The 56,078-nt window shown below is 64.1% G+C and carries 52 protein-coding genes and 3 pseudogenes (2 of these 55 cut by a window edge); 26 read left to right on the forward strand and 29 right to left on the reverse strand.

Annotated features, from left to right (window positions below; translation table 11 throughout):
• The 9 genes in view from A0O31_RS11245 to A0O31_RS11285 are tightly spaced (at most 23 nt apart) and all read right to left on the reverse strand, a layout consistent with a single transcriptional unit that may run on beyond the window.
• Positions 1-424 carry the 5' portion of an MBL fold metallo-hydrolase gene (locus A0O31_RS11245; RefSeq protein WP_071678042.1) on the reverse strand. Its footprint begins 275 nt before the window's first position, so only the first 424 of its 699 coding nucleotides appear in the window; its start codon is at positions 422-424; the stop codon falls past the left edge of the window.
• A gap of 2 nt (positions 425-426) precedes the next feature.
• Positions 427-1,728: a TRAP transporter large permease gene (locus A0O31_RS11250; RefSeq protein ID WP_071678043.1), complete on the reverse strand. Its 1,302-nt coding sequence runs from the start codon at positions 1,726-1,728 to the stop codon at positions 427-429.
• The gene (locus A0O31_RS11255) at positions 1,725-2,186 is read right to left on the reverse strand and encodes a TRAP transporter small permease (protein ID WP_071678044.1); all 462 of its coding nucleotides are present in this window, start codon (positions 2,184-2,186) and stop codon (positions 1,725-1,727) included. Before A0O31_RS11255 ends, A0O31_RS11250 begins: the two co-directional genes overlap by 4 nt.
• A complete protein-coding gene (locus A0O31_RS11260) occupies positions 2,183-3,139 on the reverse strand; it encodes a TRAP transporter substrate-binding protein (protein ID WP_071678266.1) in 957 nt (318 codons plus the stop codon). The genes A0O31_RS11255 and A0O31_RS11260 overlap by 4 nt, the downstream gene beginning before the upstream one ends.
• Before the next feature lie 23 nt (positions 3,140-3,162).
• Positions 3,163-4,152 carry an ABC transporter substrate-binding protein gene (locus tag A0O31_RS11265; RefSeq protein ID WP_071678045.1) on the reverse strand — a complete coding sequence of 330 codons (990 nt, stop codon included), beginning with the start codon at positions 4,150-4,152 and terminating at the stop codon, positions 3,163-3,165.
• Entirely contained in the window at positions 4,149-4,916 is a 768-nt protein-coding gene (locus tag A0O31_RS11270) for an ABC transporter permease (RefSeq protein WP_071678046.1), read from the reverse strand. Before A0O31_RS11270 ends, A0O31_RS11265 begins: the two co-directional genes overlap by 4 nt.
• The gene (locus A0O31_RS11275; protein ID WP_071678047.1) at positions 4,903-5,676 is read right to left on the reverse strand and encodes an ABC transporter ATP-binding protein; all 774 of its coding nucleotides are present in this window, start codon (positions 5,674-5,676) and stop codon (positions 4,903-4,905) included. Before A0O31_RS11275 ends, A0O31_RS11270 begins: the two co-directional genes overlap by 14 nt.
• On the reverse strand, positions 5,673-6,221 hold the full coding sequence (locus A0O31_RS11280) for a peroxidase-related enzyme (protein WP_071678048.1): 549 nt from the start codon (positions 6,219-6,221) through the stop codon (positions 5,673-5,675). The genes A0O31_RS11275 and A0O31_RS11280 overlap by 4 nt, the downstream gene beginning before the upstream one ends.
• Positions 6,215-7,024: a cyclase family protein gene (locus A0O31_RS11285; RefSeq protein ID WP_071678049.1), complete on the reverse strand. Its 810-nt coding sequence runs from the start codon at positions 7,022-7,024 to the stop codon at positions 6,215-6,217. Before A0O31_RS11285 ends, A0O31_RS11280 begins: the two co-directional genes overlap by 7 nt.
• Positions 7,025-7,210: 186 nt before the next feature.
• Here A0O31_RS11285 and A0O31_RS11290 point away from each other — a divergent pair, with 186 nt between their 5' ends.
• Entirely contained in the window at positions 7,211-8,104 is an 894-nt protein-coding gene (locus A0O31_RS11290; protein WP_257786039.1) for a glycoside hydrolase family 191 protein, read from the forward strand.
• On the opposite strand, the gene A0O31_RS11295 is transcribed toward A0O31_RS11290, so the two are convergent.
• The 13 genes from A0O31_RS11295 to A0O31_RS13510 form a co-directional block, all read right to left on the reverse strand.
• Positions 8,085-8,789, reverse strand: coding sequence for a hypothetical protein (locus A0O31_RS11295; RefSeq protein WP_071678051.1), 705 nt, complete (start codon positions 8,787-8,789; stop codon positions 8,085-8,087). The genes A0O31_RS11290 and A0O31_RS11295 overlap by 20 nt on opposite strands.
• Positions 8,770-10,032, reverse strand: coding sequence for a hypothetical protein (locus A0O31_RS11300; RefSeq protein ID WP_071678052.1), 1,263 nt, complete (start codon positions 10,030-10,032; stop codon positions 8,770-8,772). Before A0O31_RS11300 ends, A0O31_RS11295 begins: the two co-directional genes overlap by 20 nt.
• Entirely contained in the window at positions 10,029-11,393 is a 1,365-nt protein-coding gene (gene pelF / locus A0O31_RS11305; RefSeq protein ID WP_161489867.1) for a GT4 family glycosyltransferase PelF, read from the reverse strand. The genes A0O31_RS11300 and pelF overlap by 4 nt, the downstream gene beginning before the upstream one ends.
• A gap of 37 nt (positions 11,394-11,430) precedes the next feature.
• Entirely contained in the window at positions 11,431-13,521 is a 2,091-nt protein-coding gene (locus tag A0O31_RS11310; protein WP_071678054.1) for a polysaccharide deacetylase family protein, read from the reverse strand.
• A 4-nt stretch (positions 13,522-13,525) separates the two neighbouring features.
• Positions 13,526-15,478: a hypothetical protein gene (locus A0O31_RS11315; RefSeq protein WP_152024472.1), complete on the reverse strand. Its 1,953-nt coding sequence runs from the start codon at positions 15,476-15,478 to the stop codon at positions 13,526-13,528.
• An 11-nt stretch (positions 15,479-15,489) separates the two neighbouring features.
• Positions 15,490-16,248 (reverse strand): hypothetical protein, encoded by a 759-nt coding sequence (locus A0O31_RS11320; RefSeq protein ID WP_071678056.1) that lies wholly within the window; start codon positions 16,246-16,248, stop codon positions 15,490-15,492.
• 10 nt (positions 16,249-16,258) lie between these two features.
• A complete protein-coding gene (locus tag A0O31_RS11325; protein WP_071678057.1) occupies positions 16,259-18,340 on the reverse strand; it encodes a dockerin type I repeat-containing protein in 2,082 nt (693 codons plus the stop codon).
• Between the two features lie 354 nt (positions 18,341-18,694).
• Positions 18,695-19,573: a hypothetical protein gene (locus A0O31_RS11330; RefSeq protein WP_071678058.1), complete on the reverse strand. Its 879-nt coding sequence runs from the start codon at positions 19,571-19,573 to the stop codon at positions 18,695-18,697.
• Positions 19,518-20,090 carry a sugar-binding protein gene (locus A0O31_RS11335; protein WP_071678059.1) on the reverse strand — a complete coding sequence of 191 codons (573 nt, stop codon included), beginning with the start codon at positions 20,088-20,090 and terminating at the stop codon, positions 19,518-19,520. Before A0O31_RS11335 ends, A0O31_RS11330 begins: the two co-directional genes overlap by 56 nt.
• Before the next feature lie 16 nt (positions 20,091-20,106).
• A complete protein-coding gene (locus tag A0O31_RS11340) occupies positions 20,107-20,904 on the reverse strand; it encodes an ABC transporter permease (RefSeq protein ID WP_071678060.1) in 798 nt (265 codons plus the stop codon).
• Complete coding sequence (locus A0O31_RS11345; RefSeq protein WP_071678061.1) at positions 20,897-21,832, reverse strand: ABC transporter permease; 936 nt, start codon at positions 21,830-21,832, stop codon at positions 20,897-20,899. The genes A0O31_RS11340 and A0O31_RS11345 overlap by 8 nt, the downstream gene beginning before the upstream one ends.
• Positions 21,833-23,314 carry an ABC transporter substrate-binding protein gene (locus A0O31_RS11350; RefSeq protein WP_071678062.1) on the reverse strand — a complete coding sequence of 494 codons (1,482 nt, stop codon included), beginning with the start codon at positions 23,312-23,314 and terminating at the stop codon, positions 21,833-21,835.
• A 25-nt stretch (positions 23,315-23,339) separates the two neighbouring features.
• Positions 23,340-24,437, reverse strand: coding sequence for a DUF3137 domain-containing protein (locus tag A0O31_RS13510; RefSeq protein ID WP_071678063.1), 1,098 nt, complete (start codon positions 24,435-24,437; stop codon positions 23,340-23,342).
• A 120-nt stretch (positions 24,438-24,557) separates the two neighbouring features.
• Between A0O31_RS13510 and A0O31_RS13615 the strand changes: the two are divergent.
• Positions 24,558-25,776, forward strand: a pseudogene (locus A0O31_RS13615) (RNA-guided endonuclease InsQ/TnpB family protein).
• 36 nt (positions 25,777-25,812) lie between these two features.
• On the opposite strand, the gene A0O31_RS11365 reads toward A0O31_RS13615, so the two are convergent.
• The 4 genes from A0O31_RS11365 to A0O31_RS11380 are packed head-to-tail and all read right to left on the reverse strand — an operon-like array spanning position 25,813 to position 30,109.
• Positions 25,813-26,907, reverse strand: coding sequence for a DUF3137 domain-containing protein (locus tag A0O31_RS11365; protein WP_071678064.1), 1,095 nt, complete (start codon positions 26,905-26,907; stop codon positions 25,813-25,815).
• A 10-nt stretch (positions 26,908-26,917) separates the two neighbouring features.
• A complete protein-coding gene (locus tag A0O31_RS11370) occupies positions 26,918-27,484 on the reverse strand; it encodes a LemA family protein (protein WP_071678065.1) in 567 nt (188 codons plus the stop codon).
• Between the two features lie 46 nt (positions 27,485-27,530).
• A complete protein-coding gene (locus A0O31_RS11375) occupies positions 27,531-28,691 on the reverse strand; it encodes a M20 family metallopeptidase (RefSeq protein ID WP_071678066.1) in 1,161 nt (386 codons plus the stop codon).
• Positions 28,685-30,109 (reverse strand): CoA-acylating methylmalonate-semialdehyde dehydrogenase, encoded by a 1,425-nt coding sequence (locus A0O31_RS11380; protein ID WP_071678067.1) that lies wholly within the window; start codon positions 30,107-30,109, stop codon positions 28,685-28,687. The genes A0O31_RS11375 and A0O31_RS11380 overlap by 7 nt, the downstream gene beginning before the upstream one ends.
• Before the next feature lie 85 nt (positions 30,110-30,194).
• Here A0O31_RS11380 and A0O31_RS11385 point away from each other — a divergent pair, with 85 nt between their 5' ends.
• On the forward strand, positions 30,195-30,986 hold the full coding sequence (locus A0O31_RS11385) for an SDR family NAD(P)-dependent oxidoreductase (protein ID WP_071678267.1): 792 nt from the start codon (positions 30,195-30,197) through the stop codon (positions 30,984-30,986).
• A gap of 30 nt (positions 30,987-31,016) precedes the next feature.
• Here A0O31_RS11385 and nagA read toward each other — a convergent pair whose 3' ends face one another.
• From nagA to A0O31_RS11400, 3 genes and pseudogenes are all read right to left on the reverse strand, one after another.
• Positions 31,017-32,087: an N-acetylglucosamine-6-phosphate deacetylase gene (nagA, locus tag A0O31_RS11390; protein ID WP_071678068.1), complete on the reverse strand. Its 1,071-nt coding sequence runs from the start codon at positions 32,085-32,087 to the stop codon at positions 31,017-31,019.
• 79 nt (positions 32,088-32,166) lie between these two features.
• Positions 32,167-32,824 (reverse strand): annotated as a pseudogene (locus tag A0O31_RS13620) (transposase family protein); the annotation flags it as partial.
• 114 nt (positions 32,825-32,938) lie between these two features.
• Positions 32,939-33,340: a hypothetical protein gene (locus A0O31_RS11400; RefSeq protein ID WP_071678070.1), complete on the reverse strand. Its 402-nt coding sequence runs from the start codon at positions 33,338-33,340 to the stop codon at positions 32,939-32,941.
• A 471-nt stretch (positions 33,341-33,811) separates the two neighbouring features.
• Between A0O31_RS11400 and A0O31_RS11405 the strand changes: the two genes are divergently transcribed.
• The 23 genes and pseudogenes from A0O31_RS11405 to A0O31_RS11510 form a co-directional block, all read left to right on the forward strand.
• Entirely contained in the window at positions 33,812-34,888 is a 1,077-nt protein-coding gene (locus A0O31_RS11405; RefSeq protein WP_152024473.1) for an endo-1,4-beta-xylanase, read from the forward strand.
• A 47-nt stretch (positions 34,889-34,935) separates the two neighbouring features.
• Complete coding sequence (locus tag A0O31_RS11410) at positions 34,936-36,306, forward strand: glycoside hydrolase family 5 protein (RefSeq protein WP_161489868.1); 1,371 nt, start codon at positions 34,936-34,938, stop codon at positions 36,304-36,306.
• Between the two features lie 32 nt (positions 36,307-36,338).
• Positions 36,339-37,607 carry an extracellular solute-binding protein gene (locus tag A0O31_RS11415; protein WP_071678072.1) on the forward strand — a complete coding sequence of 423 codons (1,269 nt, stop codon included), beginning with the start codon at positions 36,339-36,341 and terminating at the stop codon, positions 37,605-37,607.
• A 61-nt stretch (positions 37,608-37,668) separates the two neighbouring features.
• Positions 37,669-38,520 (forward strand): carbohydrate ABC transporter permease, encoded by an 852-nt coding sequence (locus A0O31_RS11420; protein WP_071678073.1) that lies wholly within the window; start codon positions 37,669-37,671, stop codon positions 38,518-38,520.
• Positions 38,517-39,344 (forward strand): carbohydrate ABC transporter permease, encoded by an 828-nt coding sequence (locus A0O31_RS11425; RefSeq protein ID WP_071678074.1) that lies wholly within the window; start codon positions 38,517-38,519, stop codon positions 39,342-39,344. Before A0O31_RS11420 ends, A0O31_RS11425 begins: the two co-directional genes overlap by 4 nt.
• 419 nt (positions 39,345-39,763) lie before the next feature.
• Positions 39,764-40,810 (forward strand): D-xylose ABC transporter substrate-binding protein, encoded by a 1,047-nt coding sequence (gene xylF / locus A0O31_RS11430; protein WP_071678075.1) that lies wholly within the window; start codon positions 39,764-39,766, stop codon positions 40,808-40,810.
• A 260-nt stretch (positions 40,811-41,070) separates the two neighbouring features.
• Positions 41,071-42,081, forward strand: coding sequence for a sugar ABC transporter permease (locus tag A0O31_RS11435; protein WP_237259070.1), 1,011 nt, complete (start codon positions 41,071-41,073; stop codon positions 42,079-42,081).
• The gene (locus tag A0O31_RS11440) at positions 42,078-42,827 is read left to right on the forward strand and encodes an ATP-binding cassette domain-containing protein (RefSeq protein ID WP_071678076.1); all 750 of its coding nucleotides are present in this window, start codon (positions 42,078-42,080) and stop codon (positions 42,825-42,827) included. Before A0O31_RS11435 ends, A0O31_RS11440 begins: the two co-directional genes overlap by 4 nt.
• A 28-nt stretch (positions 42,828-42,855) precedes the next feature.
• Positions 42,856-42,984, forward strand: a pseudogene (locus tag A0O31_RS13260) (hypothetical protein); the annotation flags it as partial.
• Positions 42,985-43,113: 129 nt separating this feature from the next.
• Complete coding sequence (locus A0O31_RS11445; RefSeq protein ID WP_237259077.1) at positions 43,114-43,977, forward strand: ROK family protein; 864 nt, start codon at positions 43,114-43,116, stop codon at positions 43,975-43,977.
• Positions 43,978-45,141, forward strand: a complete 1,164-nt coding sequence (xylA, locus tag A0O31_RS11450) for a xylose isomerase (protein WP_071678077.1) — start codon at positions 43,978-43,980, stop codon at positions 45,139-45,141.
• On the forward strand, positions 45,138-46,604 hold the full coding sequence (gene xylB, locus A0O31_RS11455; protein ID WP_071678078.1) for a xylulokinase: 1,467 nt from the start codon (positions 45,138-45,140) through the stop codon (positions 46,602-46,604). The genes xylA and xylB overlap by 4 nt, the downstream gene beginning before the upstream one ends.
• A 36-nt stretch (positions 46,605-46,640) precedes the next feature.
• Positions 46,641-47,606, forward strand: a complete 966-nt coding sequence (locus tag A0O31_RS11460) for a M24 family metallopeptidase (RefSeq protein ID WP_237259071.1) — start codon at positions 46,641-46,643, stop codon at positions 47,604-47,606.
• An 11-nt stretch (positions 47,607-47,617) separates the two neighbouring features.
• The gene (locus A0O31_RS11465) at positions 47,618-48,646 is read left to right on the forward strand and encodes a Gfo/Idh/MocA family protein (RefSeq protein ID WP_257786040.1); all 1,029 of its coding nucleotides are present in this window, start codon (positions 47,618-47,620) and stop codon (positions 48,644-48,646) included.
• A 1,178-nt stretch (positions 48,647-49,824) separates the two neighbouring features.
• Positions 49,825-50,145 carry an antibiotic biosynthesis monooxygenase family protein gene (locus A0O31_RS11470; RefSeq protein ID WP_071678081.1) on the forward strand — a complete coding sequence of 107 codons (321 nt, stop codon included), beginning with the start codon at positions 49,825-49,827 and terminating at the stop codon, positions 50,143-50,145.
• Positions 50,138-50,755: a DUF3386 family protein gene (locus A0O31_RS11475; RefSeq protein ID WP_071678082.1), complete on the forward strand. Its 618-nt coding sequence runs from the start codon at positions 50,138-50,140 to the stop codon at positions 50,753-50,755. Before A0O31_RS11470 ends, A0O31_RS11475 begins: the two co-directional genes overlap by 8 nt.
• Complete coding sequence (locus A0O31_RS11480; RefSeq protein WP_071678270.1) at positions 50,755-51,660, forward strand: heme/hemin ABC transporter substrate-binding protein; 906 nt, start codon at positions 50,755-50,757, stop codon at positions 51,658-51,660. The genes A0O31_RS11475 and A0O31_RS11480 overlap by 1 nt, the downstream gene beginning before the upstream one ends.
• A gap of 103 nt (positions 51,661-51,763) precedes the next feature.
• Positions 51,764-52,795 (forward strand): FecCD family ABC transporter permease, encoded by a 1,032-nt coding sequence (locus A0O31_RS11485; RefSeq protein WP_420855819.1) that lies wholly within the window; start codon positions 51,764-51,766, stop codon positions 52,793-52,795.
• On the forward strand, positions 52,788-53,570 hold the full coding sequence (locus A0O31_RS11490; RefSeq protein WP_071678083.1) for an ABC transporter ATP-binding protein: 783 nt from the start codon (positions 52,788-52,790) through the stop codon (positions 53,568-53,570). The genes A0O31_RS11485 and A0O31_RS11490 overlap by 8 nt, the downstream gene beginning before the upstream one ends.
• Positions 53,560-53,871 carry a hypothetical protein gene (locus A0O31_RS11495; RefSeq protein ID WP_071678084.1) on the forward strand — a complete coding sequence of 104 codons (312 nt, stop codon included), beginning with the start codon at positions 53,560-53,562 and terminating at the stop codon, positions 53,869-53,871. Before A0O31_RS11490 ends, A0O31_RS11495 begins: the two co-directional genes overlap by 11 nt.
• A gap of 111 nt (positions 53,872-53,982) precedes the next feature.
• A complete protein-coding gene (locus tag A0O31_RS11500) occupies positions 53,983-54,792 on the forward strand; it encodes an ABC transporter substrate-binding protein (RefSeq protein WP_237259073.1) in 810 nt (269 codons plus the stop codon).
• Between the two features lie 3 nt (positions 54,793-54,795).
• The gene (locus tag A0O31_RS11505; protein ID WP_071678086.1) at positions 54,796-55,848 is read left to right on the forward strand and encodes an imelysin family protein; all 1,053 of its coding nucleotides are present in this window, start codon (positions 54,796-54,798) and stop codon (positions 55,846-55,848) included.
• Positions 55,849-55,851: 3 nt separating this feature from the next.
• Positions 55,852-56,078 carry the start of a di-heme oxidoredictase family protein gene (locus A0O31_RS11510; RefSeq protein ID WP_071678087.1) on the forward strand. It continues 961 nt past the right edge of the window, so the window shows 227 of its 1,188 coding nt (coding positions 1-227); it begins with the start codon at positions 55,852-55,854; its stop codon lies beyond the right edge, outside the window.

Raw genomic sequence — 56,078 nt, forward strand, 5'->3', positions numbered from 1 at the left:
GCCCGGGCAGATGGAGGAGCCTTGCCCCTGGCATGAGCGCTTCCCCTTCACCTTCCACCACCTTGGTGCGACGGGCCTGGAGGAGGGGCAGGTAGGCGTAGAGGCAGGCGGGGTCCCGGTGGGGGGATTGGGCCACGGCCTCAGCGTGCTCCAACTCTAGGCGGTGGACCACCACCTGCGCCCAAGGGAAAAGGTCTAGGTTGGCTGCGTGGTCAAAGTGCAAGTGGCTAAGCACCAGTAGCTCCACCCTTTCCGGCGCCACCCCCAGGGCACGCATGCGCTCTAGGAGGCCTTCCCGTTCGCCAAAGCCAAGGGTATCGTACAGGAGCACGCGCTCCCCCAAAACCAGGTAGGCGCTGGAAAGGCCCAGGTAGCCCCGGTGCGTCCGCGCGGGAAAGCCTGTGTGGAGGGGCAGGATCTTCACCCTTATCCCCCCGTCATGGTGCGGGGAAGCCAGGTGGCCAGTTCCGGGAAGGCCACCAGGAGGGCCACCATGAGGAGCAGAACCCCCATGAAGGGCAGGCTATACCGGGCGATGCGGATGAGGTCCTCCCCGGTTAGGGACTGGAGGACGAAGAGGTTAAAGCCCACGGGGGGCGTAATCTGGGCCAATTCCACCATGATCACCAGATAGACCCCAAACCACAAGGGGTCCACCCCGATGGCCTTCACCACGGGCAGGATGACGCTGATGGTGAGGACCACGATGGAGATGCCGTCCAGGAACCAGCCCAGGACGATGTAGACCAGGCTGAGGGCGAGGATGAGGGCCAGGGGCGTAATCCCCGCCTCCACCGCCCAGGCGGCCAGGGCCCGGGGGATACCCGTGAAGCCCATGGCCAGGGTGAGCACCCCGGCCCCCGCCAGGATGAGGCCGATCATGCTGGTGGTGCGCACGGCCCCAAGGAGGCTCTCCCACAGGAGGGAAGGGGAGAGCTCCCGGCCGAGGGCGGCGAGAAGGAGGGCCCCCACCACCCCGATGGCCGCCGCCTCCGTGGGGGTGGCCACGCCCAGGTAGATGGAGCCCAAGACCATGAGGATGAGGAGGAGGACGGGGGCCACCTTCAGGAGGCCCAGGAGGGTTTCCCCGAGGGGCCTCGAGGGCTCCTTGGGAAGGCTCCCCCGGTGCCTTAGGGCGAGGAGGGCCACCATGAGCATGAAGAGCAGGGTGAGGACAACCCCCGGCACCACCCCCGCCATGAAGAGGCGGGCCACGGACACCTCGGCCATGACCCCGTAGACGATCATGATGACGCTAGGGGGGATGAGGAAGCCCAGGGTGCCCGCCCCCGCCAGCGAGCCCAGGGCGAGGGGCTTGGGGTAGCCCCGCCTTAGGAGTTCGGGCAGGGTGAACCGCCCCACGGTGGCCGTGGTGGCGGCGGAGGAGCCGATGACGGCGGCGAAGAGGGCGCTCGCCACCACGTTCACGTGGAGAAGACCCCCAGGGAGCCGGGAGAGCAAGGGCGCAAGCCCTTGGAAAAGCCCCTGGGCCAGGCGGGAGCGGTAGAGGATCTCCCCCATCCAGACGAAAAGGGGGAGGGCCGCCAGGCTCCAGCCCGAGGTGGCGGTCCAAAGGGCCGTGGCCAGGTTGGGCCCGAGGGGGGCCGTGGTGTAGAGGGCGAGGGCGAGGAGGCCCACCAGGAGGAGGGCGAGCCCCACGTACACCCCAAGCCCCAGGAGGGCGAAGAGGGCGAGGATGAGGACGAGGCTGGCCTCGAGGAGGTTCACCTTGCCCCCCTCGCTAGCTTCCAGAGGGCTTCCCCAAGGGCCAGGGCGAAAACGCTAAGCCCGAGGGCCAGGAAGCTTTGCGGAAGCCATAGGGGCAACGGGAGGAGCCCCGGGGCCAGGTCCCCGTAGCGGTAGCTCTCCGCCACTTTGGCCCAGGCGTGGTAGGCGGCGAAGAGGCCCGCCCCTAGGCCCAGGAGGAGGGCCCCCGCCTCCACGGCCCGCCTGGGCCCCGGGGGAAGCCGCTCCAGGAGAAGCCCCACCCGGATATGCCCCCCGGCCCGCAAGGTGGGGGCGAGGCCCAGGAAGATGAGCCCGGCGGTGGCGTAGCCGGCGAGCTCCAGGGCCGAGGGAACCACGAAGCCCAGGAAGCGCCCCACCACCTGGGCCAGGATGACCAGGAGGACGAAGAGGCCCATGAGGGCCGCCAGCACCTCGGCCAGGCGGAAGAGGAGGTTCATCGCCCGAGGTACTGCCGGTAGACCTTCACCCCCGTGGCCCCCACCTGGCGTTGCCACTCCACGATCATCGTCCCGCCCACCCGCTTGAGGTCGGCGAGGAGCTGGGGCGAGGGCTTCACCACCTGCATGCCCCGGGCCGCCAGGGTCTGGAGGGCCTTTTCCTCCTGTTCCTGGCTAAGGCGCCAGCCCCGTTCCTCCGCCCGCCTGGCCGCCTGCAGGAGGGCCTCCCGGTCCTGGGGGGAGAGGCTCTCAAAGGCCCGGCGGCCTATGACCACCATGTTCTTGGGGATCCACGCCTTCACGTCGTAGAAGTATCGGGCGAAGTCCCAGGCCTGGCTGTCCACCCCGGTGACGGGGGAGGTGATCATGGCCTCCACGATGCCCGTGGCGAAGGCCTGGGGGATGTCCGCCGCCTCCACCTGCACCGGGGCCATGCCGAGGAGTTCGGCGAGGCGGGCGGTGGCGGGGTTGTAGGCGCGGAAGCGGATCCCCTTGAGGTCCTGGGCGGACTGGACAGGCTTCTTGGTGTAAAGCCCTTGGGGCGGCCAGGGCACGGCGTAGAGGAAGACCACCCCCCGCTGGGCGAGCCACCTCTCCACCTCGGGCCGCTGGGCCTGGTAGAGGCGCCGCGCCTCCTCGTAGCTCGTGGCCACGAAGGGGATGGAATCCAGGTTGAAAAGGGGGTTCTCGTTGGCGAGGAGGGACATGAGCACCTCCCCCATCTGGATCTGCCCGTTGCGCACGGCGGGGAGGATCTGGGGGTGGGGGAAGAGGGACCCGCCCGGGTGGACGGTGATCCTCACCCGCCCCGCCGTGGCCTCCTCCACCTCCTTGGCGAACTGGAGGATGTTCTGGGTGTGGAAGTTGGCCGGAGGGTAAGGGGTGGCCATGTTCCAGGTCTGGGCCTGGGCCACCAGGGAGAGGGCCAAGAGGGCTACTAAGGCTTTCCGCATAAACATTCACCTCCAACGCAATTTTACCGCTTGGGTACCTGGTCCACAAAGGCGTTGGTGTAGGTGCGCTTCAGGTCAATCTGCGCCCGGGCCACGTTGGGGTCAAAGGCGGAGAGGACGGTGAGGGGCCTCAAGGGAGCGGTGTCGCTGAAGCGCCCCGTGGGGGAGAAGCTCTCCAAGGAGTTCTTGAGGACCTTTAGGTAGAGGGCCTTGTCCCCCAGGAAGTACTCCTCGGGCAGGACGGCGGCGATCTCCTCGGGGGACTTGCCCTGCATCCAGCGCAGGCCCCGCACCATGGCGTTCACCAGGCGCTGGGCCGTGTCCGGGTTCCGCTCCAGCCAGGCCCGGGTGGTGTAGAGGACGGCGGCGGGGTATTCCCCTCCCAGGACCTCCCGGGTCCCCTTGGTGGAGCGGGTGTCCGCCAGGACCTTGATGAGGCCCCGCTCCTCCAGGAGGGTGATGGCGGGCTCCACGTTGGAGATGGCCTCCACCTGCCGGTTCTGCACGGCGGCCACCGCCTGGGCCCCCACGGAAACCCCCACCACGGCCACGTCCGTGGGCTTGAGGCCGTTTTTCACCAGGAGGTAGTTGAGGAAGAAGTGGGTGGAGGAGCCGGGGGCCGTCACCCCCACCCGGCGCCCCTTGAGGTCGGGGATGGACCGCACCTGGTCCGCCAGGTCCGAGCGCACCCCGAGGACGATGGCCGGGTAGCGCCCCACCTGCACGAAGGCCACGATGTCCCGGCCCTGGGCCTGCATCTGGATGGTGTGGTCGTAGTAGCCCATGACCACCTCCACGCTCCCCCCGATGAGGGCCTGGAGGGCCCGGCTTCCCGCCTGGAGGTCCTGGATCACCACGTCCAGGCCCTCCTCCTTGAAGTAGCCGAGGCGCTCCACCACCGTGAGGGGGAGGTAGACGACGGCGGTCTTCCCCCCCACGCCCAGGACCACCCGCTTCTGGGCGAAACCGAAGGCCAAAAGAACCACCAGGAACCAGACCGCAACCCGCTTCACGTTTCCCCTCCTTTGGGCCGCCAGACGAGAAGCCTCCGTTCCGCGGCCCCCACCAGGGCGTCCAGCACCAGGACGAAGGCCATGAGGACCACCATCCCGGCGAAGACCCCCGTGGTGTCAAAGACCCCTTCCGCCTGGGCGATGAGGTAGCCGAGCCCGGCGGCGCTCCCCAAATACTCCCCCACCACGGCCCCGATGACGGCGAAGCCGATGGAGGTCCTTAAGGAGCTGAAGATCCAGCTGGCGGCCGCCGGCAGGTAGACGTGGCGGAGGAGGTGGCCCCGCTTTGCCCCGAGGAGGCGGGCGTTGTGCAGGACGATGGGGCTCACCTCCTTCACCCCTTGGTAGGTGTTGAAGAAGGCCACGAAGAAGACCAGGGTGACCCCGAGGGCCACCTTGGAGAGGATGCCGAGGCCGAACCAGAGGGTGAAGATGGGGGCGAGGACCACCCGGGGGATGGCGTTCAGGGCCTTCACGTAGGGGTCCAGCACCGCCGCCACGCCGGGGGAGAGGGCGAGCCAAAGCCCAAACACCACCCCGAGGAGGGTGCCGATGGCGAAGGCGAGGAGCATCTCCACCGTGGTCACGTAGAGGTGGGGGTAGATCTCCCCCGTGCTGAACCAGCGCAGGATGCGCTTGAGGATTTCCGAGGGGAAGGAGAAGAAGAAAGGGTCTATGCGGCCGGTCCTCGAGGCCCACTCCCAAACGAGGAGGAAGGCCACGAGGAGCCCCGCCTGCCAAAGCCGTACCTTAAGCCCCCGCATGGGCCCGCATCACCTCCCCTCTCAGGAGCTCCCATATCTCCCGGTGGAGCCGCAGGAACTCGGGGGTGAGCCGGATCTCCGCCACGTCCCGGGGCCGGGGGAGAGGGATGGGGAACTCCCCGATGGGCCGGGAGCGGGGCCCGGCGCTGAGGACCACCACCCGGTCGGAGAGGGCGATGGCCTCCTCCAGGTCGTGGGTGACGAAGAGCACGGTCTTCCGGTCCTCCTGCCAAAGCCTTAGGAGCTCGTTTTCCATGAGTTGCCGCGTCTGCACGTCCAGGGCGGAGAAGGGCTCGTCCATGAGGAGGAGCCTGGGGCCGGCGATGAGGACCTGGGCCAGGCCCACCCGCTTGCGCATCCCGCCGGAGAGCTGGTGGGGGAAGTGGCGGGGAAAACGCCCAAGCCCCACCTTCTCCAGCCAGGCCAGGGCTTCCCTCCGGGCCTCGGTCCAGGGGCGCCCCCGGAAGACCAGTGGAAGGGCCACGTTGTCCAGGGCGGTCTTCCAGGGGAGGATAGCGTCTTGCTGGAAGAGGTAGCCCGCCAGGGGGTTTAGGCCCTTGAGGGGCCTTCCCTCCACGAGGACCTCCCCCTGGCTTGGGGCGAGGAGGCCCGCCGCCACGTTGAGGAGGGTGCTCTTGCCGCACCCCGTGGGCCCCACCAGGCCCACGAACTCCCCCGGCTTCAGGGCGAGGCTAACCTCTTCCACGGCCACGTAGTCCCCGAAGGCCACGGTGACCTGGCGGAACTCCAGGAGGTTCATAGGTAGTACTCGGGGTTGGGCCGGATCCCCAGGGCGTTCAGGAAGCGGTTGGTGAAGTGGAACATGGCCGCCACCTCGGCGGCCTCCAGGATGGCCTCGTCGGAAAGCCCCGCCTCCCTAAGGGGCCTCAGGTCCTCCTCCGTCATCTCGTGGTGCCGGTGGGTTACCTTGAGGGCGAAGTCCACCAGGGCCCGCATCCTCCTCGTGAGCTCCGCCCGCCGGGGGTTGGTGGCCAGGACCTCGGGGAGGCGGGGGTCCCCGGTGAGCTCCCTCAGGTAGCGCTTGTGGCTCGCCACGCAGTACTCGCACCGGTTCTCCCCGCTTATGGCGATGGCCATGGCCTCCTTTTCCTCCCGGCTGAGGAGGCCTTCCTCCCGCCTGAGGGCGTGGTAGTAGCGGAACCAGAGGAGGAAGCGGGGGCTTAGGGCGAAGGCCCGGGCCACGTTGGGGACGAACCCCATCCGCTCCCGGAACTCCCCGAAGAGGGCCCGCACCTCCTCGGAAAGCTCCGCCTCCTTCGGGACCCGGAGCCAGGAGATCACCATACCGCCACCGCCCGCACGGGGCCGCCCGAGGCTCCCCGGTGCTTGGGCCCGCCCACGAAGAGAAGGGCCCCGGCGGGGGGTACCTGGGCCAGGTTGGCCAGGTTCTCTAGGCCGTACTTCCCGGCTCCGAGGAGGATGACGTGGGCCTTGAAGTCCTTGGAGGGGCCGTGGTCCAGGGAAAGGGTGTCCACCCCCACCCCCACGATCTCCCGCTCCCGCACCAAGAACTCCGCCGCCTCCGGGGAGAAGCCGGGGAAGTGGAGGGTGCCGGAGGCGTCCTGGTTGAGGAAGGCCTTGGGGTCGCGCCAGCGCGCCTCCCAGCCCGAGTGCATGGCCACGAAGGCCCCCTTGGCCAGGCGGCCGTGCTGGCGCTCGTAGGCCAGGATGTCGTCCACGTTCACCTGGGCGTCGGGGTCCTTGGCCGCCCGCTCGTGGATGTGGATGACTGCCAAGGGGGCGATGAGGCTTTCCACGGGGAGCTTCTCCGCCGTGAGCCCCCCCTCGGCGAAGTGGGCGGGGGCGTCCATGTGGGTGCCCGAGTGCTCCCAAAGGTCCAGGCGGTTCCCGTAGTAGCCGTTTTGCCGCACGGTAACCAGGGTGGTGATGCGCATGGGCTCGGCCCCGGGGAAAAGGGGGATCTCCGGGGAGAGCTCGTGGGTGAGGTCCACCGCCTTGGAGAAGGCCTTGCCCCGGACCTCCGCCTGGGCCAAGGCCCGCCCCGCCAAAAGCCCTAGCCCCGCCCCGAGGAATGCCCTCCGGGAAAGGGTGCGGGCCACCGCCTCCATCACCAGGGGTGCGCACATGTTGGCCTCCCTTATTGCTGAATAAAGTTACCACGCTTCCGCAAGGGAGGCAAGTGTGAGGCGGTGGCGTCCCCCTCAAACCCCCTTCTCACCGCCCTGGGTTAACATTCGTGTGAGGACAGGGTGCCGGCGGTTGGATTTTCCAGATGGTTAGGGCATGGCGTCAGGGTTTGGGCCATCCTCCTGGTGGCCCTCTCACCCTTGGCGACGCTCGCAGGGTGCGTCTTAAAAAACGACGCCCAAACCCCTGACGGTTCCCACGGTGCCCCACCGCCCCCTGGGGTCCGCACCTGGGTCTACCAGCTCACCGGCTACCCTTCCATGAGGCTTGACGCTTTGGGTGCCACGGCTGCAGGGCTTTTTGTCATAGACCTGACCAAGGATGGCCGACAGCCTTGGACCAGCGCCGATCTCGCACCCTTTCAGGGGAGGCCTGCCCTGGCCTACATGGAAATTGGGGGGATGGAAAACTACCGGGTGGAGTATACCGTGGTGCAGAAGAACGCTTCCGATCTCCTCCTAAACCCTGTGCCCGGCTGGAGCGGGGAGTGGTACGTAAAGTACTGGGATGAGCGGTGGTGGAACCTAGTGGTTCAGCCCCGCTTGGACAAGGCCTTGGCGGCTGGGTTCAAGGGGGTTTATCTGGACTTGGTGGACGCCTACGAGGGCATTAGCTTAAGTTTGGTACCTGGGGAAACGCGGGATACCTTGGCAGCCAAAATGGTGGCGCTTTTGGGGAGGATCAGCGCTTACGTGAAGGCCAAGCGGCCGGATTTTTGGGTCTTCCCCCAGAATGCCCCAGAACTCCGGGTGCGGCTGGGGTACCTGTCGGCGATAGACGGCATTGGCCTCGAGGAGCTCTTCGTTTACGCCACGGACCGGCCCTGCACGGACTCGGGTTGCCAGGAACGCCTAAACCACGCCCGGGCCATTCGCGCCGCGGGCAAACTGGTGCTCACCGTGGACTACGCCACCAAAGTGGAAAACGTTCAGGCGGCGTGCCAAAAGTCCCGGGCGGAAGGGTTCGTGCCCTACGTGACCGTGGTGGATCTGGACCGGATCAGCCCCCTATGTCCGTAGGGAGGAGTAGGTGTTTCTCCTGGGCCAGGATGGGCACCAGGCCATGGTGTAGGGCCCTCCTGGAGGCGAAGCGGGCCAGCTTTGCTTGGGGGGCATAGTCCAGGCTATAGCGTTGCCAAGGGAACCGGGCTAGGAGTCCTGCCCATGCGGCGTTGGCGCGCAGGAGGGAGCGGGGGAGGGGCCTGCCGCCCCCTTCCCACGTGGTGGAGAAGCCCTCAAAGACGATCCCGTCCACCAGCTCCGCCAAGTGGGGTAAGAGGGCGAAGCCGCGGTTGGCCAGGAGGTAATGGGGCCCTATGGCCCACCGGAGTTCCAGGATGAGGCGGAGAGCGGCCCCGCGGTTCGTGGCGGCGGCCTGGTCCAGGGTGTCCAGGAAGAGGCCCTTAAAGCCCTTGGTCAGGTACAAGAGGGCGCATTCCACCACCCGGGTCACCCAGCCGGGGTGGGCGGGGTCCACAATCCTGGTGCCCCATAGGGGGTTAGTGGCCCCCACGTGCCACGGCCCTTCGGGGTCAGGGTCTTCCCCCAGGCTTAAGTAGGCGAGGGGTTCCGTGGGCGCTAGGGCCTGGAGCTCCTCGGGGGTATAGGCCCAAGGCTGGAGGACCACCCTGCGGAAGGCCCGAAGCTCTGGAAGCCTTCCTTGCCCGTAGTAAAAGCCGAGGGGCTTAAAGGAGGTAAAGGCCATAGCGCTCCGGATGGCGCAGGTGCTCTAGGAGGTAGAGGAGAAGGCCAAGAGCGACGGCCCCCAGGAGAAGGGGGTTGGGGGCTAGGTGCAGGAGAAGCGCCCCGGTAAGAAAGGCTAGGGCGCTCCCGTGGATAGCCCCCAAGGCGTTCAGCGCCAGGGCCATGGCGCTTAAGAAGCTAAGAAAGCCGAAGCCCAGAAGGGGCACGTGGTACTCCCCGGACCAAGGAAGGCCGAGGAGGATGAGGAAGGTGGGCACCGAGGCGGTGAAGGTGTAGGACCAAAGGGAGCGCTGAAGGGCGAGGAGAAGGGCTACGGGGTTTTCCGTTTGCCAGAGGGTTTTGGCCAGGGTGGCGACGAAGGCCGAAAGCCGCATCTCCACCAAAAGGGACGCCAAAAGGTAAAGCCCAAGCCCCACGAGGGCCCTTTCACCCGCCAAGTCCACCAACTTCCACAGGACGAAGCCCTGGCCCAGGCCATAGGCCCCATACACCCACTCCTCCGCCAAGATCTTGCCGAAAAAGGGGAAGCCCTCCCTTCGGAGGGGGTGCCCTTCCCGAAGGAGGAGAAGGAGGGGAAGAAGGCCCGCCCAGAAGGGGTCTATTCCCGCGATGCGGAGCAGGACGGCCAGGAGGAGGAAACCCGAGGCCACCCAAGCGGCTTTGGCCTCGAGGCCCCTTAGGGTTAGGACCCCTACGGCCACCCAGGCGAGGCCCGCTCCCCAGGTGGCTGCAAACCCCAGGTCCAGGAAGGCGGTGACGCTTACCCCAAGGACCCCTACCCAAGCCATTAGGTTCAGCACCTCCTCGGCCTCAGGGGTTTCCAGCTCCACCGCCGCCCTGAAGCTGGTCCGGGCCACGAGCTGGCTCCAGGTGAGGAGAAAAAGCGCCGATAGCCACCCTACAGATCCTGTGCTCCAGAAAACCACCAAGGTGCCGCCGAGGGTCAGGGCCACCGCTAGGTGGCGCGGGCCCAGGGTGCCTCGGGGTTTAGGCGGCTTGGCCTTGGGCCGGAAGTCGCGTTGGGCCAGGGCAAAGAGGGCTTGGGCCAGGGCAAAGGTGTTGGGGAGGCCGAAGAGGCGCTCCACCCGGTAGCGGTTGTACCCGAGGACCTCGAGGTGGGCGGCGAGCTCGTAGGGGTCGCTCACTTGGCTTAGGAGGCCCCTTAAGGCATGCGCCAACTCGCTTAGGCCTTGGAGGTTTTGCGGCGGGGGAACGGGCGGGCGGTACTCGCCGCGGGCGCTCATTCGGGCACCTCCAGGGAGCCTTCCAGGGCCAGGGCCTCGTAGATGCGGGAGAACTCCTCCAGCATCCGCCTTAGGGTGTAGAGGCTCAGGACCTTTTCCCGCGCTTCCCTGCCCTTCGCCAGGCACCGGTCGGGGTCCTTGAGGAAGCCCAGAAGGGCCTCTCCCAAGGCCTCGGGTTCCATGGCGGGCACCACCTCGCCCACGCCCTCCAGCACCTCGCCCACGCTCCCCACCCGGGTGCCCACCAGGGTACGCCCCACGGCCATGTTTTCAATCACCGTATAGGGGAAGCCCTCGGAGATACTGGAAAGCACCCCTACCCACCCGCGGTGGTAGGCCTGGTACACGGGGCTTGCGGGGCCCATGAAGCGCACGTTGTCCTCCAGGCCTAGCTCCTTTACCCGGGCGCGGACGCCTTCCGCATAGGCCTCGTTGCCCCGGGGCACGGGGCCGAAAAGGAGGAGCTGCGCCTGGGGAAGGGCTTGGCGTACCCAATGAAAGGCGTTCACCAAGGTCAAGAGGTCCTTTAGCGGGTCAATCCGTCCCACCCACACGGCGGTGGGAGGGTCTTCCAGGTGGGCCGGGGCCTCGGGGAACTGTTCCGGGTCAATGCCGTTGGCCACCACCTGGATGCGCTTGGGGTCGGCGCCGAGCTCCACCTCCCACTGCCGGTTGAAACGGCTTACCGTGGTGATGAACTGGGTCTCCCGGTAGGCCAGGCGGCTAATGAGATGGTAAAACCGGGCCTGGACCAGGCGTTCGGCGGGGGACGGGTTGGTTTCGCTAAAGGCCAGGTAGCGCTCCCTAAGGAAAACGCCGTGTTCGGTGAGGAGGAAAGGTACTCCCAGGTGCCTTGAAACAAGCCAGGCGGGGATGACGGCGAGCCCGCCGCTCGTGGCGTGCACCAGGTCCACCTCGGGGATGGGGTCTAGGGCCAAGAGGGGAAGGAGGGTGGAGCGGAGCCAGTGCAGGACCGAGAGGGTTTCCCCCAGGGTAGGGGAGCGGCCCAATAACAGATGTAGCCGCTCCTGCAAGAGGGCTTGTGTTCTAGGGTGGAAGAAAAGATGAAAAAGATTGCGCTTGCGAAGTAGGAAAAGCTCCCACAGGCCTCCCTGAAACGTTTCCAGGTCTAGGTCCAAGAAGGCGAGAAGCTTCTCCAAAGCGGGGAGGAAGGTGTGGAGGGGGGCGGTGGCGAAAGGGAAGGCGGGGACGGGCCGAAAGAGGTGGAGGGTCCGCAGGGTGCTCCCCTGGGGTAGGGGAAGTGTGGGTTTGGCGCGCCGGGGTCCCCAGAGCGCCAGCACCGTGAACTGGGCCTTTAGGCCAAAGAGAAGTTGTTCGCACCACCGGCTAACCCCTCCCACGGAATAGGGGTAGGTGCCTTCGGTAACGAAAAGAACCCTAAGGTGACTGGAGCGCATACGTTCCCGTTCCTACAAAACAACGGTTACGGCCGGCATATGTGTCGCACGAGCTGCCTTGGATGCCCGTTACCCAGACGGGTTTACCCGTCAGCGTGAGGGTTTGGGCGGTGGGGTCAATGACCGCCCGCACGCTTCCCGTGCGCACCGCCTCAAAGTGCCGGTAGCGCTTGAGGGCGCGCTCGCCGTATTCCAGCCAGGATGGGGAGAGGAGGGGAAGGGCGCTGTAGGTGGCGTACTTTTGCACAAGCGTTTCCAGCCAGTCAAAGACCAAGTTCTTGTCCGGGGCGTACGCGCGCAGGTTCGCCTGGTGGAAGTAGTGGCTTCCCCCATCGGTGAAGACGTGGTACAGGGCCAGGTTGGTTTCTTGGCCCAAGTACTCCCCATAGGTGAGGGAACGCGTCCAATAGGGTGCGGTGCCGCCTGGGGCGTAGATGCTGTTGTAGGCGTTTAAGGCCTCCTGGTCCGTGCTCACGTTGTAGAAGACGTTGGTGGGCCAGTCCGCTACCAGGTATAGGCTAGGGGCCAGAGGGTGGGGAAAGGCGCAGGTGCGGCAGGGGGGCTTTTGGCTATTCACGGACCAATTCACCTTGGCGAAGCGGACCTTGTGTTCGGTGAGGGCTTGGAGAAAATGCAGGTTAGATGCGCCGAGGCCGTTGTCGGTACGGGGGAAATCGTAAGGGTTTGCGCCCTTCCAGCCAAAACCCGAGTACTGCCCGCTTTTGAAGACGGTGTGCTCGTAGCGGAGGCCTAAGAGGCTCGCTATCCGGTTGTTCTCGGCGATTTCCCTGCGGGCCTGGGCCGGGTCGGTAAAGTCCATGTCCCAGTGGGTGTAGGAGTGGTTGTAGAAGCGGAAGGTGTCCTTCAGGACTTGGGTAGCCTGCAGGAGGCCGTCCGCCTGGTTAAGCGGTTCGCCCGCAGACGTGCCGGAGGGGTCGCAGGGGTTTAAGGAGTCGTTGGGGTTGGGGTCAGAGACCGCCCCGCATCCATTAAGGGCGATGTCTAGGGTGAAGGCCTGGGCCACGGGGTAGGAGCGGAGGGCGGCTTGCTTGTCCGCCACGGCGTACGCCTCGAGGGCGCTTAGCCGGAATTCGGCGGCGTTGCCCACCCCCGGCCCGTCGCCGGGGATTTCGGTGGAAAGGAACCAGTCGTCCACGTCCACCCGCAGGTACCGGCTGTACTCTCCCACGTACACTCCGCGGGTAAGCCAGTGAATGAGCCCGGGAGCGAGAAGCCAGGTATGGACGAGGTAAGGGCTTTGGTCAAAGGTGAGGAGGAGCTGCTCCCGCCCGTCAGGGGTGGTGCGCACGATGGCGAAGACGTAGCCGTCCGCGTCCCTCAGGAGAGGGGTGGCGGCGCAGGCACCGCTTAGCGTTGCCTTGTAGGCGTAGGCGTGGCGCACGGGAAGGGTTCCCGTGAGGTCGGAGAAGATCGCCTGGCCTTCCGGGGTGAGGGTTAGGGGGTAGCTCAGGGCGAGGTCTATGCCGTCGGGGTCATTGGCGGGGGGGCTTGGTGTGGAGAAGCCTTCCACCGGGGTGAGGCAGCGGTCCTCGGGATAGGTCCCGGGGTAGGTGTAAAGGACGAGTTCCCGCACCCCGTAGTCCCGCTCGTAGGCCCAAAGGCGGTTCCAATCCTCCCAGGTCATGGGGTTGGACCCTGAGGCCAGCTGGCCTTCCGCCAGGATCACCCCTTGGAAGCGCCCCGTGCCATCGGGCTGGGTGAGGGGCACCTGGCCGAAGGGGGTTTCGCTCAGGTTCACCACCTCGTGGGGGATGAGGAAGGTTTCCAGGATGTCCCGGGCGGCGGCGAAGTGGGGGGCTTGTGCGGGGTCGGTGGAGGTGGTGAGGAGGAGGATGCGCGCCTCGTACCTGGCTCCGGAAAGGGCCTGGGGCCTTAGGGGGAGCTTCAGGGGCACGGGCCCCTCGAGGGCCGGCAGAGGCCGGCTTGGGAGCACCGGCAGGGCTGGGGGTGCTAGGGGAGGGCCTTTTACCTGGACCCTGGGCCCCGAAGGGGCCTGGCCCGTGAGGTTGCAGGCGGCGAGGAGGAGGGCGAGGAGGGCGAGGCGGCGCATGCCGTTACCTCCCCTTTCTCGGCAGGCTCAAGGGGCTTAGCCCCAGGCCCTGCGGTTGGGCGCTACCCACCCCGCTTCCCGGTACCACTCCGGACCCGTCCACGGTGAGGACGTGCCACCAGGTGTCGTACCCCTGGGCGCTTGGGGGGGCGGGGAAGGCCTGTACGGGGTAGCCGGCGTTTAGGACCTCCACCTGGGCCCCCGAGGCCTGCCAGCTCCCCCCGCCAAAGTACCAGTGGACGTAAACCCGGTAGCTTCCCCCTTGGTACCGGAAGCGCAAGGTTTCCTGCCCTGGCCCCTGGGTTACGTCCCCTTCCAGGCAGGCTTCCCCTGTTGGGGGGCAGATGCCGGGGTTAGACCAGGAGATGTGCTGGGTTGCCGGGGTGCCCGGATAGAAAAGGTGGAGGTCTAGGTCGGCCCCCGTGTTCCAGGAGAGGACCACCCGCCAGTCAGCCGCATAGGTGACGGTCAGGGTGAAGTCCCAAGACCGGGTGGCCCCACCCCCTTGGGGCGTCGCCTTGAGGCGCAAGAGGTAGGGGCCGGGCGGGGGGTTGGTCACGCGCAGGGTCACGGGCCCCCCCGATGCGGGCAGGGAGCTGGTATCCAAGGCGATGCGAGAAGGGGGGGGCGCCCCGTCTTGCCCTTCTAGGGCCAGGACCAGGGGCGTGTTGAAGCCGTTTTGCGCCGCCACCGTTACCTGGAGGCTTCCCCCGCCTCCCCAGGGCAGGGTGAGGGCCGTATCCCCCCCGAGGGAGAAGTCGGTGATCCTAAGGGTGAAGTTCACCTCCCGTACCCGGTTTCCCCCCTCTGCCCGGAGGGTCAGGGGGTAGTCCTGGGGGCTGAGGCCTGGGTCCAGGGCCAGGGTGAGGGGAACCGTGACGGGGTTCCCGTTCAGGGCCACCGTGGAGGGGCTTAGGGTAATCCCTGGTGGAGGGTTTACCAGGCTCAGGTTCACGGACCCGTTGAAGCCCAGGAGGGGGGTGAGGGTGAGGGAGGCCTGGGCCTGGCCGCCCACGGGGGCGGAAGGGTTACCTTCCAAGGACAGGAGGAAGTCGGGGGCTAAGCTGTTCACGGCCACCGCCCGGCTTCCAGCGGTCCCGGCAACGAAGCGGATGGCTCCCTGGTCCACGCTTTGGTTGGCCGTCACCTTATAGACCTTTCCCGCGTAGCCTGAAGGCGTTTCATCCTGGACCGTGAGGCCGCTGGGCGCTTGGAGGGTGACCGCAGGCAAGGGTTCGTTGCCCGAGTTGCCCACGAGGACGTGGGCGCTTTCCCCGGGGTTTAGGCTTAGGACGAGGGGCGCCACCTCGAGGCCCGGCCCCAGGTTGGGGTTCACCACCTTGCGCAGAAGCCGCACCAGGTCCTGTTCGTCGGCGTAGCCGCTGGAGTCCAGGTCGGCGTGGTAGCGGCGGTAGGGGTTGGGAGTGGCAGCCCCCGTGAGGAGGTCGGCCAATAAGACGGCATCCGCCAGGCCCACACTGCCGCTGGCGTTGAGATCGCCCAAGGGTTTTTGAGCGAAAGCGGGGTCCACCTCCGCCTGGCCCACCCCCGGAAGGGAAGTGTAGCTCTGGGGCCCTAGCCGGCCTTGCGGGCTGGGGCCTTCCTCCTCCCAGGAGAGGCTTGCCCGGGTGGCCTCCTGTTCTAGGAGGCGCGCCTCGGGCTGTGCCCCCGGCTTTAGGACCTGGAAGCGGACCCGGAGCACCTCGCCGGAGAGGTCCCGGTAGGAAACCCCCACCAGGCGTATGCGGCCGGCCTCGAGGTGGGCCTCGGTGAGGAGGGGGCTTGCGGAGCCTAGGTAGCGGAGGGCGCTGGGGTCAAAGGTGACCTCAAGGAAAACCCCGCGGACCGCCTCGCCCCGAAGGACCAAGGCCTGGGAAAGGGGAGAGGGATAGGCCCCCTGGGGGCCGCTACAGGAGGCAAGTAGGAGAAGGATAAGCCAGATAAGGCGCTTTGCCATGTTCCCACCTTTCATGGGGCAAGCCATAGGTTGCCTCCGTGCACGGGTTCCTCCTGATAGGAGCCCTCCCGCACAACGAGGGCATGGGTCAGGGAAAGCATCCCCTCACCTGCGCCCATGAGGGCTATGGTCCCCACCTGGCCAGGTCCCTGAAAGGCCCTGCGGGCCTCGCAGACAAGGAGGGCGTTCCAAACGTTGGGCGTTTGGGAAAGGGGATGGAGTTCGGGGAGGCATTCCTGGGTGAGGGGGCCCGGGCTAAAGCTTAGGGTGAAGCCCAAGGGGGCCTCTATGCGGAACTGCATCCCTTGGTAGGCCCTGAGGGTTTGGCCGAGATAAACCCCCACGAAGTAGGTACTTCCCGTCCGTTCCAGGAGTTTTGGAATGAGGGTGAGGACCACCGTGGCGGACAGGTCCCTTTCCCGAACGATGGAGCCGCTTTGGGCGCGAAGCTTGAGCGCATAGGTGCCCGGGGCAAGGTACTCTAGGGCGGACACCTCGAGGGTCTGGCTCACAGGCTCGCCGGAGAGCCATACGGAAAGCGGGGCCACGGTGAAGCCAGGCGCAGGGTCTCCGTGCGCGTTGACCATGAAAAGGTTAACCCTGCCCCTAAAGCCCCCTTCCGGCGCCAGGACGATCTGGGTGGTCTGGCTCCCTCCTTGAGGGAGGGTGAAAGCAGCGGGATCGGGCCCGGATAGCGTGAAGGTGGCGCCGGGCGCCCCGGGGAACTGGGCACACGCGGTGAGCGTAAGGAGGACGAGGGGACTACGCATCCCAGTCCCCCTAGGGCGCCAACGTGAGGCTTCCTCCGCTCGCCGAGGGGTCCTCCGTGTAATCCGGCCTCACGAGCACCACGTCGCCCACGGTCAAGTTACCCCCTGCCGTGCCCGCTACGGTGAGGAGGGCAAGTTGGCCGGGACCGCTGAAGGAGGTGTTGCATACCAGGACCACATTCCACCGGTTGGGGTTGGTAGAAACTGGGGAAAAGTCCAGTAGGCAGCCTTGGGTGAGGGTACCCGTGCTTGCGTTCAGGGTAAAGCCCGCAGGCAGGGTCACGCTGAACTGGGCGCCGCGGTAGGCTTCGGTGGTGCCCACGAGGTTCACGCCCACGGTGTAGGTGTTGCCCGTGCGGCTTAGGAGGGTCGGTTGCAGGGCTTTGTCCGCTGCGGTGACCCTGAGGGTGAAGGTGTGGCTTCGGCTCAGGTCACCGCCGCTGGCCTGGAGGGTTAGGGTGTAGTCGCCTTGGGCCACGTTGGGGCCCACGTTCAACGTGAGCGCCACGCTGTTCCCGGTAGTGGGGTTTTCCGCGAAGCTATAGGACACCTTGTCGTTTCCGCTTCCGAGGACGCTTCCGTTTAGGCTCAGGGTGATGGGCCCGGCGAAGTGGGTGCGGTTGAGGGTGACGTTTAGGGTGCCCGAGGCACCTTGTGCCAGGGTGAGGTCTCCTGCGTTCACGGAGAAGTCGTAGAGGGTGACGGTAAGGGGCTGTGTGCGGGTGAGGCTACCCCCGCTTGCCCGCACCAGGAGGTTGTAGACCCCCGCTTGGGCGCCGGAAGCGTTTACGCTCAGGGTCACCGGGTTGCTGGCGGGCAAGGTGACACTGTTGGGGGTTAGGGTGAGGGGCGCAGGGTTGCCGTCGGCATCGGTGAGGGCAAGGCTCACGTTCCCACCGAAGCCGCCATAGGGGAAGAAGAAGGCTTGGAGGTTTCCTGATCCGCCCACAGGCTGGGTAAGGGCGCTTTGGCCCAGGTGGAACTCAAACCCGGGCGCCTCTTGCACCACTAGGGCAAAGGCCTTTTCCTGGGAGAGGGTTCCGCTTTCCGCCCTCAGGCGGAGGGTGTAGGTGCTAGGCGCTACCGAGCCGCTTACAGCGAGGGTGAGGTTTCCGAAGAAGGGGCCGTTGAGCGTTACGGTGCTCTGGCTTTGCAGGCTCACCCCAGGAGGAGCGTCTAGGAGGCTTAGCGTTACGTTCCCCGTGAAGCCGTTTTCCGGGGTAAGGGTAAAGCCCAGGTTGGCTGTCCCCCCCGGGATGGTGGTGGTGCTCGGGGCGCTAAGCTCTAGGCGGAAGTTCGGGTAAGGGGCGTGCACCCGGGCGGTGCGGGTGCCGGCGCTACCCGCTTGGCACTGGATGCTCCCTTCCAGGGTGTTTCCCTGGGCTTCCACCTTATAGGCCTTGCCCGAAGCTCCTTGGGGCGTCTCGTCCGAAAGCGTAATCCCTTGGGGATGGGTGCAGGACACGTTGGGAAGCGTTCCGTTCCCAGAGTTGTTGAGGAGGAGGTAGGTGTGGGCACCGGGGCTTAGGGAGATGTCCTGGGGTGCAAGCTCCAGGTTGGGCTCCAAGGTGGGGTTGACAATCTTCCTCAAGAGAAGGGCAAGGTCCTGGCTAGTCAACGTGCCGCTGGAGTTGAGGTCCCCGTGGTAGCGCTGGTAGGGGGTGGGGTTTGCCACGTTGCCGGCGAGGATGTCTGTGAGGAGGACACCGTCCGCTAGGCTCACGGCGCCGCTTCCGTTTAGGTCACCCAGGGGGTTCTGCACAAATCTAGGGTCGGCGTCGTTTTGGCCGATTCCTGAAACAGCGGACTGGGGTGAGACCAGAGCCTGCGGCTGGAGGCTGCCTGCCTTCCAGGTCTGCCTTACGCTTCCCTCCGCAGGGAAGGTTTCCACCACCTGTACCGCGGGCCTCGCCCCCGGCCGGAGCACCTCAAAGGTAAGCGCGAGAAGGGGGCCCGAGGGCGCTTGGGGGGCCACGGCAACCGCGCGGACCCTTCCGCCTTGGGCGAAGGCCTCCACCCCGTAGGCCCCTTCCACCCCTACGTAGCGCAAAGCGGCGGGGTCAAAGGTGACCTCCACCAAAAGGCCCCGCACGCCTTCCCCTTGCAGGGCAAGGCTCCAGGTTTCTGGCCTATGGCTTCCCGGCTGGCTGCACGCGCCCAGAAGCGCGCCGAACAAAACGAAACCTACAACACGCCAATGTCCCTTCATGCGACCTCCCAATACAGAACCCGAATTGTGCGGGGTAAGAGCAATCCTTGCTTCCCAAGGCGAGAGAAAACCCACGTGAAAGCGGGGGGCGGTACGGATTGACCCAATCTACATTACTGCTGACCGCTCCTGCTCCCACCCCGCTACTTCCCAGCTTAGAGGAGCGGTAAGTATTCGTCTTCAGCCACTGGCTCTAGGACCATTTTGCGCCAGGTCCTAGGCCTATGCGTCTGAGGCCTAAGGCGTTTGGGGCGCCTCCGTGAGTTGCCCACGGGCCACATAGGGCACAAAGCCCAGTTCTAGGGCCCTTCGTAAGGCGGAGTCAAAGGCCTCGGCGTGCGGCGTCTGGTCCAGGCTGAGGGCGGGAAGCCCCCGCTGCCGAAAAGGCCACACGGGGCTGGGATCGTTTAGGGCGATCTGGCCCCTAGCGTCCACGGAGAGCCCCGAATAGACCACGGCGTCCAGGAAGCGGGCGGTGCGCCGCAATACCCGGAAGCCCCGGTGTTGCAGGAGGAGGGCTTGCGGGTAGCCTTCGCGAAGGCTACGGATCAGGGCGGCGAGTTCCGGGATTATTTCTGGGTATAGGTCTGCAAGGTCTAGGCCGTCCAGGAAGAATCCCTCAAAGCCGAGGGCTAAAAGCCGGGCGGCCTCTGCCCGGACCTGGGCCTGCCAGAGAGCGGAGGCGGGGTCCATAAGGAGGGTATCCGGCGCGTAGGGGTTGGGTCCTAAGGCAGCTTTAAGGAGGCCTTTTTGTTCCGCCTCCCCTCGAGGCACCACCCCCACGGGCAGGTAGGCCACCACCCGTACCCCCCTTTCCCTAAGTCCCCTTACCAAGGCCAAGGGGGCTTCCCGGGCGAGGACCACGAGCTCGTAGGCCTGGAGCGAGGCGAGGGCGCCTGGGTCTCCTCCGTAGTAAAGCGCCCAGCGCCGGATCCCTTGAAGGCGGCTCGGAATAGGGGGGAGCATCCCCTCCCGGACCCGGACCTGGGCCGCCAGGGCCTCGGGGTCGTTGGGGGCCTCCAAAAAGGCCAGGTAGCCGTAATTGCCAGGGGAGTGGAAGCTACCCCCCAGGGGCCAAAGGGTGTACTCCCCGGCTGCCGGGTGGCCGCGGCCCACCTTGAGTTGCCAAAGGTCGCCCCGTTGGGGGGGGAGGAAGGGCCTCGCCAAAGGGGATGCGGAGTTCCGCCCACCATCCCCCGGGGAAGGTTCCGGTCCTGGCCTCAAAGGCGAGGGGGGTCGTGTACCGCTCAAAGCGGACCCCTTTGGGGTTCACCGCCAGGTGCAGGTCGGGGGCCTCCTCGTCAAAGGCGTGGGGACGCAGAAAAACCTCCAGGGTATCGTCCTGCCACCACTCCGGGTCGTCGGCTTGGCGCTCCGCCTTGGGAGGCGTTTCCTGGCGAAGCCGGGCTGCCAGATAAAGGGCCTGGTCATCGTAGGCCACTTGGAAGGTGCCGGGGAAGCGGGCGGTTTCGGGGGGATACACCGTGGTGAGCTGGAGGGTATAGGTGGGAAGTCCTGGGTAGAAGCCTGCGCCCCAGGGGCCTGGGGGTCGGGGAAGGGCCTGCGCCACCACCACCTCTTGGGCCAGGCCTATTCCCCCCAAGGCCAGTAGGGTTACGAGAATTCTGCGCATGGGTTCACTATAGCCCCTACCGCCGGGGGTCAAGCCGATCCCGTAGCCCGTCCCCCAGGAAGTTGAAGCCGAGGACCGCCAAGGAGAGGGCGAGGCCCGGGACCAGGGCGGGGTAGGGGGAGAGGGGAAGGAAGCTCTGCGCCTCCCGCAGCATCCGGCCGAGGCTTGGAGCGGGGGGCTGGACGCCGAGGCCCAGGTAGGAGAGGGCGGCTTCGGCGAGAAGGGCGGCGGCGAAGGCCAGGCTCGCCTGGACCAGGAGGGGTCCGAGGAGGTTGGGGAGGAGGTGGTGGCGGAGGATGCGCCCCCTCGAGGCCCCCAGGGCCAGGGCCGCCTCCACGAAGGGGGCGTTCCGGAGGCCCATGGCCCCGGCCCGGGCCACCCGGAAGAAGGCGGGCACCATGGAAAGCCCCACGGCCAGCATGCTGCTCAGGGCCCCAGGGCCCAGGAGGGCGGCGAAGAGGAGGGCGAGGAGGAGCCCCGGAAGGGCGTAGAGGGCCTCCATGAGGAGGCTCAGGGCCCCGTCCACGAGGCCCCCCAGGTAGCCCGCCCAAAGCCCCAGGGTCACCCCCAGGCCAAACCCCACCCCCACGGCGATACTTCCCACCCAAAGGGCGTTTTTCGCCCCGTGGAGGAGCCGCGCCAGGAGGTCCCGGCCTAAGGGGTCGGTGCCCAAGGGGTGCTCGGGGCAGGGGGGGCTTAGGCGGCGGAGGAAGTCCGGGGCGTTGGGGTCCACGGGGTAGAGGAAGGAGGCCAGGGCCAGGAGGAGGAAGAGGCCCACGAGCAGGCTTCCCAGGAGGAGGCTTGGGCTACGCATACTCCACCCGCGGGTCCAGAAGGCCGTAGAGGAGGTCCACGAGGAGGTTGAAGAGGACGATGAGAAAGGCCATGGCTAGGACCAGGCCCTGGAGGAGGGGGTAGTCGCGGGCCTCGAGGGCGGTGAGGGCCAGGCTCCCAAGCCCCGGGAGGGCGAAGACCGCCTCCACGATCACGGCCCCCGTGAGGAGGAAGCCCCCCTCGAGGCCCAAAAGGGTCACCAGGGGCAGGCTGGCGGGCTTCAGGGCGTGCTTGCGGAGGACCCAGGCCTCGGGCACCCCCTTGGCCCGGGCAGTGCGGATGTAGTCCTGGGAGAGGACCTCCAGGAGGCTCGCCCGGGCCATGCGGAAGAGGAGGGCGGCCCGGGAGAGGGCCAGGGTGAGGGTGGGGAGGAGGAGGTGGCGGAGGGCCTCCCCAGGGCTTTCCCAGCCCGGGAAGCCGCTTGCCGGGAGGAGGGGGAGGTGGACGGCGAGGAGGTAGAGGAGGACCACCCCCAGGAAAAAGGTGGGGAGGGACTGGAGGAAGGCCATGAGGCCGCTCAAGAAGAGGTCCCAAAGGGGAAAGCGCACGGCGAGGAGGGCGAGGGGCAGGGCCAAGGCCAGGCTACCCAAAAGCCCCAGGAGGACCAGGGCCAAGGAGAGGGGAAGCCTTTCCCCCAGGAGTTCCGCCACGGGTTTCCCGTAGCGGATGGAAACCCCTAGCTCCCCCTGGAAAACCCCCCCTAGCCATTCCAGGTAGCGGGCGAGGGGGGGCTTGTCCAGGCCCAAGGAACGTTCCAGGGCGGCCCGGGCCTCGGGGGAGGCCTCGAGGCCCAGGATGGCCTGCACCGGGTCCCCCGGCAGGAGGAGGAGGAAGGCAAAGACCAAGGTGGCGGCGAGCCAAAGGGTGAATAGGGCGAGGAGGAGGCGCCGGAGGAGGAAGCCCCGCATCTAGCGCGCCAGGTAGACCCGGGTCACGTTGAGGCTCGGGGTGGGCTGGTTGGTCCACCAGCCCATGACCTCCCGGCGCATGGCGGCCAGGTAGGGGGCGTTCATCACCCAAAGGTTCACGGCGTCCTGGGCGAGGAGGCGTTGCATCTCCTTCATGAGCTCGCAGGCCCGCCTGGGATCGGGGGTGCGGAGGTATTGGGTGTAGAGCTGGCGGAACCGGGGGGAGTCGTAGCGGAAGTAGTAGTTCGGGTTGGCGTAGACGCCGATGTCGTGGGGCTCGGAGTGGCCGATGATGGTCATCTGGTAGTCCGCCCCCCGGAAGACCCGGGAAAGCCAGGTGGCCCACTCCACCACCTCGAGGCGGGCCTGGACCCCGATCTGGCCCAGTTGGGCGGCGATGGCCTCCCCAAGCCGCCTTTCGTAGGGGTAGGGGGCGGCCAGGGTGAAGGTGAAGCGCAAGGGGTTGTTGGGGCCGTACCCCGCCTCCTGCAGGAGGGCGCGGGCCCGGGCGGGGTCGTAGGGGTAGTGGCCGGAAAGGTCCTCGTAGCAGCTTTCCCCCGGGGAGCGGTGGCTCCCGATGGGGGTGCCATAGCCGAGCATCACCCCTTCCACCAGGGCCTTTTTGTCCACGGCGTGCTGGATGGCCCGGCGCACCCGGGGGTCGTTGAAGGGGGGGCGGCTGTTGTTCATGCCCACGGTGATCTCCGTGGTGGTGAAGCCCGTCACCACCTTGAAGCCCGGGTCCCGCCCGAGCACCAGGGCGTTTTCGGGGCTCACCCCGAGGCCGATCACGTGGATGTCCCCGGCCCTTAAGGCGGCGATTTGGGCGTTGGCGTCGGGCAGGAAGCGGAAGAAAACCCGGTCCAGGTAGGGGAGGCCCGGCTCGTAATACCCCTCAAACCGCTCCAGCCTCACCCCAACCCCCCGCTCCCAGGCCACGAAACGGAAGGGGCCGGTGCCGATGGGGTGGGTCCGTTGCGCCTCCACCCGCCCCTCGGGGCCGATGACCGAGTCGGGGCGGGCCAGGTTGAAGAGGAAGTCCTGGTTGGGCTGGCGCAGGCGGAAGACCACGGTGTAGGGGTCCTTGGCCTCCACGCTCTGGATGTCCTGGTAGTACTCGGGGTGGGTGTGGCCGGACCTCGGGTCCCGGGCCCGGTTGAACTTGTAGACCACGTCCTCGGCGGTGAAGGGGCTTCCATCGTGGAAGCGCACCCCCCGCCTCAGGTAAAAGGTCCAGGTGAGGCTTGAGGGGCTTCCCTGCCAGCGCTCCGCCAAGGCGGGGACGATCTCCCCCTTCTCGTTGAACTTCACCAGGCCCTGGAGGACGTTGTCGTAGAGCATCCGGGGGATTTCTTGGCTGGTGGAGGCGGTGGGGTCCAGGACCGGGGGCTCGGCCAGGATGGCTACCCGAAGCTCCCCGCCCCGGGTCTGGGCCAGGGCGAGGGAGCATCCGAGGACGAGGAGCGCCAAGGTGCGCTTCATGGGTTCCTCCCTTAGGGAAAGGGTATCACACGGGCCCTAAGGTGGCGTCCTCGCCGCCAAAGCGGCCCCGCTTCCTGGCCTCGAGGTCCAGCCCCACCGCCTCCAGAAGCCGCTTCGCCTCCATGAGGTCGCGGGTCCAGGCCTCCACGTACCCCCGAAGCGTCTTTTGGTTCAGGGGTCGGAGGAGGCTCGGCTCAAAGCGGTTTCTCCCGCGGATGAGAAACCAGGCCTCGCTTCCCCCGAAGGCCGCCCAGAAGGGCTTGCCGAGGCGCCGCCGGAACATCACCAAGGCTTCCTGCACCCTCGGGGTAAGGAGCTTCCTGGCCTCAACCTGGTCGCCGTACACGTCAAAGAGGCGCTCAAAGGCGCCGGACTCCAGGATGACCCGCCTCTTCTTGGGCGCTTGCCGGTAAAGGGCGTAAAGGGAGGGAAGGGTAAGGAGGAAGGCGAGGGCGAGAAACGCATACAGGGTGTGGGCCTGGAGGTCCCCGGCGCGCGTTAATCCCGTCAGGCCCACGGTCAGGAAGACCAAGGGGATCAGGAGAAGGTTGCCTGGGGTCAGGGCTTTGGGTGTTAGGCCTGCGCCTTGGGGGGCGATGCGCACCTCCTGGGGGAAGGTGAAGGGGAGCTTTAGCCGGTACAGGGCACCCGAGAAAAAGCGGCGATACCGGGTGCCGCTTTTGGTCCGCACCTTCTCGTACAGGGCGAGATCCGACGCGCGAAAGGCGAAGGGCGGGATTTCCCCCTCCAGAAGGTCTTCGCTTTCGTACCGGTCCGCCGGGGGAAGGAGGCCGGAGGCCTCGGCTTCCTTCCAAGGAAGGCCCCATTGAGGCGTGTAGGCAAAGCCCAGGGACTTGGCCAAGGGGCGGGTCAGCTTCCCTTTGAGCTTGGTGCGCAGGTAGGACAGGAGGGCGAAGGCGGCGGCAGGGGGAAGGGCGATCAAGGCCACCCAAAGCTGGCCCAGGCTGTCCAGATGGAGGACCTGGAAGAGGAAGGCCAGGAAATAGGCCCAAAGGGGGGTAGCCAGGAGAAGGGCGAGGGCGTACCGGAGGGTTCGGCGGCGTTCCCGCTCCAAGGGGGCGAGCCTGGCCTCGAGGGCCCGGGCTGCGCTTTCCAGGGCCACGGCTCCATTTTAGAGAAAAAAGGGGGCGTGGGGGAGCTATAACCCCCCAGACTTTCCGTCCGTGGGATACATGGCCTCCCCCACGTCCGCCATAGGCGGACAGAGCATAGTGGGCGGCAGATGCACTATCATGGCAGACAGGTGACGCGTAAAGCCTTCAAATACCGCCTCTATCCCACCAAGCCCCAACAAAAAGACCTAGAGCGCACCCTGGAACTCTGCCGCCAGCTCTACAACGCCGCTCTCCAAGAGCGGAGAGAAGCCTACAAGAAGGCGAGGAAGAGTCTTTCCCTTCGCGAGCAGGAACGATGGCTCCCCCAAGTCCGCGCGGACCTTCCCGAGTACAAAAAGGTCCACTCCCAAGTCTTGCAGGATGTCATCAAGAGAGTAGACCGGGCTTTTCAAGGCTTCTTCCGCCGCCTGAAGGCGAGGAAGGGCAAGGCGGGCTTCCCCCGGTTCAAGGGAAGGGGACGCTACGACTCCTTCACCTTCCCCCAAGCCTACGCCACCGGGGTCAAACTCCAGGAGGGGGGGAAGCGGGTGCTCATCCACGGCGTTGGTTCGGTGAAGGTGAAGCTTCACCGACCCCTGGAGGGGCAACTCAAGACCGCCACAATCAAGAGAGAAGGGAACGAGTGGTACTTGATACTTGTCTGCGAGGTGGAGCCAAAGCCCCTTCCCCTTTCCCGCGAGGCGGTAGGTCCGGAAGGTCCGTGAGGAAGCGGCCTCCCGTCCCCTTCCCCTTTCCCGCGAGGCGGTAGGCATTGACTTGGGGACGAATCCCCACTTCCTGGTCACCTCGGAGGGGGAGATGGTTCAGGCCCCCCGCTACCTTCACAAGGCTCAGCACAAACTCGCCATCGCCCAGCGCGACCTTGCCCGTAAGAAGCGGGGTAGCAACCGGTACGAGAAGGCCAGAAGGCAAATAGCCAAGCTCCACCGCAAAATCGCCAATCAACGCAGAGACTTTCACCATAAGATCGCGAGGAGGCTTGTCAACCGCTATGGGGCCATTGTCCACGAAGACCTGAACATCCTAGGTCTGGGCCGTAGCCACGTGGCTAAGGGCGTACATGACGCTGGTTGGGCTCAGTTTTTGCGAATCCTCGCCTACAAAGCGGAGGAGGCTGGTAGGCGAGTGATAACGGTAGATCCTAAGTACACGAGCCAGGATTGTCCGGTGTGTGGCCACAGGGAGAGGCGACCCTTGTGGGTCAGGGAGTTCACCTGTCCCGCTTGTGGGGCTTCCCTGCACCGGGATGTGGCCGCCGCACGGAACATCCTGGCGAAGGCCTGGACGGGGCCTTCGGGCACGGGTCCGGCGTGGGCCGTCCCGTGAGAACCGAGAAGCCCTGCTCTTCGGAGCGGGGAGTCGTCACCCTCCTCCCTTGCCCCGCTTGGCGGCCTCTAGGAAGAGCCCCATAGCCTCTAGAAAGCGCCGGGCCTCCTCCAGGTCCTTGGTCCAGGCCCGGAGGTAAGTTGCGAGCGTCCCTTGGTTCAAAGGTCGGAAGAGGTTCGGCTCAAAGCGGTTTCTCCCCTGGACCAGGATCCACGCCTCGTTTTCCCGGAAGGCCGCCCAGAAGGGCTTGCCTAGGGCTTGGCGGAACTCCACCAACGCTTCCTGGACCCTCGGGGTGAGGAGTTTCCTCGCCTCTATTTGGTCCCCGTAGGCGTCAAAGAGGCGCTCAAACGCCCCCGACTCCAGGACCACCCGTTCCTTAGGGCCTGCCCCGGGCTTCCAGAGGCTAAGGCCATAGATAAGGCCATAGAGGAGAAAGGGGAGGCTTAGGAGGGCGAAGCCGCCCACCACGAGGGGGAGCCCCTCCCTCTCCCCTTCGGCGAAGAGGAGGCCGGCGATGAGAAGCCCCCAGAAGACGGCGAGGAAGCCGAGGACAAGGGCGGGAGAGGCCCCGCCCGCCCGCACCCCCGCCCCTTGGGGGGCGAGGCGGATCTCCTGGGGAAAGGCGAAGGGGAGGGCGAAGCGGTAGAGGGTGCCCGAGAAAAAGCGCTGGTAGCGGGTCCCGTTTTTCGTCCGCACCTTGCGGTAGAGGGCGAGGTCCCCCGAACGGAAGGCGAAGGGGCCCACCCGCCCCTCTAGGAGGTCCTCCCCCTCGTACCGGTCCGCCCGGGGGAGGAGGCCGGAGGCTTCCGCCTCCGCCTGGGGCAGGCCAAGGGCGGGGAGGTAGGTGAAGCCCAGGGCTTCGGCGAGGGGTTTGGTGAGTTCCCACTTGAGGGTGGAACGGAGGACGCCGAGGCGCCACAGGGCGAGCCCCGGGGGGATGGCCACGAGGAGGGCCCAGAGGGAGCCCAGCCCCCGGGCCCCCATGGCCTGGAAGGCCTCCAGGAGGAGGTAGGCCCAGAAGGGGGTGAGGAGAAGGAGTGCCCCCGCCAGGAGGAGTTCCCGCTTTCTTTTGGCCTCCAGGGGGGCGAGTTTGGCCTCGAGGGAGGCCAGGATCTCTTCCCGCTCCACCTAGCCCCCCTTACCCGAAGAGCTTCCCCAGATCGGGCCTCTCCCGCTCCTCCTCCGGGAGGGTGAAGACGGGCTTGCGGGTGAGCCCCATGAGGGGGGCGAGGAGGCGGCCCGGCAGTTGTTCAATGGCGTTGTTGTAGTCGGTGACGGCCTGGTTGTAGAAGCGCCGGGCGGCGGCCAGGGAGTCCTCCACCTCCGTAAGGGCCGCCTGGAGCTGGAGGAAGTTCTGGCTGGCCTTCAGGTCGGGGTAGGCCTCCGCCCGGAGGCGCACCTGGGCGAGGAGGCGGGAGATCTCCCCTTCAAGCCGGAAGTCCTCCTCGGGGTTCCCCTCCCTTAGGGCGCCGGAGGCCTTCTCCCGGAGTTCCACGAGCCTTTCCAGAAGCTCCCGCTCGTGGGCCATGTAGCGCTTCACCGCCTCCACCAGGTTGGGGATGAGGTCGTGGCGCTTCTTGAGGTAAGCCTCTATGGCGCCGAAGGCGTTTTCCACCCCGTTCTTGCGGGCCACGAGGGCGTTGTAGGTGAGAAAACTTCCTAGGACAAGGAGCGCCACCAACCCCAGGGCAAAAGCTAGACCCATGCTATCCCTCCCGCCCTATCCTAACGCCCATGGTCATTTGGCCGCCCTACTCCAGGTAGAGCACCGCCATGGCGGCGTAGACCCGCGCCGCCAGGACCACCTCTCCTAGATCTATCCATTCGTCCACCTGGTGGGGGAGGGTTTTGTTCCCCGGCCCCATGACCACCACGGGAAGCCTGCCCCACGCCCTTAGGAAGGTACCGTCCGTGGCCCCCGGCACCCCCCCAAACCGCACGGGTAGGCCCAGAAGCCGCAAGGCCTCCTCCGCCACCTGGACCAAGGGGTCGTCCTGGGGGGTTTCCACGGGGGGGCGGTCCTCCAACACCTCCACGCCCACCCCGGCGAGCCCTTCCAGTTCCCGCACGAGGCCAATGTGGTCCACCCCGGGCACGGTGCGCACGTCCAAGGCCACCTCCGCCCGGTCGGGAATGACGTTCAGTTGCCCCTCCCCAGCGCTGGCCAGGAAGCGGGTGGGGGTGAGGTAGGGGAGGCCTAGGTGGGGGTGGGCGTGGGCCCGTTGCAGGCGCTCCTCCAGGTCCTTCAGCGCCACCACGAAGCGGGCCGCCTTGGGGATGGGATTCTCCCCGGCGTAGGGCATGGCCCCGTGGGCCATCCTGCCCGGGAAGGGGAGGCGCAGGCGCAAGGCGCCCTTCTGCCAAAGGCAAATCTCCATCTCCTCAGGCTCGGCCACCAAGGCCCCCCGGAAGCCCTGGGCCAGCCCGGCCCGGAGGAAGGCCTTTACCCCAAGCATCAACCCTTCCTCGTCCACCAAGGCAGCGAGGCGAAGGGGGCGCTTGGGCTTTCCCAGGGCCCGCTTCACCGCAAGCATGGCCCCCACCAGGGCGGCGAGGCCCCCCTTCATGTCGCAGGCCCCCCGGCCGTAAAGCCTCCCTCCCTCCACCACCCCGGCGTAAGGGGGGTAGGTCCAGCGGGCCTCGTCCCCGGGCGTGACCACGTCCGTGTGGCCCTCCAAAAGGAGCCCCCCTTCCCCCTCCCCCAGGTCCGCCACCAGGTTGGGCCGGCCCGGGACCACCTCTTGGAGGAAGACCTTAAGCCCCCGCTCCTTAAGGTAGGCCTCCAGGTACGCCGCCACCCCCGCCTCCCCGGGCCCGGGGTAGTGGCTTGGGATGCGCACCAGGGCCCTTAGGAGGTCCACCACCTCCTTGGCCTCCACGGCCTCCGCCGCCCGCAGGGCGCGGTCTACCACCTTTCCACCACCACCTTCCTTTGGGTGTAGAAGAGGAAGGCATCGGGCCCGTGGGGGTGCAGGTCGCCGAAGAAGGAGTCCCGCCAGCCGGAGAAGGGGTAGAAGGCGAAGGGCTGGGCCACCCCCACGTTCACCCCCACCATTCCCGCCTGCACCCCCTCCCGGAAGGCCCGCGCTGCCTTGCCGCTTTGGGTGAAGATGCAGGCCATGTTCCCGTAGGGAACGGCGTTGGCCTGTTGGATGGCCTCCTCCAGGGTCTTGACAAAGGAGACCGCGAGCACCGGGCCGAAGATCTCCTCCCGCCCCACCGCCATCCCCGGGGAGACCCCCGAGAGCACCGTGGGCCCCAGGAAAAACCCCGGACCCTCCACCCCCCGCCCGTCCAGGGCCAGGGTCGCCCCCTCCTCTAGGCCCCTTTGGATGTACCCCACCACGCGCCTGCGGTGCTCCTCCCGGATGAGGGGGCCCACCTGCACCCCCTCTTCCCACCCCGGGCCCACCTTGAGCCCACGGGCCGCCGCTACCACCCGCTCCAGGAGTTCGGGCCCCACCGCCCCTACCCCCACGGCCACGCTCCCCGCCAGGCACCTCTCCCCGGCGTTCCCGAAGGCGGAGTTGAGGATGGCGGGCACCGCCAGGTCCAGGTCGGCGTCCGGGAGGACCACCAGGTGGTTCTTGGCCCCCCCGGCCGCCGAGACCCGCTTGCCGTGTTCTGCCGCCAGGGCGTAGATCCTGCGGGCCACGGGCTCCGAGCCCACGAACTGGACCGCCCGTACCCCGGGGTGGCGGGCCAGGGCCTCGGCGGCCTCCTTCCCCCCGTGGACCAGGTTCAGGACCCCCTCGGGGAAGCCCGCCTCTAGGAAGAGCTCCGCCAACCGCACCGCCCCCAAGGGGGTGCGCTCGGAGGGTTTCAGGACGAAGGTGTTCCCCGCCACCACGGCGATGGGGAACATCCAGAGGGGGATCATGACGGGGAAGTTGAAGGGGGGGATGCCCGCCACCACGCCCAAGGGATAGTGGAAGAGGTTCTGGTCCACGCCCCCCGTTACCTCCCTGAGAGTCCTCCCCTGGAGGAGGGTGGGGGCGGAGAGGGCGAGGTCCACCACCTCAATGCCCCGGCGGACCTCTCCCCGGGCCTCCTCCAGGGTCTTGCCGTGGTGGAGGGTCACGAGGCGGGCGAGGTCCTCAAAGTGCCGCTCCAGGAGCTCCTTGAAGCGGAACATGAGCCGCACCCGCTCCAGGAGGGGTGTCCGGCTCCAGGCAACAAAGGCTGCCTCCGCCGCCCGGACCGCCTGGTCCACCTCCTCTGGGCCCGAGAGGGGTACCTCCTCCAGCACCTCCCCCGTGGCCGGGTTGTAGACGGGAAGGCCGGGACGGTGTACCTCCCGCCATGCGCCCCCGATGAGGTTCTTGAGCATGCTTGCCCCCTTTGCCCTCCATCATCCCCCCTTGGCGGGCGGCTTGGCAAGGGCTTGGGCCGGGGGTAGGATGGGGGCAAAGCCTATGGACTACCGGCGCCTTTTGGACCTGACGGGCCAGGTGGCCCTGGTGGTGGGGGCGGCCTCGGGGATCGGGCGGGCCTCGGCGGAGGCCTTAGCGGCCTTCGGGGCTAAGGTGGCCCTAGCCGACCGGGATGCGGCGGGGCTCCTTGAGGTCTTGGAGGGCCTTAGGCGGGCGGGCCTCGAGGCCGACGCCCTCCCCGTGGACATCGCCGAGAGGGAGGCGGCGGACCGCCTCGTGGCCTGGACCCTGGAGCGCTTTGGCCGCTTGGACACCCTGGTTACCACCCCGGCCATCAACGTGCGCAAGCCCCTTTTGGCCTACACGGACGAGGAGGTGGACCGGGTGGTGGACCTGAACCTCAAGGCTACGCTTCGCCTCCTCCGGGCCGGGGGGCGGGTGATGGCGGAGCAGGGCTTGGGAAGCCTCATCGCCTTCGCCTCCATCCGCGCCCTGGTGGTGGAGCCCGGGCAAGGGGTCTACGCCGCCACCAAGGCGGGGATTTTGCAACTCGTCCGGGCCTTGGCGGCGGAGCTTGGGCCTAAGGGGGTGCGGGCCAACGCCATCGCCCCGGGGCCCATCGAAACCCCCCTCACCGCCCCCATCAAGGCGAGCCCGGAGTGGTACCGGGCCTACGCCGAGAAGACCGCCCTGGGCCGTTGGGGCAGGCCCGAGGAGGTGGCCATGGCCGTGGTCTACCTGGCCTCCCCCGCCGCCAGCTACGTCACCGGGACCCTCTTCCTGGTGGATGGGGGCTGGACGGCGGTGGATGGGCGCTACGAGCCACCCCTTTAGGCGGCTTGGGCGGGTTTGCCCCCGGGGGCGCTAGGCCACCCGCCTGCCTCCCAGGTAGACCGCCTGCACCCGCAGGCCCTCGTCCAGCACCACCAGGTCGGCCCGCTTCCCGGGGGCGATCTCCCCCCGGTCGGGGAGGCCCAGGTAGCGGGCGGGGTAGAGGGAGAGCCGCCTCGCTGCCTCCTCCAAGGGGAGGCCCCAGGCCACCAGGTTCCTCAGGGCCTGGTCCAGGGTGAGGGTGCTCCCCGCCAGGCTCTCCCCGAGCCAGACCCCATCCCCCCGCTTCTCCACGGTGTGGGCCCCCAAAGGATAAGGCCCATCGGGCATCCCCGCCGCCGCCACGGCGTCCGTGACGAAGTAGAGGCCGGGGATGGCCTTCAGGGCGAGGCCAAGGGCAGCGGGGTGCACGTGGAGGCCATCGGGGATGAGTTCGGCCCAGGCTCCCCGCTCCAGGGCGAGGCCCACCACCCCGGGGGAGCGGTGGTGGAGGCCCGTCATGGCGTTGAAGAGGTGGGTGAAGCCCGTGGCGCCCGCCTTCAGGGCCTCCAGGGCTTCCTCGTAGCCCGCGTCCGTGTGGCCGAGCTGGACCCGCACGCCCCGTTTCACGAGGAAGCGCACCAGGTCGAGGGCCCCGGGGAGTTCGGGGGCCAGGGTGACGGCCCGCACGGGGGCCAGGGAGAGGAGGCGGGCGGCCACCTCCAGGTCGGGGAGGAGAGGGTAGGGGGGCTGGGCCCCAAGGCGCTTGGGGCTCAAGAAGGGGCCCTCGAGGTGAGCCCCCAGGAGGGCCTCCCCCAAGGGGCCTTCCCCCGCCTCCCCGAGGCCCCTAAGGGCGCGCTCCAGGTCGGGCAGGGGGGCGGTGACCGTGGTGACCAGGAGGCCCGTGGTGCCGTGCTCCAGGTGGAAGCGAAGCGTGCCCTCCACGCCCTCCCGTCCGGCCATTACCTCAAAGCCCCCGCCCCCGTGGACGTGGAGGTCCAGCAAGCCGGGGAGGACATAGGGGCCCTCCACGGGGGCCTCTTCCAGGGCCTCAATGCGCTCGCCGAAGTGGAGGCGGCCTCTTCGTAGACCTTGGCTGGAGAGAATGCGTCCTTCGATCTTCATCGCATTTGGGTGTGGAACGGGAAATCTTGGCTAGGTGCCCATTTATCTCCGCATATGAAAACCATAGTAAGCCCTCAAGCATTTCCTGCACCGTGAGGCCGAGGTTGTGAGCCAGGACGAAGGAGCACACCTCCATGATGAAGCCCTCCTGGGTTATGGCGTGAATCCGCCTGGGAAAGGAGGCGTGGAGGGTGCTCCCCACGGCCTCCGCCACCCGCCCCCATCATGGCCCGGTCGGTACATCGCGCCCCCTGTTCTCCCTTCGGATCCCCATGGAAACGATTCCCTGGGCTTCCCTGAAGAGATCCTCATGGAGATGGTGCTCGTACCCCCCGTCCAGGTAGAGCTCCGCCCCCTCGGGAAGGTCCAGGGGGAGTGGAAGGGAAGAAGCCAGGTCGTGAAGGCTTGCCGGGGTCAGGTTCACCTCGTGGATGAACTTCCCGCTGCCCACCAGGAGGTGGGGCTTCAGGCCGTGGAAGTAGACCTGCTCCCAGGGGATGAAGCCCCGGTAGACCCTATCTGGGAAGAGCATGGCGCGAGGCCACGGACCTTCTCACAGACCGGGAGGGGATGTAGCTGAGGAGCTTCAGGACTCGGGCGAGGGCCCGGGCTTGGTTTTGCTTGCTTGCCAAATCCATGGCGGCCCGGATAGCCAGAGTGAGGATGGCGGATGCGGGCGTCTTGGCTTGGAGGGCATCGTCTAGGGTGCCGAAGGCCGGTAGGATGCTCGGAAGCATAACGTGCGCTATTCTTTCCAATCTAGGGATAGGTGGCAAATTGGTTTGGTTCAGTCCGGTAATGGGCTTTGGGGAAGGGGGTGTAGAACTGCCACAGGCGGGGCTTGCCCGTACTTATTCACTGCTGGGAGGGGGTTTGGAGGCGAGGTCAGAGCCTGAGCTCTCATCCCACCCCTTTGCCTGTTGCCGGGCGAGACTCCCAAGCACCCGCACCACCACGCTCCGCGGGGAAGGAGGACCCTCGGCCAGAAGGAGGCGGGCCAGGCGGAAAAGGCTTTGCCACCCAGGCCGCGCCACCACCACCCTCAGCAACCACCCCCTGCCCCGCAAAGCAGCCCCCAAAAGCCCCATCCCCAGGAACCAAAGCCTGGTGCCGCTCCAGCCCAAACCCCCGCCCCTCAGGCTCCAAAAAGCCTCGGCTATCCGCGTCCGGAGGCGGTACCCCCTGGGCTCCCATTCCCCAGGCACCCCAACGGCCAGATACCAGGGCTCCCCCTTGCCCTCGGCCCCCCGCACCTACGGGTAGTGTTCCCCTCACCGTCTCCACCTTCCGGTTGTGCTACAGGCGGATGAGGAAACTCATGCTCCATTCCTCCTTCCGCATCAGGGAGACCAGGTCAAAACCCTGGTCGGGGAGAAAAAGGGGGAGAATGCCCCGGGGCCTGGACCTCGCAGCTCAGGCAGTGGAGGAAGGCCTCCTTCACCCAGTTCTGCCTGGGGAAGGGAGAGGGGTGGGTGCGCGTGGGTTTTCTGAGGGGCCGGAAGGCGGTGTGAACCCGAGTGGTGGTGATCTAGGGGTTTGGGGTTTGCATACCTTACAAACCCCCTATTTGTTTCTCCTTGTCAAGCCCCTATAGAACAGGGTGATGAGAGCGGAGGGTCAGGGTTACTTGACAAGAAGACCCGGGGATGCTATCGTTAATTTGAGTCGGGAAAAAAAGAAACCCCTCACGAGGTCAACCTTACTGACCCGGCTCCAATGGAGGGATGATGAAGCTCTATCGGTACGGCTTGCCCCTATTAGTTGTGTGCGTTTCCTGGTTCGCTTCCCTAGTCTTAGGGCAGGTGGACTCGGTAACCCAGTTAGGTCCATTGAGGTCGCTTGCTGTGCGAGCAGGCATAGAGTTTGGCACAGCTGTTTCTGCATCTCATTTGGATGAAGATTCTGTTTATCGCACGCTTCTGAGTCGCGAGTTTTCGTCTATTACCCCTGAAAACGAAATGAAGTGGGAGAGCTTGGAGCCTGAGCCAGGGCGGTATGTCTGGGAAAACGCTGATCGCATAGTTGCTTTTGCTCGTGCTCATCAGCAAAGGATACGAGGCCACACGTTGGTATGGCATAATCAGATGCCTGTTTGGCTCAAGCCAGATGCTTTTTCGCCCGACGAGCTCCGTAAAATCCTCCAAAGGCATATTCAAACGGTGGTTGGGAGGTATAGGGGAAGTATTTGGCAGTGGGATGTAGTCAACGAGGCTTTCAATGAGGATGGTACGTTTCGCGATACCCTTTGGTATAGAGCTTTTGGGGGCCCAGAGTATATTGCTTGGGCTTTCCGTTGGGCGAAGGAGGCAGACCCCCAGGCTCTGCTATTTTATAATGACTACAATCTAGAATTCCCTTCGCCTAAGGCTGATGCTGTCCTCTCCTTCTTAGCACGCCTTAAAGCAGAGGGGGTGCCCATTGACGGTATAGGCCTCCAAGGACATATCAGTCTGCGTTATGGTTTTCCGCATGCCCAAGAGTTGCTGGACCACGTGCGGCGGTTTGTGGATGCGGGTTTTTACGTAGCTTTTACGGAGGTTGATGTGCGCATGCCCCTTCCTCGCGATAACACAAAAGACTTGGCACAAGCCCAGGTGTATACCCAGATTTTGAGTACGTGCCTGGCCCTAAAGGGGAAGTGCCTCTCCTTCAGCATATGGGGTTTTCCAGACAAATACTCTTGGGTTCCAGGATTTTTCCCTGGGGAAGGAGCCGCAACTCCAATCGCGGATGATTATAGCCCGAAGCCGGCTTGGTATCAGATGGGGCTTCTTCTTTATGTAGCCGCCAAAGGGAGGTAGGTGAACACATGGACTGGTTGGGCGTAAGAGGAGGCCAAATCGTAAACGTGGATGACGGTAAAGCCGTCTACTTAAGGGGGCTCGCTATAGGAGGTTGGCTTAACACAGAAAACTTCATTAACGGATACTCTGGCAATGAGTCTTCATGGCTCAAGGCTCTTCGAGAAGAGCTTGGCCAAGACGTAGCTGAGGCCTTTACCCAAGCAATTCGGGATCACTTTTTCACGGAGGAAGATGTCGCCTACATCCGCTCCCTAGGTGCGACGGCTATTCGCTTGCCATTTCACTGGCGTTATACGCTTGGGGAGAATTTGAGTTATATCGATCGCGCAATAGCTTGGGCTAAGCAACAAGGCCTCTATGTCATATTGGACTTCCACGCCGCTCCAGGGTGGCAGAATCCGGGTTGGCACTCGGATAATCCTTACGGCGTGGCTCTGTTTTGGCACGAACCTCACTACCAGGAACAACTCATCATCATGTGGCAAGTTTTGGCCGACCGCTATAGGGATGAGCCGACTGTGGCGGGCTACGATCTTCTCAACGAGCCATACGCGCCAGAGAATGAGACAGTAGTAGCCTTTTTTGGCAGGCTTATTTCGGCCGTTCGCGAGGTGGATCGGCGCCACATCCTTTTTATAGAGGGCAACCGATATGCGCAGGACTTTGCGGGATTTGAGCGTCTCCTGGAGCAAGACGACCAAATTGTGTTTAGTTCGCACAACTACATGGCACCCACCCACTTGGGCGGGCGGTTCCCGGGCTGGCTGGAAGTTGAGGGCCGTCGTACTTGGATTGATCCAGCCTGGGTGGAATCCTATTACCTGGAGCGAAACAGGTGGTTCCTAGAGCGAAATCTTCCCTGTTATGTCGGGGAGTTTGGTGCTCTGTACGATGCGCCCTACGAGACACCCTCGCTTGGTGACTTGGCTAGATTGGCTGCACTGGACGTGCAGATGTCCGTATTCAATCGGTATGGGACTCACTGGACTCTTTGGACCTACAAAGATCTTGGCACCCAAGGGGTTCGGGTGTTAGATCCCTCGTCGAGATATTCTCGTTATTTAGCGCCATTCTTGACCATAAAGAGGCGATTGGGGGTTGATGAGTGGACGGCGCGGTCAAAAGGGCCTGTAGCTAATGGTATTAGGAACTTGATTATGCAAATTGAGGCCGAAATCATTGAGCATTTCCGCGATTACGCTTTCCCGACGCGTTCCCTGGAGGAGGTTCTTCTCCTTTCTACCCTCTATGGGCATGTTGCTAATGCTCTAAATCCTTACTTTGCTCGTGCTTTCGCAGGACTGTCTGCGGCGGAGGTATATGAGGTTGTCAAGGAGGGGGTGAGATTTGAACACACAAAAGAGAGGCGGGTGTTAGCAGAGGTGCTTCGTAAGCGGCTAACAAACCTGAGCTAAGTAAGTGTAGGGAGTAAAGGAGGGTGGTACAGATGCGGCGTGTAGTAGTTTGGGCTTTTTTGGCAGCGGCTTTGGTTTTCCCGGTTCGGGCACAAAACTTTGAGGTCTGGGCCATAAATTATTGGGTGATAGATCAGTTCTTCCCCAAGTTCATCCAAGAGTGGAACCAGCGGAACCCGAATGCTCAGGCTCGTTTGATTCAATTTGAAAATGACCCCTACAAACAAAGGCTATTCGTTGCTTTGGGGGCAAAATCGGGGCCTGACGTGTTCTACAACTGGGGTGGCGGAGTCCTGGAATCCTATGTCAAGGCAGGTGCAGTGGAGGACATGACGTCTACCATAGATCCTGCTTGGAAGAACCGCTTCTTGGACCTTATGTGGCGTGGAGTGACATTTGACGGGCGAATTTACGGAGTTCCGAGCACTGAGCTCCAGCCAGTGGTTTGGTTCTACAATAAAGCGGTTTTCCGTCGGTTGAACCTCCAACCTCCCCAAACGTGGGCCCAATTGCTTTCCGTCGTAGACCGACTTAGAGGTGCTGGGGTCGTTCCCATAGTGGTTGCGGGGGGTAGCAAGTGGCCACTTCTCATGTACCAAGAGTACTTGGTGGACCGGCTTGGCGGGCCCGAGGTCTTTGAAAACATAACGACTAATCGCCCCGGGGCTTGGCGGCATCCTTCTGTGCTCCGGTCGGCGGAGATGATCTCTGAGCTCGTGGCCAAGAATCCTTTCCAACCAGGCTGGGAATCCGCTCAGTACGGTACGGGAACGGTACGAGCCCTTTTTGCTACCGGTAGGGCTGCTATGCAGCTTATGGGAGTCTGGGAATTCGGAGCTCTTGTCAACGAACACCCGGACTTCGTTAAGAGTGGGGATCTCGGTTGGTTTGCCTTCCCCCGGGTGGAGGGAGGCAGGGGGGATCCCCGTAACTTGGCGGGGAACTTCACCAACTACTTTTCTGTTTCCTCTTTTGCCCGTAATAAGCCTGCTGCGATTCGTTTTCTGAGGGAGTTGTCCTTCTCTGATGACTACGTGCGTTTCCTCTTGAGGAACGGGGCGATCCCACCCACAAAAGGCATCCAAGCCCTTATCCGTCAAGAAGGTGCCTATCCAGATTGGCAGAGTTTTGTCTACGGCCTGGTGGAGCAGGCACCTTACTACGTTTTGTCTTGGGATCAGGCCCTGCCACCGCAATTGGCCCAGCCGTATCTGGACAACCTTCAGTTGCTCTTCCTAAGGCGCATCGCTCCTCAGGAATTCGTGGATCGTATGCAGCGGTTGGCAGATGGTCTAAGGTAAGGGACATTGCGGGGGAAGGGAAAGACCACTCCTCTTCCCCCGCTTCTTTTAAGGAGGCGTAATGCGGAATAGAGCGCTAGCCTTCTTTCTGCTGCTTCCCCTGGCCTTCTACGGGCTCACAGTCCTGCTCCCTGTCTTGAGCACCCTGGGTCTCAGTTTCTACCGTTGGGACGGTGTGGGATCTAGAGAATGGGCGGGCTGGGCGAACTGGATACGTCTTTTCGGTGATGAGCACTTCTACCATGCGCTCCGGGTGTCCTTTGCCTTCACTCTTATAGCGTGGCTGGTACAAACTCCTTTGGCCTTGGCTCTCGGGATCTATTTTGCTCGAAAAGGCATTTTTCGCCAGGTTGCCTCTGTTTTTTCCTTTCTTCCTCTACTTTTTTCCAGCACCGCAGTTGGCACTATTTGGCTTTACATTTTGGATCCAAACTTGGGAGTGCTCTATTATTTGCCGTTTGTTCGAGGCTTAAATCCACTTGCGGAACAGGTTGCGCTGCTGACGTTGGCCCTGGTCACCTCCTGGCAGTACATTCCCTTTCACACGCTGCTTTACCAAGCAGCCTACCAGGGAATACCCCAAGATCTTTACGAAGCGGCCGCCCTGGACGGGGCAGAGGATTGGGATGTCTTCTGGCATATTACGCTACCGCTTCTTCGGCCAACACTAATCACTTCTTCCTTAATTGTGGTTGTGGGTTCTCTAACGTACTTTGACCTTATTTGGGTCATGACCCAAGGGGGACCGGGTTATGCTACGACAAATCTGCCGGTTTATCTTTATAGGCTCGCTTTCCAAAACCAAGAAGTGGCATACGGAGCTACGGTAGGGGCCTTCTTGGCACTCTTATCAGTCCTTATTTCCTGGGGTTTGGTAGGGCCTAGTGGTCTCGCGTCTCGGAGGAACTCATGAAGGCGCTTGTAGGTAAGGTCGTTCGGGGGCTTGCTCCGGTGTTGGTCCTAGTGTGGAGCCTTATTTCGGCATTTCCTGTTTATTTCATGGCGATTACCAGTGTTAAAACCCAAGCAGGTTACCTCCAGCCCCCCCCTTGGGGTTTGCCCCAGCAGTGGACCTGGGAAAACTATCGTGCAGTGCTTGAAGCGGGTTTTATTAGATACTTTGTGAATAGCGTTGTCGTAGCCCTCAGCACCGCTCTGATCTCGGTTTTCCTAAGCCTGTTGGCGGCCTACGCGGTAAATCGGGGTAAAACCCCTATTTACCGTCAAAGTCTTTATATCTTCCTTTTAGGTTTCGCTGTCCCTGCCCAGGCTACGGTGATTGCCCTGTACGCGTTGGTTAAGGCAAGCGGTCTTTACGACAGCCTTTGGGCAGTCATCTTGCCTCTCGCTGGATTTGCCATGCCAGTTACGGTCTTAGTGTTGACCAATTTTGTCAGAGAAATTCCGAGTACGCTCTTTGAGGCTATGGAGTTGGAAGGGGCGAGCCACGGGGCTGTTCTAAAACACCTCGTCTTGCCGTTATCCGTTCGGGCAGTCATCTCCATGGCCCTGTTCAACTTCATAGGAGCCTGGAATGCTTTGCTTTTCCCCCTTATCCTAACGCAGAGCCCGGAGGTGCGTGTTCTTCCCATGGCGGTATGGACCTTCACAGGCCAATTCGGTATTAACGTGCCTGCGGTTATGGCGGCTGTGACTTTGTCTGCGCTGCCCCTCATCCTGGCTTACGTGTTCGCTAGAAGGGAAATTCTAAACGCACTAAGAGGGGGTTTCGTTTGACCTCTGTCAAGATGACCTTCCTCTTGGGTTCGCGCGGGTTCGAATGGGTAGCTGGTAAGGGGCTACCGATTGCTTCCCAACCTGATCTTCGCGGAGTAGTAGACCACCAGAGAGGACAATTAACCAGGCCGTGGAACGCCTGGGGGTTAAGTGGCGGAGGGGGCGGGATCACGGGAGGCTAGGTTTACTCCTGGGGGAGCCCTCCTTCTTCTGGGTCTGTTGGGGAGAGCACTCCATAAGGCCTCCGCCTCCTGTAAGTGGCACGGGGATTTCTTGAGCTTATCGGAACTTCGGGAAGAGGGTAAGCCGGGGGGTTGATATTTGGGGTGTTCTGAGATATATTTAGTTTGAGTCGGGAAACAAAGAAAAATTTCCCAAACTCCTGGTCAACCTCTTCCCGGCTCAGTAGGAGGTTGCGTATGCGGAATGGGTGGCTTGGTGTTTTGGCGTTGCTGGCCTTTGCAGGGGGGACTTGGGCCCAACAACGCCCATTGGTGGTGGGTGTAAGTTGGGCTAACTTCCAGGAGGAGCGTTGGCGGCGGGACGAGGCGGCCATAAAGGAGCAGCTGGCTCGCATGGGCGCTCAGTATGTGAGCACCGATGCGCAAAGTTCTGCAGAAAAGCAGCTTAACGATGTGGACAGCCTTATTTCCCGAGGGGTAAATGCCCTCATCATCCTTGCTTGGGACAAGGACGCTATTCTTCCCGCGGTCCAAAAGGCTCGCGCAGCTGGCATCCCCGTGGTGGCTTATGACCGCCTAATTGCCGATCCATACGCCTTCTATATTTCTTTTGACAACGTGGAGGTCGGAAGGCAACAAGCCAGGGCTGTGTACCAGGTGCGGCCTCGAGGAAACTATGTCTTCATCTTGGGTGCGCCCACTGATCCTAACGCGGATCTATTACACCAAGGACAGCTTGAAATCCTACAACCTGCCATTGATCGGGGTGAGATTCGTGTGGTGGGCAAGCAGTATACGGAGGGTTGGCGTCCGGAAGTGGCCCAGCGCAATATGGAACAAATTCTGGCGGCCAACCGAAACCAAGTAGATGCGGTGGTGGCCTCCAATGACGGTACCGCAGGGGGTGTGATCGCCGCTCTTGCCTCGGTGGGTTTGGCAGGACGCGTGCCCGTTTCCGGCCAAGACGGCGATTGGCCTGCCTTAAACCGGGTGGCTCGAGGATTGCAGACCGTAAGCGTTTGGAAGGATGCCCGAGAGCTTGGGCGTCGCGCCGCAGAGATTGCGGTGCTCCTAGCGCGGGGAACTCGTCCAGACCAAATCTTAGGTGCTCAGAGGTTCCGTGTCCCGGGGGACCCTAGGGGTACCGTGGTGAATGCGGTGCTATTGCGGCCTATTCCCATTACACGCGACAACTTGCATATCGTCCTCGAGGCCGGTTGGATCACGAAAGAAGCGCTTTGCCAGGGTGTAAGCGGGCCGCAGGCGCCTGCAGTTTGCCGCTAGGCCTAAGGGGCTCAGGGGAAAACCCCTGAGCCCCTTTCGGAGAAGCCATGAACGCCATGTACCCTTCAGATAAGGCGGGGAAAAGTCCCCGTGTGGACATGGGCACATACTCGCAAAATGCATTCCTTCTCGTCGTTCTAGGACTTCTTTGGTTGATTTTCCATTTGATGACCTTGGGCCAACCGGGCCAGTTCCTATCCCCTCAAAACCTTTGGAACCTATCCGTGCAAACCGCCGTGGTAGCCATCTTGGTAGGGGGAATGGTCCTGGTCATTGTGGCCCGACAGATTGACCTTAGCGTGGGCTCGCTTTTGGGTTTCACCGGGATGGCCATGGCCCTTTTGCAAGCGGTCCCGCCCATCGGCCAAGGATGGCCCTGGCCCCTAGCCCTTTTGGTGGGCCTGCTGCTGGGGGCTGGAGCAGGTCTTTTGCAAGGGTATCTTATCGCCTATCTTGGAGCCCCTTCCTTTATCGTTACCATGGCCGGGCTCCTTGTTTTCCGTAACGCCGCCTACTTGATTGCCGAAGGTCGGACCGTAGGCCCTCTTCAGGACGGCTTTCTGATCTTAGGCGGGGGACTTCAAGGTTCAATCGGGCCCTTCTGGTCTGCGGTGGTTACCCTCCTCGCCTTGGCCTACACCCTCTGGGCTCTATGGCGCGGCCGGTGGCTTCGGCAACGCCATGGTCTTTCCGTACGCCCCTTTTGGGTGGACCTTCTTATAACCCTGTTCCTGGGTCTGGTTTTTGGGAGCTTTCTCTGGGTCATGAACAGTTTTCCTCACCCCGTTACGGGCCTAGGCCGGGGGATCCCAGTGCCCGTACTCATTGCCCTTGGCGTCCTCGTGCTTCTCCACTGGGTATCCCAGCGCACGCGTTTTGGTAGGTATGTGTACGCTATCGGCGGCAATCCTGAGGCGGCCCTGTTGGCGGGCATTCCCGTTCGCCGTGTCCAGGTTCTGGTGTTTGGCCTGATGGGCTCCCTCGCCGCCCTGGCCGGGGCGGTGCAAGCGGCACGGCTTGCTTTCGTGCCCACGGGCATGGGTACCCTTCTGGAACTGTACGTGATCGCTGCCGCTGTGGTAGGAGGTACCTCCTTGGCTGGGGGAAGCGGCACAATTCTTGGGGCGGCGCTGGGGGCCTTGATCATGTCTAGTCTGCAAAACGGTTTAGTGCTCATGGGCGTACCTACAGAGTGGCAGAACCTGATCCTAGGTGTGGTCCTGGTGGTGGCTGCCGTGTGGAACGCTAGGTTTCACCGGAGGCGGATATGAGCCTACCGCTTTTGCGCGCCGAAAACGTATCCCTGCGTTTTGGTGGGCTGCAAGCCTTGGACAGGGTTTCCTTTGATCTCCACGAGGGCGAGGTTCATAGCTTGGTGGGGCACAATGGAGCGGGAAAAACCACCTTCATCCGGGTCTTAGCGGGGGTTTACACCCCCCAGGAGGGGAGGATCCTCCTGCGGACCGGGGATGGGCTCGAGGAGGTGCGCTTTGCCTCCCCAAGAGATGCGCAGCGTTTTGGCATTGAAACCATCCATCAGAACCTGGCCTTGGCTGACAATTTGGATGCAGTAGCCAACGTTTTTTTGGGCCGGGAACGTGTTCGGCATCTTTCTCTGGATGAGGAATCCATGGAGACGGAGGCGAGAAGGGTACTGGAGCGGGTAGGAGCGAAGCTACCTTCCCTCAGGGTCCCGGTCCACCGGCTCTCGGGGGGCCAGCGCCAAGCGGTAGCCATTGCTCGGGCCCTACTCTTCCGGGCAAAGGTCCTCATCATGGACGAGCCCACCGCTGCCCTTGGTCCGGGAGAAACAGCTCGGGTCAAAGGGCTCATCCGCGCTCTCCGCGAAGAGGGTCTGGGCATTGTCCTCATTAGTCATGATCTCCACGACGTCTTTGATCTAAGCGACCGGATTACGGTGATGAAGGGAGGCAAAGTGGTGGGAACGGTACGGGCCTGCGAGAGCAACCAGGAGGAGGTGTTGGGGATGATTTTGGCTGGAGAGGCCAAGAGGTAGGCCGGGATTTGGGAAAATGCGGATCAGTATGCCTAACGCTTCCGAAATCCCCAAAGGCGGTACCCGGCAGCTTCGCCGTTGGCACAAGGCTCGTATTCTAGACCATTTGCGTAAGCAACCCGGGCTTTCTCGGAGCGACCTGGCCAAGCACCTAGAGCTCTCTCCCTCAGCCGTTACGGAGGTCGTGGCCGAGCTTCTAGAGGAGGGCCTGCTTTTGGAACGGCCTCTTCCTCCCCAGGGCCAGGGCCGGCCTTCCATCGCCCTCGAGGTAGAGGGCGAAAGGAACATGGTTCTGGCCTGGGAAATCGATGTGGACCGGATGGCCGTGGCCCTTATGAGCCTAGCGGGGGATGTGCGGGTGAAGACGGTCCTGCCCCCGGCGCCGAAAGATCCGCAAGAGGCGCTAGCCCTCCTGGCGGCGGCCACGCACCCCTTGCTTTCGGGTAGGCGGGTTCTCGGCGTAGGTGTTGCCGTGCCGGGCCTTGTGGAACCCGAAGAAGGTCACCTGACCCTGGCACCGAACCTGGGTTGGCAAGACCTGGCCTTGGGGGAGATGGTACAGAAGGTTCTGGCAAGCTTGGGGCTTGCAGGAGTTCCCCTCATAGTGGAAAACGAGGCGAATGCCGCAGCGTACGGCCTTTATGCCTTGGGGGGGTGGGAAGTAGATCACTGCGTGTACCTGAACTTGGGCGTAGGCGTGGGAGGCGGCGTCGTAGTGGACCGGAAGGTTTACCACGGGGCCCGTTTTCACGCGGGTGAGGTGGGCCATATCCCGCTGAACCCCGATGGGCCTTCTTGTGGTTGCGGCAAACAAGGATGCGCCGAAGTCTATTTGAGTTTTCGCCGATGGAATGCGAACGCTTCCAAGGAACTCCTGTCCGAGATGGGAGACAAGCTGGCGCACCTTTGCGCCATCGTGTTGAGCACGCTGGATCCGAACCTTATCGTCCTAGGGGGACCTTTGGTGGGGGCTACAGGGGAGGAGCTTCTTCGCGAGGTTCGGCGAAGGCTTCCTAAATACGCCTTGCGGGTTCACTCTCCTGAACAGGTTGTTCTTTCTCCTTTTGGGCGGGAAGCCGCTCTTCTGGGGGCAGGCGCTTTGGCTGCCGCCCAGTTCATAGATCAAATGGCTTTTGCGGAGGTGGTTTAGATGTATGAGCCTAAACCGGAGCACAGGTTCACATTTGGACTTTGGACGGTAGGTAATGTGGGCCGGGACCCCTTTGGGGATGCGGTTCGGGAAAAGCTTGATCCCGTTTACGTCGTGCAGAAATTGGCGGAGCTTGGGGCTTATGGGGTGAACCTGCACGATGAGGACCTCATCCCTAGGGACACGCCGCCTCGGGAGCGTGACCAAATCCTTCGCCGGTTTAGGAAAGCTCTTGAGGAAACCGGTCTTCGGGTCCCCATGGTCACAGCCAACCTCTTTTCCGATCCCGCCTTTAAGGACGGTGCCTTTACAAGCCCAGACCCTTGGGTCCGGGCCTATGCGCTTCGCAAGAGCTTGGAAACCATGGACCTAGGCGCAGAGTTAGGAGCGGAGATCTACGTGGTTTGGCCAGGGAGGGAGGGAGCGGAGGTTGAGGCCACGGGAAAAAGCCGCCATGTCTGGGAATGGATGCGGGAAGCGCTCAACTACATGGCTGCCTACGCCAAGGATCAAGGTTATGCGTACCGCTTTGCTTTGGAACCCAAGCCCAACGAACCTAGGGGTGACATCTATTTCGCCACGGTAGGGAGCTTTCTGGCCTTTATCTACACCCTCGAGGATCCTGACCGTTTCGGCCTCAACCCCGAGTTTGCGCACGAAACCATGGCGGGGCTAAACTTCGTCCACGCCGTGGCTCAGGTTCTGGAAGTGGGGAAACTTTTCCATATAGACCTAAACGATCAGAGAATGAGCCGGTTTGACCAGGACCTCCGCTTTGGCGCAGAGAACCTGAAAGCAGCCTTCTTCTTGGTAGACCTCCTGGAGCACTCCGGCTACCAGGGGCCCCGCCATTTTGACGCCCATGCCCTGAGGACAGAGGATGAAGAAGGGGTCTGGGCATTCGCCCGGGGTTGCATGCGTACGTATCTGATCCTCAAGGAGAAGGCCGAGGCTTTCCGCCAGGACCCCGAGGTTCAAACCTTGCTTGCGGAGTATTACCGAGCGGACAAGGAAGCCTTGGCTCTACTTGGCTCCTATAGCCGGGAAAAGGCGGAGGCCTTGAAGCGTGCGCATATTCCCTTGGAAGCGTTGCGGCGCCGAGGATACGCCTTGGAGCGGTTGGACCAACTTGCGGTGGAGTACCTTCTCGGGGTACGCGGATGAAGGCGGTTTTGGGGTTGGACCTGGGGACCAGCGGGCTGAAGGGAGTGATCCTGGACGAGAGGGGCCAGAAGCTTGCTGATGCCCGGGCCGGGTATCCTCTGCGCGTTCCACAACCGGGATGGACCGAGCAGGATCCCCGCGATTGGGCTAAGGCCTTGAGGGAGGTCCTCGAGGCCCTCACCTCGAGGCTCCCCCAAGTAGAGGTGGTGGCCATCGGCCTTTCCGGGCAGATGCATGGGGCTGTGTTCCTTGACAGAGAGGGAGAGCCAATACTTCCGGCTCCTCTTTGGAATGACCAGCGCACGGTGGAGGAGGCCAGATGGATAGAAGAGGTGATCCCTCGCCCCGAGCTCATCCGGCGCACAGGCAATCCGGCCATCACCGGTTTTCAACTTCCAAAGATTGTTTGGCTTAAGCGTAAGCATCCTGACCTGTTTCGGCGGGTCTACAAGGTGCTCCTGCCCAAGGACTACTTGGGCTTCCTCCTCACCGGGAACTGGGCCACGGAGTACTCCGATGCTTCCGGTACCGGGGCCATGGCGATCCGGGAACGGCTCTGGGACGAAGAGCTCCTAAGGGCGCTTGGGCTAGCCGTTTCCCTTCTCCCCGACCTAGGGGAAAGCCACCGTGTGGTGGGGGGGCTCAGGCCGGAGTGGGCTCGAGCGGTTGGGCTCAGGGCGGGTACCCCCGTGGTGGCCGGAGCCGGGGACAACGCTGCCGCTGCCATTGGCTTAGGGGTTTCCCGCTACCGGCCGGGAACCGGTAGTGTCTCCTTGGGCACGAGTGGGGTGATCTTCCTTCCCCTTGAAGCGCCTTTGCCCGATCCCGAAGGCCGGATCCACCTATTTTGCCACGCTGATGGCGCCTATCACCTTCTGGGAGTAACCCTGAGCGCTGCGGGAAGCTTGGAGTGGCTTCGCCGAATTTTCCCCGAGGTTTCGCTAGAGGAGCTCCTTGCGGAAGCGGAGAAGGTTCCTTTGGGGGCGCAGGGACTTTACTTCCTCCCGTTTTTAGCTGGGGAGCGGAGCCCCTATTTGGAGCCGGCGTTGCGGGGCGCTTGGTTGGGCCTTTCCTTGGCGCATGAACGCGGCCATTTGGTGCGCGCTGTCCTGGAAGGGGTGGCCTTAAGCTTAGGGGTTGTTTATGAGGTAATGCGTTCCTTGTCGCAAGCCAAAGCGTTTCTGGTCACCGGCGGAGGTTCGGCCTCGAGCCTTTGGCTAAGCCTGTTGGGCGGAGCCCTACAGGTTCCCCTTTACCGGGTCGTGGGCGAGGAAGGGGCTGCCCGGGGAGCGGCGATCCTGGCTATGGTAGGGGGAGGGGTGTACCCGGACCTCGAGGCTGCCCTTGCCGCTACCCGGTTGCCGGAGGTGGCGGTAACCGAGGTAAATCCAGGGGTTCGTCAGCTTCTTCCAGGGTACGAGGCCTGGGCATCCTTGCTTTTGGAGCGTTATCGGAGGTCCTAAATGCTTGGCGAACACCTAAATAGACTCCGTCTTTGGATGCGAAGCCAGGGTTTTTCTCGCTTCTACGTCATCCGCCCTGAGAACTTCGCCTGGCTCACTGGGGGTAGCAACACCCTGGGGTTCGGGGAGGGGGTGGCGTACTTGGAAATCGGGGAAGAGCTTCTCCTTCACACCAGCCGCATAGAACACCCACGGATAGCAGAGGAGGAGGTCCCCGGGCTTCCCGTGCAAGTGCACCCCTGGTACGCCTTCCCGCCCCCGGGTAGTCCGAACGACCTCGAGCACGACCTCACGCTCCTCCGGCTCGCCCTCTCCAAAAAGGCGCAGGAGGCCTTTCGCCGCCTGGGGCGGGAGGCGGCGGAGCTGGTGGGGGAGGTGGTCCGGGCGGCTAAGCCCACCTGGAGGGAACAGGAGCTAGCGGGTGCCTTAGCCGAGGCCCTATGGGGACATGGCATCCGCCCGCAACTCCTCCTGGTGGCGGGGGAAGAGCGGCTTTTTCGGCACCGCCACCCCCTGCCCAAGGATCGGCCCCTGGGGCGGAGCTTCATGGCGGTGGTTTGCGCCGAGCGGGGGGGTCTCGTGGCCAACCTCACGCGGATGGTCAACCTGGGAGACGGGGAGGTGGAGGCCCGCTACCGCAAGGTTTTGGAGGTGGAAGAGGCAGCCTTGGACGCTTCCCGGCCGGGGGCCAAACTGGGGGAGGTTTTCGCTGCTCTCCAAGCGGCTTACGAGCGGGTGGGCTTTCCGAGTGCCTGGGAGGAGCACCACCAAGGGGGCGTGGGCGGGTACCGGTCCCGGGAGGCCATCGCCGTGCCAGGCCACCCCTTGACCCTGGAGGAAGGGATGGCCTTGGCCTGGAACCCGAGCCTTGCTGGGGCCAAGGTGGAAGACACCTTTCTCATGACTGGGGAGGGGCTCCTCAACCTGACGGAGGATCCCCGTTGGCCCACGGTGCGGGTGGGAGAAAGGGATAGGCCCGATCTCTGGAGGGGAGGGTGGTAAGGCTAGGTTTAGTGGGCGCGGGTTGGTGGGCACGGGAGGTGCATGCTCCCGCTTTCCACGGGGCAGGGGCTAGGATCCAAGGGGTCTATGCTCCGGGAAGCGCACGGGCGAAGGCCCTAGCGGAGGCGTACGGGGCCAAGGTTTACGAGGAGTACGAAGCCCTGTTGCAGGAAGTGGATGCGGTGGCCATCGCCACACCCGACGCCACGCACGTTCCTTTGGCCCTCGAGGCGGTACGCCAAGGAAAGCATATCTTCCTGGAGAAGCCAGTGGCCACCAACCTAGACGATGCGCTTATGCTTCTGCGAACGGTGGATGCGCAAGGAGTGGTGGCCATGACTGCCCTAACGGCACGAACAGACTGGGCAGCGGAGACTGCGGTTGCCTACCGGGAGCGCCTGGGTAAGGTGGTGGCCTTCAGGGGAGCCTTCCTTGCGGACTACTTGGCTGATCCCAGGGCTCCGCTTGCTTGGCGTGCTAAGCGTGTGGGCGGTGGCCCGGCAGGGGTTGTGGGAGATCTAGGGGCGCATCTTTTTGACCTAGCGGTGTGGCTTCTGGATAGCCCTTTGGGTAAGGTTTGGGCCCGGGTGGCCACCGTGTTCCCCGGAAGGGAAAATCCCGACATGGCCGGCGTTCTGGCGGAGGCGGAAGCGGCTTTAGGCTTCTTGGAGCTATCCCGGGTTCATCCGATACGGCCCCAGCGCCTCTACCTCGAACTGGAAGGTGAACAAGGGGCCTTGCGGGTAGTGCCGTCCTTAGCAGGTAGGGCGGAAGAGGCGAGCCTTTTTTGGAGCTCCAGGCCCGGGGCATGGGAGCCTGTGGTCTTGGATCCTTCCCTTCTTCGGGGCAGGGATCCCCAGGAGCCCTGGGGGCTTTTTCACTTCCGCGAGCTCGCCCGCCGGTTCTTGGAAGCTGTGACTAAGGGCACTTCGCCTACACCCTCTTTGAGGGATGGGGTGGCGGCCCAAGCTGTAATCCAAGCGGTTTTGGAAAGCGCATCCGAGGGGTGCGAAAAGGAAGTGTTCCCTGTTCGGGCGTAGGGGGGCGGTAATCGCGGGGGGAGTGGAAGGTTCGGGCCATCCCCATGTGCGTGGGGACTGTACATGATCCCCGCGACACAATGCCGGCTGACCTCTGCTAAATGTAAAACGCCTACATTGGCTACTCAAAGCTTCCGCCAACCTGAGGAGGTCCAGGCTCCGGATGAGGTTGCGGGCTAAGGAAGCGAGGTTCACCTGCGCTAGCAGACGCCACCAGGGCGGGGCCTCTATCCGGTGAAACCCAAGCGAAGGCACCACCCACCCCTTCTTTTTCAACCTTCACGGCCGAGCCCAAAGGTCAAGGGGTTCTCCATTTTCCACCATCCCTCACCCCCGAATACCCAAGTAGGGCAACCAGGCTACATACCGCCCGCTCCGCCCCTTGCGAATGGGCAAGAATTCCACCTCCATGGCCTCGCGCATCCCGTTCTCTCACACATAACGCTCTTACCCCCAGTCCAGGCGCAAGGGTTCCCCTATTCCCCTTCCAGGGGCGGAAGGAAAGGGGAGCTCAGAAGGCGTGGCTTGAAGCCATGCTAGCTGGAGATGTAGCCCGCCCCAGGGCAAGATCCCAATTGAGGTGCCGGGAGTGTTCGCAGACGGCAAGCGAGAAGATGTCCAGGATCTACCCTTTCCCCTGGCATTTGATGTGGGTGTCCACGGTGCCGGGCTCCACGCTTTCTTCGCTGCTCCGAACCCTTTCCAAAAGCTCTTCCCGGTAGGCCTAGCCCTCCCCTTTGAAGGCTAAGGCGACGAGGAGGGCACACTCCCGGGCGGTAAGGGATACCTCCCAGGCCCTCCCAGAAGGCCAGGCATTCCTCTAATCAATCCAGCTCTCAATGCCCCAACCGGAACCGGCTTACCGCAAGTCCCTAGCGGCCTGCTCTGCTTCAGGGTAGCGGTAGGCCTCCGTAGGGGCAGGGGCGGGTCTGTCCGAAGCGGGCGGCGCAGGCTGTGCTGGGGCGGAAAGGCTAAGGGCCAACCCCTTGCCAAACCTCTCGCATCGCCTGCTTCCTTCTACCCCAAAGGGTAGAGGGTTTTTGTGGGGAGGCGGTGGAGGGGAGAGGGCAACTTCGCTACTTGCAAGCGATTTTCGTTCCCAATACCCATAAAATCCGACTGGAATACTTGACTTTCTCCGCGCCTTCCCTTACGCTCCTCCAAGAGGAGGTGAGGGCGTGTTCGTAGTCATGAACCGCATCCCAGTAAAACCCGAGTATGCCGAGCGGTTTGAAGAGGTTTTCCGCACCCGGGCCCGTTTGGTGGACCGGATGCCAGGTTTTATCCGCAACCTGGTCTTGCGACCCCAAAACCCCGGGGACCCTTACGTCGTGCTTACCCTTTGGGAAAGCGAGGAAGCCTTCCGTGCCTGGACGGAAAGCCCTGAGTTCAAGGAAGGGCATGCCCGAAGCGGGACCTTGCCAAGAGAAGCCTTTGCGGGGCCGAATAGACTGGAAGTGTTCCAGGTGATTTTGGACTCGGAGGTGGAAGGTGATTGAGAGCCCTCCCGTCTGGGCTTTACTGAAGCGGGCTAGGGAGCGGATTTACACTTTGCCCAACTCCTTCCCCGGCTTTACCGCAAACGTGGCCCTCTACCTTAAGGGCCTTTGGTACTTCGGGGAGGTGCGGGTGGAGGGGTTCCATCCAGAGGTGCACCTGCCCGAGGACATGGGGTCCATAGCGGAAAAGGAGCTGGCTTCCCTCCTCGGCCACCGCCGGCCCATCCCCTTTGAGGAGGGGGAAGGCCGGTACGCCATGCGCCTGGTGGAGGAGGGTCCATTGGGTACCGTCATCGCCTTAGACGACCCTTTCCGCTCCCGGATCTGGGTGCGCCATGGCCGCATAGAGATCATCGAGCGGAATATGGCGGAAGGTTCCTTCCGCATCCACCTCGAGGCCTGGGAGGAGGTGGGCGAGAAGCTTTTGCCCAAACGTTTCTTCGTGATCTACCGGGACCCCAAAGGAGGGATCCTTAAGGTAGAGCGATTCCGGGATACTTACGCACCCTTGGCCGGGCTATGGCTTCCCGTGGAGCGGGAGGTGGTGGTGGAGGGAGCGGGCATGGAAACCCTGGTCCTGCGTCTGGAGAACGTGGAGGTGCGCGCATGATGGGGAGAAACGGCTTGGTATTTTGGGCCTTTCTTTCGTTGGTGGCTTGGGCGCAGCCCTACCGCCTGGTAGACGCCACCGGCAAAGCGGTGGAGGTGCGCTCCGTAGAGCGCATCGTTAGCCTGGATGGTATCACCACGGAGATCCTCTTCGCCCTGGGGGTGGGGGATAAGGTGGTGGGCCGGGACGACTCCAGCTACTATCCGCCCCAGGTGCTCCGGCTTCCCAGCGTGGGGTACCAGTTCCGCCTCTCCGCCGAGGGCATCCTGTCCCTAAAACCCACCCTTGTCATCGGTCGGGAGGATGTGCGGCCGCCCCAAGTTCTGGACCAGCTACGCCAAGCAGGGGTGGATGTGGTCCTGGTACCTACGGAGCCCAGCATAGCGGGTGCCAAGCGCAAGATCCGGGTGGTGGCGCAAGCAGTGGGCCAGGCCGAAAGGGGGGAAGCCCTGGTCCGGGCCCTGGAGCGGGACCTTCTGGCCCTGCGCGCCTTCCAAGCCCAGCACGCATCTAAGCGGCTAAGGGGCCTTTTCCTCTACCTAAGGGGCCCTGGCACCACTTTCGTTTGCGGGGAAGGGAGCACCCCCGTGGGGGTTATGGAACTTGCGGGGCTGGAGAACGCTGCCAAGGGCATACGGGAGTGCCAACCCATGACCGCAGAGAGCGTGGTGGCCGCCCAGCCGGACGTCCTCGTGGTCTTCAAGAGGGGTTTGGAGAGCGTGGGGGGCCTCGAGGGGCTCTTGAAACTGCCGGGAATCGCCCAGACCCCTGCGGGGCAGAACCGGCGGGTGGTGGCCATGGACGACCTCTACCTCGGGAGCTTCGGGCCTCGGGCAGGCCGGGCCGCCTTGGACCTCTTTCGGGCGGCTTACCTAATGAGCGGCTTTGTGGAGGTGGGACCTTGAGGTCGTACCTTCTGCTTCGCGCTTACTTCAAGGCGGCCCTCCTTCTTGCCTTCCTGAGAAAGCCCTTGGCGAAAAGCCCGGAGGCCTTCTGGAGGGAGGTGCCGTGATACGGGGCCTTTCCTCACCCCGCTTCCGCCGTTACCGGTTGGTTCTGCTGGCACTTGCCGTGTTGGTGGCTTTGTCCCTCCTCTTGGGGGCAGGCCTCGGGGCCTATCCCATCCCGCCTTTGGCGATTCCCAGCATTCTCCTTAGGGGCGAGGGGGTGGAGTACCAGGTGCTCACCGCCCTTCGTTTTCCCCGGGTGCTGGGGGCAGCCCTGGTGGGGGCCCTCCTTGCCCTGGCAGGGGCGGTGCTGCAGGGCCTCTTTCGCAACCCCCTGGTGGACCCTGGCCTGATTGGGGTGTCCTCGGGGGCGGCTTTGGGGGCGGCCATTTTCATCGTCCTGTGGCCCGGAGCCGGGGCACTTGAGGTCTACGCTCTGCCGGTCTTTGCCTTTTTGGGTGGGCTTCTCGCCACCCATCTCCTTTGGCGCTTGGCCCAAACCGCCTTTGGGGTGCAGGTGACGGTTCTCCTCCTTTCCGGCATCGCCCTGAACGCCTTGGTGGGTGCGGGGATCGGCCTACTCACCTTCCTCGCCAGCGAGGAGGAGCTGCGTAGCCTCACCTTTTGGACCTTGGGTGGTTTCTCGGCCTTAACCTGGCGCCTCCTTTTGGCCGGGCTCCCCCTGGCTCTGGTTTCCTCCCTACTTCTTCTGCCCTTGGCCCGTCCTCTAAATGCCTTGGCCTTGGGAGAGCGGGAGGCGTTCCACCTTGGGGTGGACCTCGAGGCCCTCAAGCGCCGGGCAGTGACGGGGGCCGCCTTGGGGGTAGGGGTGGCGGTGGCCCTAGCGGGGGGTGTGGGGTTTTTGGGCTTGGTAGCCCCCCATCTTTTCCGCCTCATGGCGGGGCCCGACCACCGGTACCTGCTTCCGGGAGCGGCCCTTTTGGGGGCGGTGCTGGCGGTGGTGGCGGATCTCCTGGCCCGTACCCTGGCCGCTCCGGCGGAGATTCCCGTGGGGGTGGTGACGGCCCTTTTGGGAGGGCCTTTCTTCCTCTACTTAGTCCTGCGGTACAAGCGGGAGGTGTACCGTGCTTGAGGCGAGAAATCTCGGTTACTGCGTGGGGGACCGCTGGCTCTTAAAGGGCGTGGACCTTGCCGTGCGCCCTGGAGAGTTCCTGGCCGTGCTTGGCCCAAACGGGAGTGGCAAGACCACCCTGCTCCGGCTCCTTGCGGGGGAACTTTCCCCCTCGGAAGGAGGAGTATGGCTTCAGGAGCGTGCCCTGGCTGCCTACAGCCCGCAAGACTTGGCCCGGGTGCGGGCGGTCCTTTCCCAGATCCGCGAGGTGGGCTTTCCCTACACCGCCTACGAGGTGGCCTTCTTGGGCCGCCTTCCCCACCTTTGGGGAAGGCGGGAGCGGGAGGAGGACCACGCCAAGGTCCAAGTGGCCCTGGAGCGCGTTCAGGCTGGGGACCTCACGGAGAGGCTTTTCCCGAGCCTCTCCGGTGGGGAGGCCATGCGGGTGGAGGTGGCGCGGCTTTTGGCCCAGGAAGGGCGGCTTTTTCTCCTGGACGAGCCCACCAATCACCTAGACCCGCGGTACGCCCTAGAGCTCCTTTGCCTTTTCCGGGCCTTGACCTACGAGGGAAGGGGTGTGGTGGCGGTACTGCACGACCTGAACCTGGCAGGCCTTTTTGCTGACCGCATCCTTCTCCTGAAAAAAGGAAGGCCCGTGGCTTATGGCCCCTCTCAGGCGGTGTTGGACCCAAGCTTGCTGGAAGAGGTCTATGAGGTGCCCTTCCGCGCCCTAGGAAACCCTGAGGGCTTCCGCTTCTTCCTGCCCATGCCTAGGGAGGTGGTGCATGGAGCCTGACCACACCCGGGTGGTGGCCCGGCTTTCCGAAACCCGTTACCTTTCCCGGTGCGCCTGCAACCGGGGAACCTACCACCTGCATTGGGATGCGGCCACCTTTCGCCTCACCCCCGAGGGGCTTCTCTTTTTGGCCCAGGTGCTTAAGGACCTGTTGGCCCGGGGCGGGGGTGGGGTGGTTTGGCTTGGGGCGGTGGGCCTTCGTTTCCAGGAGGCAGAGGGGCAGGACCTGCTCCGCCTTTTGCAGCAGGGTCTTGTGTTGCCGGATGCGCTTTCAATGGGGTACTTCCGGCACCTGAACTAGGGGGTGGCTATGCGGGCGAAGGTTGTGCTCTGTGGCGTTTTGGTTTCTTGGGCTTTGGCTCAAGGGGCCTGCCCGGGGGAACGGGTGGCCCATGACCTTGGGGCAGTCTGTGTGGCTAAGCCACCGGAGCGGGTAGCGGTGTTGGACTGGCGCCCCCTCGAGGATCTCCTCCTTTTGGGTGTACGCCCCGTGGCGGGGGCTGACCTGGCGGATTTCCCCAAGTGGGTCAAGATGCGGCTACCGGAGGGGATTTTGGACGTGGGCGGGCGCACGAGCCCAAGCCTGGAGCGGTTGGCCTCCCTTAAGCCCGATCTCATCCTGGGCTACACCGGGTTTCAAGGCAGACTCTACCCCGAGCTTTCCCGCCTCGCCCCCACGGCCCTTTACGACTACCTGCCCCCAGGCGGGCAGCTTGCCGCCATGCGCCGCCACTTCCTCCTGCACGCTCGCTTGGTGGGGAAGGAGCGGGAAGGGGGGAGGCTTCTGACCGAGTTGGACCGGTTTCTCCAGCAAACGGCCTCTGCCCTCCAGCAGGCGGGTTTAGGGGGTAGGCCCTTCCTTCTGGTACAAGCTTGGGCCCGGGAAAGGGTCTACAACGTCTTTACCCGAGACACCCTCGCCTCTGAGCTCCTAGAGGCCGTGGGCTTGGTCAATGCCTGGAAGGGCAAAGCGGAAGCCTACGGGCTTTCGCGCGTGGGGCCGGAAGGGCTTGTGCGGTTGGTGGGGGAAAACCCGGGCGTCCAGGTCTTCCTGATCGCCCAACCGGAAAACAACCCCTTAGCCGATCCCGCGGTGGGACCGTTGCTGCGCTTGGCCCGTGCCCGGGTGGTGGCCTTGGACCCCAGCACCTGGACCTATGGGGGTCCCCACTCTGCCCGGGTTTTGGTGGAAGAGGTGCGGCGCGTGCTCTTGGGGAGGTGAGCCGTGCGGAGGTACGTTCTTTGGGCAGTCATCGGGCTTTTGGGTATGGCAGGGGCGCAAGGGCTAAAGGAGGGCCTGGCGGCCACGGTGTCCCCCTTGCTGGAAGGCCTTGTAGGGCAAACCCGCCTCTTGGCCCAGGCGTCGGAGGCCTATGCCGCAAACCCTAGCACCGAAGGCCTCCATCGCCTGCAGCTCCTTTGGCACGCCGCCCGGGACTACTGGGAGGAGCTAGAGGCCTTCGCCTTCGGTCCGGTGGGGGATTACGATCCCTACCTGGACACCTGGCCCATAAGCCTCGAGGACCTGAAACGCTCTGTGGGGGTTCCGGTAGAGAACCTTCCCCCGGAGGTACGGGGGTTTCATGCCCTGGAATACCTGCTTTTCCAGGAGCCCCCGCAGGACGCCGGGACCCTACACCACCTAGTCCTTTTGGCCCAGGATCTCGCCCGCCAGGTCCAGGCCTTGCGTGAGCGCTACGGGGCCTACCTTGAAACGGCCTCGGACGAGGAACTCGCCGCAGAGCTCTACGCCGCAAGCCTAGAGCTCGCCGAGGAGCTCTTTGCGGAAAAGCTCAAAAATCCGGAAAGCCCTTACGCGCGGCGTTCGGCGGAGGATTACCAGGCCAACGGCCGTGGCCTGGCCCAGGCCCTAGCCTTGCTCCCCACCGGGGGAACCCCTTGGGCTTTGGCCTTGGCCTTGCGCGCGGCCCTCGCCGACCTGCCCAGCCCCTTAGAGGAGGCTTGGGGCGATAGCCGGGTAGCCAAGGCCCAAGCCCAGGCGGAAGCCCTGTACCAAGCCCTTGCGAAAACGCCGGTGGGTGGCGCCAAAGAGCGGGCGCGGCTTTGGCTCCGTACCTTCCGCGAGGAATACCTCGGGGAAGGGGAGGTGGACGAGGGGCTTGCTGCCTTGGAAGGCTTAGAGATGGCGTTGCAAAGCCTGTCCCAACGGGAAGAGGCCCAACAAATCCTGGAAGTGCTTCGGTCCAAGGTGCAGGCCGGGGCTCCCGCCGAGGAGGTGGACCCCTTGGTTCGCGCGTTGGAGGACCTTCTGCGCTAGGGGATGCGAAAGATCCTTGGTGCAGCGCTCCTTCTTGCCTTGCTTGGGGCCTTCCCCAGCCGCTACCTGGTGGAGGACGCCTCTTCCCGGGCTTTTGGTCATCCACTGTCGGGGCTTAACCAAGAGGACTTGGAGGAGTTTCGCCTAGGGGACCAGGCCTTCCGCCGCATCTTCGTGCGGGAGGATGGCCTGGGCCCCCTTTTCGTTCACCAGTCGTGTGCCGGGTGCCA

Source organism: Thermus brockianus (assembly GCF_001880325.1).
GTDB classification, from domain to species: Bacteria; Deinococcota; Deinococci; order Deinococcales; family Thermaceae; genus Thermus; species Thermus brockianus.

What these genes read in the sequence shown, in the direction of transcription:
- A0O31_RS11255 (WP_071678044.1), bottom strand. Translation starts at nt 2,186, where the DNA reads ATGAACCTCCTCTTCCGCCTGGCCGAGGTGCTGGCGGCCCTCATGGGC.
- A0O31_RS11260 (WP_071678266.1), bottom strand. Translation starts at nt 3,139, where the DNA reads ATGCGGAAAGCCTTAGTAGCCCTCTTGGCCCTCTCCCTGGTGGCCCAG.
- A0O31_RS11270 (WP_071678046.1), bottom strand. Translation starts at nt 4,916, where the DNA reads ATGCGGGGGCTTAAGGTACGGCTTTGGCAGGCGGGGCTCCTCGTGGCC.
- A0O31_RS11275 (WP_071678047.1), bottom strand. Translation starts at nt 5,676, where the DNA reads ATGAACCTCCTGGAGTTCCGCCAGGTCACCGTGGCCTTCGGGGACTAC.
- A0O31_RS11280 (WP_071678048.1), bottom strand. Translation starts at nt 6,221, where the DNA reads ATGGTGATCTCCTGGCTCCGGGTCCCGAAGGAGGCGGAGCTTTCCGAG.
- A0O31_RS11285 (WP_071678049.1), bottom strand. Translation starts at nt 7,024, where the DNA reads ATGTGCGCACCCCTGGTGATGGAGGCGGTGGCCCGCACCCTTTCCCGG.
- A0O31_RS11295 (WP_071678051.1), bottom strand. Translation starts at nt 8,789, where the DNA reads ATGGCCTTTACCTCCTTTAAGCCCCTCGGCTTTTACTACGGGCAAGGA.
- A0O31_RS11300 (WP_071678052.1), bottom strand. Translation starts at nt 10,032, where the DNA reads ATGAGCGCCCGCGGCGAGTACCGCCCGCCCGTTCCCCCGCCGCAAAAC.
- A0O31_RS11310 (WP_071678054.1), bottom strand. Translation starts at nt 13,521, where the DNA reads ATGCGCCGCCTCGCCCTCCTCGCCCTCCTCCTCGCCGCCTGCAACCTC.
- A0O31_RS11315 (WP_152024472.1), bottom strand. Translation starts at nt 15,478, where the DNA reads ATGGCAAAGCGCCTTATCTGGCTTATCCTTCTCCTACTTGCCTCCTGT.
- A0O31_RS11320 (WP_071678056.1), bottom strand. Translation starts at nt 16,248, where the DNA reads ATGCGTAGTCCCCTCGTCCTCCTTACGCTCACCGCGTGTGCCCAGTTC.
- A0O31_RS11335 (WP_071678059.1), bottom strand. Translation starts at nt 20,090, where the DNA reads ATGCGCAGAATTCTCGTAACCCTACTGGCCTTGGGGGGAATAGGCCTG.
- A0O31_RS11340 (WP_071678060.1), bottom strand. Translation starts at nt 20,904, where the DNA reads ATGCGTAGCCCAAGCCTCCTCCTGGGAAGCCTGCTCGTGGGCCTCTTC.
- A0O31_RS11345 (WP_071678061.1), bottom strand. Translation starts at nt 21,832, where the DNA reads ATGCGGGGCTTCCTCCTCCGGCGCCTCCTCCTCGCCCTATTCACCCTT.
- A0O31_RS11350 (WP_071678062.1), bottom strand. Translation starts at nt 23,314, where the DNA reads ATGAAGCGCACCTTGGCGCTCCTCGTCCTCGGATGCTCCCTCGCCCTG.
- A0O31_RS11370 (WP_071678065.1), bottom strand. Translation starts at nt 27,484, where the DNA reads ATGGGTCTAGCTTTTGCCCTGGGGTTGGTGGCGCTCCTTGTCCTAGGA.
- A0O31_RS11380 (WP_071678067.1), bottom strand. Translation starts at nt 30,109, where the DNA reads ATGCTCAAGAACCTCATCGGGGGCGCATGGCGGGAGGTACACCGTCCC.
- A0O31_RS11385 (WP_071678267.1), top strand. Translation starts at nt 30,195, where the DNA reads ATGGACTACCGGCGCCTTTTGGACCTGACGGGCCAGGTGGCCCTGGTG.
- nagA (WP_071678068.1), bottom strand. Translation starts at nt 32,087, where the DNA reads ATGAAGATCGAAGGACGCATTCTCTCCAGCCAAGGTCTACGAAGAGGC.
- A0O31_RS11405 (WP_152024473.1), top strand. Translation starts at nt 33,812, where the DNA reads ATGATGAAGCTCTATCGGTACGGCTTGCCCCTATTAGTTGTGTGCGTT.
- A0O31_RS11415 (WP_071678072.1), top strand. Translation starts at nt 36,339, where the DNA reads ATGCGGCGTGTAGTAGTTTGGGCTTTTTTGGCAGCGGCTTTGGTTTTC.
- A0O31_RS11420 (WP_071678073.1), top strand. Translation starts at nt 37,669, where the DNA reads ATGCGGAATAGAGCGCTAGCCTTCTTTCTGCTGCTTCCCCTGGCCTTC.
- A0O31_RS11425 (WP_071678074.1), top strand. Translation starts at nt 38,517, where the DNA reads ATGAAGGCGCTTGTAGGTAAGGTCGTTCGGGGGCTTGCTCCGGTGTTG.
- xylF (WP_071678075.1), top strand. Translation starts at nt 39,764, where the DNA reads ATGCGGAATGGGTGGCTTGGTGTTTTGGCGTTGCTGGCCTTTGCAGGG.
- A0O31_RS11435 (WP_237259070.1), top strand. Translation starts at nt 41,071, where the DNA reads ATGGTCCTGGTCATTGTGGCCCGACAGATTGACCTTAGCGTGGGCTCG.
- A0O31_RS11440 (WP_071678076.1), top strand. Translation starts at nt 42,078, where the DNA reads ATGAGCCTACCGCTTTTGCGCGCCGAAAACGTATCCCTGCGTTTTGGT.
- A0O31_RS11445 (WP_237259077.1), top strand. Translation starts at nt 43,114, where the DNA reads ATGGTTCTGGCCTGGGAAATCGATGTGGACCGGATGGCCGTGGCCCTT.
- xylA (WP_071678077.1), top strand. Translation starts at nt 43,978, where the DNA reads ATGTATGAGCCTAAACCGGAGCACAGGTTCACATTTGGACTTTGGACG.
- xylB (WP_071678078.1), top strand. Translation starts at nt 45,138, where the DNA reads ATGAAGGCGGTTTTGGGGTTGGACCTGGGGACCAGCGGGCTGAAGGGA.
- A0O31_RS11460 (WP_237259071.1), top strand. Translation starts at nt 46,641, where the DNA reads ATGCGAAGCCAGGGTTTTTCTCGCTTCTACGTCATCCGCCCTGAGAAC.
- A0O31_RS11480 (WP_071678270.1), top strand. Translation starts at nt 50,755, where the DNA reads ATGGGGAGAAACGGCTTGGTATTTTGGGCCTTTCTTTCGTTGGTGGCT.
- A0O31_RS11495 (WP_071678084.1), top strand. Translation starts at nt 53,560, where the DNA reads ATGGAGCCTGACCACACCCGGGTGGTGGCCCGGCTTTCCGAAACCCGT.